Here is a 56,824-nt window from a genome sequence, read left to right on the forward strand (position 1 = left end):
ACCCCGAGCGCGCCATCGCCACGGCCGCGCGCCTGTGCTATGCGCCCGTCGGCGCGGCCGAGCTCATGGAGACCATGCCGCCCGAGCGCGTCGAGAGCGTGCTCTCCACCATCATGGGCTCGGGGCACTTCTCCACGCTCGAGCACGCGAGCTACACCTTCGCCGTGGACGGCGTGTCCCGCGCGCTCACCCACCAGCTCGTGCGCCACCGCATCGCCAGCTTCAACCAGCAGTCGCAGCGCTACGTGAAGTTCACGAACGGCCTGGAGACGGTCAAGCCCGGCTCCATCGCGGCCGATCCCGAGGCCAGCCGCGTCTTCGACGAGGCCGTCGAGGCCGCCATCGCCGCCTATGAGCGTCTGATCGAGGCCGGCATCCCCGCCGAGGACGCGCGCTACCTGCTGCCCAACGCCGCCGAGACGAAGATCGTCATCACCATGAACGTGCGCGAGCTGCTGCACTTCTTCGAGCTGCGCTGCTGCAACCGCGCCCAGTGGGAGATCCGCGAGCTGGCCCACCGCATGCTCGAGCTGGCACGTCCCACCGCGCCCTTCATCTTCGTGGACGCCGGCGCGCCCTGCGTCCACGGCGAATGCCCTGAGGGCAAGATGACCTGCGGAAACCCCTATCCCCGTGTGACCCGCGCCTAGCGGTCGGACGGAAGGCCCATGGAGAGGAGAAGCGACCTGTCGCGCGCGTTCTCGGAGGACGGCGCGCGCAAGACCCACGTGGGCGGCCAGGCGCTCATCGAGGGCGTCATGATGCGCGGCCGCTACAACTGGGCGGTGGCCGTGCGCGAGCCCGATGGTGGCATCTACGTGGAGGAGCACGACCTGGCGAGCGGCGCCGACCGCAACGGCTGGATGCACTGGCCGCTCGTGCGCGGCTGCCGCGCCCTCGTCGAGTCGCTCATGCTGGGCTACAAGGCCCTCGAGATAGCGGCGCTCCACGCCTTCGGCGACGAGGAGGGCGCCCCGCGCGCGGCGGGGGAAGCGCCGGCGGCCGAAGGTCCCGCCGAGGCGGAGACGGGCGCCGGGGCCTCGGCCGAGGCCCCGCGCCCCGCGCCGATGCCCGATCCTGCCGGCCTCGCCGGGGACGACGGCTCCTACGAGGCGCGGGAAGATGAGGGCCGGTTTTCGTGGCAGCGCGACTTCGGCCGGCCCGAGGTGATGGTGGACGCCCTCGGCGCCCAGCGCACGCTCGAGGTGGTCGGGGACGCCCCCGCCGTCCCGGCCCCGCCCTCGGCCGGGGCCCCGCGCCCCGCGCCGGCCCCCGAGGCCCCCGCGGCCGATGGCGCGGGGAAGGGGGAGTCGTTCGGCAAGCGCGAGATGGCGCTGTCCATGGTGCTCGGGCTCGTGCTCGGGGTGGTGCTCTTCATCGTGGCGCCCGCCTTCATCACCAACCTCATCGTGGGCGAGTACGACCAGCGCACGGTGCTGTGGAACGTGGTGGACGGCCTGCTGCGCGTGGCCGTGTTCGTCTTCTACCTGTGGCTCATCGGGCGCATGGAGGACATCCGGCGCATGTTCATGTACCACGGCGCCGAGCACAAGACCATCCACTGCTACGAGCACGAGCTGCCCCTCACGCCAAAGAACGCCCGCTCGTTCCCGCGGCTGCACGTGCGCTGCGGCACGGCGTTCCTCATCATGGTGATGGTCATCGCCATCTTCGTGTACACCATCTTCCCCGTGAACGCCCTCATCGACGCATGGGGCGTGCCGAATGGCGCGCCGAAGCTCGCGCTCGTGATCCTCGTGCGCATCCTGCTCATGCCCCTCATCGCGGGGCTCTCCTACGAGATCACGGTGAAGTGGGCCGGCTCGCATCCAGACAACCCGCTCGTGAGGGTGATCCTCTGGCCCGGCATGCAGATGCAGTACCTCACCACCAACGAGCCGGATGACGAGCAGCTGGCCTGCGCCATCGCCGCCATGGAGCGGGTGCTCGCCCGCGAGGAGGCCGAGGCGCGCGCGATGACGCCGGCCGAGGCGCGCGCGACGTCCGTCCGCTAACCGTCGGGGTCTCGTTTACGCGGCGAAATCAACGGAGCCAGGCGCGACGCTACCATGTTCTGAGGCTGTCAGGCACGTCTCAGAGAGGAGCGTGGCGCCGTGGATCCCCTCATCTCCGTTCGGGACATCCGCAAGAACTTCGGCAAGGTGGAGGCGCTCAAGGGCGTCTCGCTCGACGTCGCGGAGGGCGAGAAGGTCGTCGTCATCGGGCCGTCCGGCTCGGGCAAGAGCGTGCTCATCCGCTGCATCAACGCCCTCGAGCGCCCGGACTCGGGCGACATCGTCGTGGACGGCATGGATCTCATGGCGCGCAAGGTGGACACCCGCAAGCTCGCCAACGAGGTGGCCATGGTGTTCCAGGGCTACAACCTCTACCCCCACAAGACCGTGCTCGAGAACGTCACGTTCGCGCCGGAGAAGGTGCTCAAGGTGCCCAAGGCCCAGGCTGAGGAGGCCGCCGTGGCCTACCTGGAGCGCGTGGGGCTCTCGTCGAAGCTCGACAAGTACCCCGACCAGCTCTCCGGCGGCCAGCAGCAGCGCGTGGCCATCGCCCGCGCCCTCAACATGCATCCCAAGATCATGCTGCTCGACGAGCCCACCAGCGCGCTTGACCCCGAGATGGTCAACGAGGTGCTCGACGTCATCAAGTCGCTGGCCGAGACGAACATGACCATCGTCATGGTCACCCACGAGATGGGCCTGGCCCGCGACGCCGCCGACAGGGTGGTGTTCATGGAGAACGGCCTGGTGGTGGACCAGGGAACTCCCGGCTACATCTTCGGCGAGACCGACAACGCCCGCATCAGGGCGTTCCTCTCGAAGATACTCTAGGAGCCTGTCGTGAGTTGCCTGAACCGCCCAGTTTCCGCCTTTGGCGAGCGCTCCGCCGGCTCCGCGCCCCTCGGCGTCGCGCCGGTTGCCGCCGGCTCCGCGCCCCTCTCGCGCCGCTCCTTCGCGCGCCTGTCGGCCGCCGCGGTCGCAGCCTGCCTGCTGGGCGGCGCCGGGTCGCTCCTGTCCGGCTGCGCCCCGTCTGGCGACGTGCTGCGCGTGGGCACCAAGATCGACGTGCCCGGCTTCGGCTTCCAGAACCCCGAGACCGGATCGGTGGAGGGCCTTGAGGTCGACGTGGCCCGCGAGCTGGCCGCGCGTCTCAAGGGCAGCCCGGACGCGCTCCAGGTCACGGGGGTGAACGTCACCACGCGCGGCGCCATGCTCGACAACGGCACGCTCGATGCGACGCTCGCCACCTTCACCATCACCGATCGGCGCAAGCTCAGCTACGACTTCTCGCGGCCCTACTACATCGACCACATCGGCGTGCTCGTGCGCAAGGACTCCGGCATCACCGATTTGACGGGGCTCGACGGCAAGACGGTGGGCGTGGCGCTGTCGGCCACCACCAAGGACAAGCTCGGCGCCGCCGCCCGCGAGCTGGGCATCACGCTCAAGTTCGCCGAGTATGCCACCTACCCCGAGATAAAGATCGCGCTCGTGGTCGGGCGCGTGGACGCGTTCTCGGTGGACAGCTCCATCCTCGTGGGGTACCAGGACTCCTCCACGTTCCTGCTTCCCACCCGGTTCGCCCCTCAGGAGTACGGTGTGGCCACGAGGAAGGGCAGCGCGCTCAGCGGGCCTGTCGACCAGGCCATCGCCGCCATGGAGGCCGACGGCACCCTGCGGGCGCTCAAGGAGCGCTGGGGGCTCTCCCTCGTGACCGAGGCCGACGTCGAGTCCGAGCAGGCCGACGGCGCCGCGGGCCTGGGTGCCGGCGACGTGGCCGATGATCCCGCCGCCGGGGGAGGCGAGGGGTGATGGCCGAGGTGTTCGCGCCCTACAAGTGGGCGGCGCTGGCCGAGCGCTGGCCCGACATCCTGGCGGCCTTCGGCACCACGGTGGCCATCTCGGCGCTCGCGCTCCTCATCGCGCTCGTGCTGGGCTTCGTGTTCGGCGTGCTCTCCGTGTCGCGCCATCGGGCCCTGCGCGCCGTGACCCGCGTCTACGTGGAGGTGGTGCAGAACATCCCGCTGCTTCTCCAGGTGTTCGTGCTCTACGCGGTGTTCCCGCTGCTCGGGCTCTCGCTGGCGTCGTTCTGGATCGGCGTCCTCGCCATCGGCGTGTACCATGGCGGCTACATATCCGAGGTGGTGCGCTCGGGCATCGGCTCGATCCACCGCGGGCAGTTCGAGGCGGCCCGGTCCCAGGGGTTCTCGCCGACGCAGGTGATGACGCTCGTCATCCTGCCCCAGGCCATGCGCATCATCCTGCCGCCCCTGGCCGTGCAGGCGGCCAACCTGGTGAAGAACACGAGCGTGCTGGCGCTCATCGCCGGCGGCGAGCTCATGTACTTCGCCAACTCCTTCGCCGGCGACACGAGCTACTACGGGCCGGCCTACGTGGCCGCCGCCGTGCTGTACTTCGCCCTGTGCTTCCCGCTGTCGCGCGGCGCGGTCTATCTGGAGCGCCGCATGCTCGCCCACCGGCACGTGACCACGGGCGACGCGACCGAGGAGCTGGCGAGCGATCCCCTGGAGGTGACGCCCGGGTCCCACGACATCACGGGCCACGCGGCGGCCGGCGCGCTCGCCGGCGGCGTGGGCACCATGATGGAGGGCACCACCTCGCTCGTGCCCGCCCGCCGCGTCCCCTCGCCGCGCCACCCTCTGCACGCCTGGTCCGTCACCATCGTGGCCTGGGACGTGGCGCTGGCCCCCTGCGTCCCGGGTGAGGACGTACCCGGCGCCTGCGCGGGCGGCGTCCCGACCGCCGCGGCCCTCACCGGCAGCTTCGCCCCGGTGGGCTCCGTGCCCTTCCGCCGTGCGCCCTTCAGCGGCAATCAGGCCGCCGAGATAGCCGACGACATCGGCCGCGAGCTGGCCCAGGAGGCCCTTGACGCCTCGGGCGGCGACCGCGGCCGCGCCTGGCAGGCGCTCCACACCCGCGCCGGGCGCCGCCGCCTCGGCCATGGCCGCCCCGGCGCCGGCGCCGGCCGCACCACGCCCCACGGCGCGCTGCCCCGGCCCCGCCGCGGCCGCGGGCCGGCGGCTCCGGGCGGCCATCGCGGCGCGCCCCGCGACCCGAGGCGCCCTGGCGGCGGGGGAGGGGGTGCGCGATGAGCGACGTCATGGCACTGCTCACCTGGACCAACATCCGCTTCCTCCTGGAGGGGCTCGGCCTCACGCTCGTCATCGCCGCGCTCTCCATCGCATGCTCGGCGGTGCTCGGCGCCGTGCTGTCGGTCATGCGCGGCTCGCGGATCAGGGCGCTGCGCGCGCTGGCGGCCGCCTACGTGGAGCTGTTCAAGAACACGCCGCTGCTCCTGTGGATCATGTTCACGTTCTTCGTGGCCCAGCTGCCGCCGCTGCCGGCCGCGGTGCTCGCGTTCACCCTGTTCACGAGCGCGTCGGTGGCCGAGATCGTCCGCGGCGGGCTGGCTGGCGTACCCCGCGGCCAGTACGAGGCGGCCCGCTCCCAGGGCCTCTCGGGCGCGCAGATGTACGTCCACATCATCCTGCCCCAGGCCCTGCGCAACATGGTGCCGGCGCTGCTGTCTCAGTTCGTGACCACCATCAAGGACACGTCGTACCTGTGGGGCGCCATGGCGCTCCAGGAGCTCATGGGCCGCGGCATGATCCTCATGAACAGCTACAACTCCACGGTGCAGATCTTCGCCATCTTCGCGCTGATGGCGCTTCTGTACTTCATCGTGTGCTTCACGCTGTCCCAGGCCGTGCGCGCCTACCAGCGGCGCCTCCGCGGCGACCGCTAAGACGCCCCGCGCCCGCCGCCCTGCGCGTCCGTCTGCGGGCGCTCCCGAGGCCCTGCGCGTCCGCCTGCGGGCGCTCCCGAGGCCCTGCCCTCCCGTTTTCGGCCCCCGGCTGCAAATCCGCGCGGTTCTGCACTCCGTTTCGCCGCTCGAGCGCCCTCAGAGGGCCGTTTTCGCCCGATTTCCGGCAAAAGGGGGCGCCTTTCCGCTTGCGGGGGCGCTCCCTCGAGTGCATAACCGCGCGGATTTGCAGCCGGGAGCCCGGAATGCGAGTTCTCCGCCGCCCCGCGCCCGCGCGTTTTGTGCTTTTGCGCCCCGCCACCCAAAATCGTGTATTCTATCCCTCGCCGCGCCCTGCCTCGCGCCGGGCCCGCACGGGCGCCTCCCGGCGCCCCATCCCCGCACACGTTAATAAATGAAGTGGGGCAACCGTGTGAACGAGAGGGCCCGCCCCGCGGGCCGCAAGGACAGGAGGCAACCCCATGAAGCTGGTGGTTACCGAGAAGAACGACGCCGCCCAGAAGATCGCCGATCTGCTGGGCGCGACCAAGCCCAAGGCCGACAAGGTGTTCTCCACGCCGGTCTACCGGTTCGACGTGGACGGCGAGGAGTGGGTGACCATCGGCCTGCGCGGCCACATCCTCGAGCCCGACTTCGCGCCGCAGCTCGTCTACAAGAAGCGCGGCGGCTGGCAGGGCGTCACCGCCGAGGGCGAGGCCGTCCCCGCCGACATCCCCGCCACGCTGGCCCGGCCCCCCTTCAAGAAGAAGAAGCCGTTCACCGAGGACGGGGTGGAGCTCAAGTCCTGGAAGATGGAGGCGCTGCCCTACCTGGTCTACGCGCCCATCGAGAAGCTCCCCAAGGAAAAGGACATCATCCGCAGCCTGAAGAACCTGGCGAAGAAGGCCGACTCCATCGTCATCGCCACCGACTTCGACCGCGAGGGCGAGCTCATCGGCGCCGACGCGCTGGCGTGCTGCCGCGAGGTGAACCCCACGGCGCCCGTGTCCCGCGCGCGCTACTCCGCCTTCACCAAGGCCGAGATCCAGGGCGCGTTCTCGAACCTGGTGGCCATGGACGAGGACCTGGCCCAGGCCGGCGCCTCCCGTCAGGACATCGACCTCATCTGGGGCGCGGTGCTCACCCGCTACCTGACGCTCGTGAAGTTCGCCGGCTACGGCAACGTGCGCTCGTCGGGCCGCGTGCAGACGCCGACGCTGGCCCTCATCGTGGCCCGCGAGCGCGAGCGCATGGCCTTCGTGCCCGAGGACTACTGGGTGATCCGCGGCGCCTTCGACGCCGACGCGACGGCCGGCCCCACCGCCGGCGAGGGCCCCGGCGCCTTCGAGGCGGGCCATGCCACCGCCCGCTTCAAGTCCGCCGCCGCGGCTGACGCCGCCATGGCCGCCGTCGCCGGCGCCGCGAGCGCGCGGGTGGCCGCGGTCGAGACCAAGCGCCGCACGGTGGCCGCGCCGGTGCCCTTCAACACCACGTCGCTCCTGGCCGCCGCCTCGTCCGAGGGGCTCTCGCCGGCGCGCACCATGCGCCTGGCCGAGTCGCTCTACATGGACGGCTACATCTCCTACCCGCGCGTCGACAACACGGTCTACCCCTCCTCGCTCGACCTGGCCGAGGTGGTGCGCACCATCGCCGACAACCCCGCCTACGCGCCCTACTGCAAGGAGCTTTTGGCCAAGGGCGCGCTCACGGCCACCCGCGGCAAGAAGGAGACCACCGACCACCCGCCCATCTACCCCACGGCCAAGGCGACGCCGGACGACCTGCCGCCCGCCGAGTACAAGCTCTACAACCTGGTGGCGCGGCGCTTCCTGGCGACGCTGTCCGACCCGGCGGTGGTGGAGGGCACCAAGGTGTCCCTCGACGTGGCCGGCGAGCCCTTCGTCGCCAAGGGCGACGTGCTGGCGGTGCCGGGCTTCCGCGCCATCTACCCCTACGGGCTCAAGAAGGACGAGACGCTGCCGGCGCTGGCCGAGGGCGCGACCATCGCCTTCAACGGCGCCACCTGCGCCAAGAAGCAGACCGAGCCGCCCGCTCGCTACAGCCAGGGTAAGCTCATCCAGGAGATGGAGAAGCTGGGCCTGGGCACCAAGTCGACGCGCCACGCCATCATCGAGCGCCTCTACCAGGTGAAGTACATCCAGAACGACCCCATCGAGCCGAGCCAGCTGGGCATGGCCGTGGTGGACGCGCTCGACAAGTTCGCGCCGCATATCACGCATCCGGACATGACGGCCGATCTCGAGCAGAAGATGGACGACATCGCCGCCGGCGCCACCACCCGCGAGGCGGTGGTCGGCACCTCGCGCAACCTCCTGTCCCAGGAGCTCGGCGAGCTTCTGCCCCACTCCGAGGACGTGAAGGAGGCCCTGGCCGACGCCGTGGCCGCCGACGCCTACGTGGGGAAGTGCCCCAAGTGCGGCAAGGACCTGCAGATTCGCGCGTCGCAGAAGACCAAGTCGATGTTCATCGGCTGCGCCGGCTGGCCCGACTGCGACGTGACCTACCCGCTGCCCAAGGGCAAGATCGAGTCGGTGCCCGAGCCGTGCCCCACCTGCGGCATGCCCCAGGTGAAGGTGACCGCCTTCAGGGCCAAGCCGCGCACCGTGTGCATCGACCCCGCCTGCGCCACCAACCAGGAGCCCGACGTGGTGGTGGGCGAGTGCCCGGTGTGCAAGGCGGCCGGCAAGGAGTCCAAGCTGGTGGCCCGGCGCAACCCGCGCACGCTCAAGCGGTCGGTGACCTGCGAGAACTTCGACGAGTGCGGCACGCGCTACCCGCTGCCGCAGTACGGCGCGCTCACGGCCACCGACGAGGTGTGCGAGGCCTGCGGGGCGCCGATGGTCATCGTGACGACGGCCCGCGGCCCCTGGAAGCTCTGCCCCAACTTCGACTGCCCCGCCAAGGAGCAGGAGGAGGAGAAGAAGGCCGGCGCGCGCAAGGGCGGCGCCAAGCGCAAGCCCGCGGCCAAGAAGGCGTCCAAGAGGTAGGGCGTCGCTCGACGGGACGCGGCGAGGGGGGCCGTCCGCACGATGCGGGCGGCCCCCCTCTGCGTTCGCGGGGCGCGGACTAGGCGGTTGCGGCGGATTCGACCTCGCGGTAGAGGTCGCGGCCGCGGGCGTCGACGGCCACGTAGGCGGGGAAGTCGACCAGCTCGAGGCGGCGCAGGGCCTCGGTTCCCAGGTCGTCCCAGGCGACGACCTCGCTTGAGGCGACGGCCTTGGCCAGGAGCGCCGCGATGCCGCCCACGGCGCACAGGTAGACGCCGCCGGTGGCGCGGCAGGCCTCGACGACCTCGGGCGAGCGCTTGCCCTTGCCGATGGCGGCGACGATGCCCGCCTCGAGGAGGCGCGGCGTGGCGAAGTCCATGCGGCTGGCGGTGGTGGGACCGACCGAGCCGAGGGGCCGCCCCGCGGCAGCCGGCGTGGGGCCGGCGTAGAAGAGCGTGGCGCCCTCGAGGCCGAAGGGCAGCGCGCCCGCCTCGTCGAGGGCGGCCAGCGCGCGGGCGTGGCCGGCGTCGCGCATGGTGTAGACCGGGCCGGTGAGCAGCACCTCGTCGCCCGCCTCGAGCCGGGCCGCATCCTCGCGGGAGAGCGGCAGCATGAGGCGGACAGGGCCGCGGTCGGGCTCGCCGCCGGTGGCCTCGGGCGCCGAGTTGTCCGCCGCCGCGCCGTCCGCGCCGCCCGCGGATCGCGCCGCCGCGCCGTCCGCGTCGCCGTCCTCGCCCCGGGGCACCAGCTCCACCGACTTCGAGCGCATCGCGCAGCAGCCCATGTTGACGGCCACGGGCAGGGCGGCGATGTGGCAGGGCGCCGTCTCCAGGTGCACGGCGAGCGCGGTCGCCGCGCCGCCGAGGGCCGCCGGCCCGATGCCGAGCGCGTTCACCGCGTCGAGCAGCCCGGCCTCCAGCGCCGCCGTCTCGGGCGAGGCCGCGGGCGCGCCCACGGGCCGCAGCAGCGCGTGCTTGGCGAGGGACGCCACGCGGTCGAAGGTGCCGCCCACGCCCACGCCCACGATGAGCGGCGGGCAGGCGTTGGCGGCCTTCTCGCGCACGCAGTCGAGCACGACGCGGCGCACGCCCTCCACGCCCTCGCCGGGCGCCAGCATCACCACACGGGAGGCGTTGTCCGACCCGCCGCCCTTGAGCATCACGTGCAGGGTCGCCCCCCGGCCGGGGACAAGGCGCAGCTCGGAGAAGGCGGGGGTGTTGTCGCCGGTGTTCGCCCGGTCGAGCAGGGCGTCGCGCAGAAGCGACATGCGCAGGGCCCCGTCGCGGTAGGCGCGGGCCACCGCGTCGTCCACGCCGGCGAGCACGTCGCCGGGGACGGAGAGCTCCTCGCCGACCTCCAGGCACACCCAGGTGCTGCCGGTGTCCTGGCACAGTGGCACGCCGTCGGCAGCGGCCACGTCGGCGTTGGCCAGGATGCGCCCGAGCACGCCGGCCGCCCGGCTGCCCGGCTCGGCCGCGTCCCGCGCCCGGGCGACGGCGTCGCGCACGTCGGGGCGCAGCGTCACGGCGCATTCCCGGATGGCGTCGTAGGCCGCCCGGGCGACGGACTCGCGCGTGAGGCCGCGCGCGGCGGCCCTCTCCTCAGGCTCCATAGGTGCTCCCTTCGCTCGTGGTGGCCCCAGTGTAGCGCTCCGCCGCCCCGGCGGGCGGCCAGGCGCGCGGAAGCGGCGCGCTGCGCCCGCGGGGCGTTGACAGGCGCACAGCCCGAGCTCGACGTCGCCGAGCGGGTCGTAGGCCACGGGGTCGTATGCGGTTGGGTGGGGGTAGGGGGTGCGGGGCTCGCCGGTCACTGGTCTCACTGCCTTCCGAACATCGTCTGCCTTCACGCCGGCGCACGGCGCCGGGAAGCCTCGCCCACGAGGCTCCTCTTTTTGCAAACAATGTCCGTCCGGATGGCCGGGCGGTATCCCCACGGCGCATCTTAGGGGAGCCGGGCGGCCGTTGTCAGGGCGGCGCGCCCGCGCCGGCCCGGGGGAGCCGCGCCCGGCCCCGCGGGCCGCCCGGCGGGGCGAACGGTGTAGCTTGCGTGGGGGCCCGCCGCGCCGGCGCGCTTGGGGTACAATGGGCAGGTTACGGACACGATCAAGGGAGGATGCGGACGCCATGGGCATCGCCGAGGAGTCGCTCGCCAGGCACGGCGAGTGGGGGGGCAAGATAGAGGTTACGCCGAAGATGGCCATCGCCGACGGCCACGACCTGGCCATCGCCTACACGCCGGGGGTGGCCGAGCCCTGCCGCGCCATCGCGGCCGATCCCGAGCGCGCCTACGACTACACCCTCAAGCGCAGCACCGTGGCCGTCGTCACCGACGGCAGCGCCGTGCTCGGCTTGGGCAACATCGGGCCTTTGGCCGCGCTGCCGGTCATGGAGGGCAAGGCGGCCCTGTTCAAGGCGTTCGGCGGCGTGGACGCGTTCCCGCTGTGCCTCGACACCCAGGACGTCGACGAGATCGTCGAGACCTGCATCCGCCTGGCCCCGGCCTTCGGCGGCATCAACCTCGAGGACATCGCTGCCCCGCGCTGCTTCGAGATCGAGGAGCGCCTGAACGACGCCCTCGACATCCCCGTCTTCCACGACGACCAGCACGGCACCGCCATCGTGGTGCTCTCCGGCGTCATCAACGCCCTGCGCCTGACCGGCCGGGACGCCGCCACGTGCCGGGTGGTCGTCAACGGCGCCGGCTCGGCGGGCATCGCCATCGCCAAGCTGCTCGTGTCCTACGGGTTCTCCCACGTCGCCCTCTGCGACGTGCGCGGCATCCTGAGCTCGGCCTACGAGGGGATGAACGACGCCCAGCGCGCGATGCTGGCCGTGACCAACCTCGAGGACGCCCAGGGCACGCTGGCCGACGCCATGGCCGGCGCCGACGTGGTCATCGGCGTGTCGGCCCCCGGCGTCATCAGCGCCGCCATGGTGGCCTCCATGGCGCCCGACCCCATCGTCTTCGCCATGGCCAACCCCACCCCTGAGATCTTCCCGGACGAGGCCCGGGCCGCCGGCGCCCGCGTGGTGGGCACCGGCCGGTCGGACTTCCCGAACCAGGTGAACAACGTCATCGCCTTCCCCGGCATCTTCAGGGGTGCGCTCGAGGCGCGCGCCGAGCGCATTACCGAGGAGATGAAGCTCGCCGCGGCCGAGGCCCTCGCCGCGCTCGTCTCCGACGAGGAGCTCTCCGAGGACCGCGTCATGCCCGACCCCTTCGACCCCCGCGTCGCCGACGCGGTGGCCGGCGCCGTGCGCGAGCGCGCCCTGGCCGCCCGCGGCCGCTAGGGGGCGGCCATGGCGCGCGGACGCGACCGGGAAGGTGCCGCGGGGGCCCCGCGCGGCGTCCTCGTCACCTTCGAGGGCGGCGACGGGGCGGGCAAGTCCACCCACATCCGCTTCCTCGCCCGGGCGCTCGCCGACGCGGGGCGCGAGGTCGTGTCCCTGCGCGAGCCCGGCGGCACGGCGGTGGGGGAGTCCCTGCGCGCGCTCGTGCTCGACCCGGCCAACGAGGGCCTGGCCGACACCGCCGAGCTGCTCATCTACGAGGCCGCCCGCGCCCAGCTCGTCGCCGAGGTCATCCGGCCCGCCCTCGAGCGCGGCGCCGTGGTGCTGTGCGACCGCTTCTCCGACTCCACCGTGGCCTACCAGGTGGCCGGCCGCGGGCTCGACGCCGCCTTCGTGGACGCCGCCAACGCCTTCGCGACCGGCGGCATCGCGCCCGACCGCACCCTCGTGCTCACGGCCGGCGACGGCCGCTCGACGCTTGGGCGCGCCACCCACGGCACCGCCGGCGACCGCCTCGAGCGGGCGGGCGACGCCTTCCACGCGCGGGTGAACGAGGCCTTCCTCGAGCTGGCCCGCCGCGAGCCGGGCCGCGTGCGCGTGGTGGACTCCTCCGGTGCGCGCTCGGCCACCGCCGCCCAGGTCTTCGCGAGCCTGTCCGACCTGTTCCCCTGGATGGCCGACGTCGCGCGCGCGGACGGGTCCTACTTCTCGGTGCTCGACGACAAGCGCGCGCTGGCGGCGTGGCTCGACCGCCCCGCCGGCCCCGCCGCGCCCGCCGAGGGGGCCGCCCGTGCCTGACGCGTTCGAGAACATCCTCGGCCAGCCCAAGGTGCGCGAGTTCCTGCGCGCCTCCGTCGCCTCCGGGCGCGTGAGCCACGCCTACCTGTTCGCCGGCCCCGCCGGCTCGAACAAGACGCTCGCCGCCTACGCGCTCGCCCAGGCCGTCCTGTGCCCCAAGGGCCCGCGCGGCCCGCGCGGCGGCCGCTGCGGCGACTGCACGGCGTGCGACCGCGTCATGCGCCGCAAGCACCCCGACGTGCGCTACTTCGCGCCAGAGGGCGCCGCGGGCTACCTGGTCGAGCAGATCCGCGAGCTGGTGGCCGACACGGCGCTCGCCCCCATCCAGGGCGCGCGCAAGGTCTACATCATCGACCGGGCCGACCTTTTGGGCACCGCGGCGGCCAACGCCTTCCTCAAGACCCTCGAGGAGCCGCCGGCCGACGTGGTCATCATCCTGCTCGGGCGCACCCGCGAGTCGGTGCTGCCCACCATCGTGTCCCGCTGCCAGGTGGTGCCCTTCCGGCACATCCCCGCCTCGGAGGCGGCCGGCATCGTGCGCCAGAACACCGGCGCGTCGCTCGAGACCTCCCGCGCCGCCATCGAGGCCTGCGGCGGGTCCATCACGCGCGCCTGCGAGTTCCTCCGCGCCCCCGGCAACGAGCGGCTGCGCTTCCGCTCGCGCGTGCTCGAGGTGCTCGCCTCGCTGCGCCGCGCCGACGACTGGGACGTGATCGGCTACGCCGCCGAGATGGTGACCGCCTCCAAGCTGCCGCTCGACGTGGTGCGCGAGGGGCAGGAGGCCGAGCTGGCCGAGAACGCCGACTTCCTGGCGAAGTCGGCCATCCGCCAGATCGAGGCGCGCAACAAGCGCCAGATCACGGCGAAGTCGGCCGAGTGCCTGCGCCAGCTCACGGCCATCACGGCCTCGTGGCTGCGCGACGTCCTGGCCACGAGCGCCGGGGCGCCGGAGCTCGTCATCAACGTCGACGCCCGCGCCGCGGTGGCCGACGCCGCCGCGCTCGCCGATGAGGCGTCGCTGGCCCGGGCGCTCGCGGCGGTCGACCGCTGCGAGGAGGCCCTTGCGTATAATGTGTCCCCGGAGACGTGCATCGACGTGCTCCTATTCGAGATAAGAGAGGCCCTCAATGGTTCGGGTAGCACCCATCAACATAGCCTTTAACCCGCGCACCCTCTGGTTCGACCCGCGCGACCTGGAGATATCCAAGGGAGACCCCGTGGTGGTGACCACGGCCCGCGGCATCGAGTTCGGCCGCGCCGCCAGCGACGTGATCGAGGTGGACGAGCGCGAGGTCAAGGCGCTCAAGACGCCGCTCAAGCCGGTGAAGCGTCTGGCCACGCCCGAGGACGTCGAGCGCGCCGAGGACCTCGAGCGCCGAAGCCGCGAGGCCCTGCCCGAGTTCAAGGCCATGGCCGCCGAGGCCCACGCCGACATGCACCCCGTGTCGGTGGAGTTCCTCTTCGACGGCGACAAGGCGGTCTTCTACTTCGAGGCCGAGGAGCGCGTCGACTTCCGCGACCTGGTGCGCAAGCTGGCGGCCCACTTCCACGTGCGCATCGACATGCGCCAGATCGGCGTGCGCGACGAGGCGCGCATCGTGGGCGGCCTGGGCCACTGCGGCCAGGAGCTGTGCTGCAAGCGCATGGGCGGCGAGTTCTGCCCCGTGTCCATCCGCATGGCCAAGGAGCAGGACCTCTCGCTCAACCCCCAGAAGATATCGGGGCTGTGCGGGCGCCTCATGTGCTGCTTGCGCTACGAGTACGACGCCTACAAGGACTTCAAGTCGCGCGCGCCCAAGGCCAACGCCACCGTCCAGACCCCGGAGGGGCCGGGGAAGGTGTGCGAGCTCGACGTGCCGCGCGAGATGGTGTCGATCCGGATAGAGGGCGAGAAGCCGGTCAAGGTGCCGCTCTCCGCCTTCGAGGCCCCCAAGGAGGGCGCCCGCCCCAGCGTGGTGACCGAGGAGGGCTGGGAGGAGGCCAAGGGCGCCGTCGAGGTGGCCAAGGGCGACGCGGTGGCGTTCCTCACCTCGCAGTTCACCGGGGCGGACAAGCTGGCCGAGGCGGGCAAGGTGCGCCGCACCCCCGGCGGCAAGAGGGCCCAGGGCGACGGCCGGCGCGGCGCGGGCTCGGGCGGAGGCGCGGGCTCGGGCGGCTCGCGCGGCGGGCGCGGCAAGGGCCGCGGCCGGGGCGAGGAGCCCCGGGGCGGCGCCGACGAGGCGCGCAAGCCGCGGCGCCGGCGCACCAAGGTGGGCGAGGGCGGCGCGCCCGAGGCCGGCGGCGCGCCCGCCAAGGGCGCCTCGGCGGCCGACCCCAAGCGCAAGAGCCGCAACCGCAGCCACGGCGGCGACGCCGCGCAGCGCCAGGCCGGCGCCGCCGAGGGCCGCTCCGGCCGCGGCGAGCGCGCGGCCAAGGGCGGCAAGGGCGCCGCAGGCGGCCGGGCCAAGGAGGGCCAGGCGCCATCCGGCGCCAAGGGCGCGGGCCCGCGGCCCGGCCAGCGCTCCTCGGGCCTGCGCGGCGAGCGCGGCGACAAGCCCGGCCAGCGCGGCGGCGAGCGCCCCGCGCGCGACCAGGGGCGCTCCGGCGGCGTGCCCGAGGGCGACGGCGCCCGGCGCCGCCGGCGGCGCAGCCACCGCTCCGGCGGTGCGCCCGAGGCGGGCGCCGAGGCGAGGGGAGGCGCCGAATGAGGGTCGACTACGCGCTTCTGACCGACCTCTACCAGATCACCATGGCCCAGGGCTACTGGGACGCGGGCAAGGGCCGCGAGGAGGCCTGCTTCTCGATGTACTTCCGCGACTACCCCTTCAAGGGGGGCTTCGCGGTGGCCTGCGGCATGGCCCAGCTGGCCGAGATGGTCGAGTCCTACCGGTTCGCCGACGATGACGTGGCCTACCTGGCCGGGCTCTCGGCGCCCGGCGGCGGGCCGCTGTTCTCCGAGGACTTCCTGGCCTACCTGGCCGACTTCCGCCTGACCTGCGACATCGACGCGGTGCGCGAGGGCACCGTCGTGTTCCCCCACGAGCCGCTCGTGCGCGTCACCGGCCCCATCATGGAATGCCAGCTGCTCGAGACGGCGCTGCTCAACTGCGTGAACTTCCAGACGCTCATCGCCACCAAGGCGGCCCGGGTGTGCCTGGCCGCCGGGGACGCGCCCGTGGCCGAGTTCGGCCTGCGCCGGGCCCAGGGCCTCGGCGGGGTGTGGGCGAGCCGCGCGGCGGTGGTGGGCGGCTGCGCCTCGACCTCCGACGTGCTGGCCGGCAAGCTCTTCGACATCCCCGTGTCGGGCACCCACGCGCACTCCTGGGTGATGTCCTTCGACGACGAGCTGACCGCCTTCCGCGAGTACGCGCGCATCTTCCCCAAGAACTGCGTGCTGCTCGTCGACTCCTACGACGTGGAGCAGGGCATCCGCAACGCCATCACCGTGGGGCTGGAGATGCGCGAGCGCGGCGAGCGGCTCGCCGGCATCCGCATCGACTCGGGCGACCTGTCGTGGCTGGCCCGCATGGCGCGGCGCATGCTCGACGAGGCGGGGCTCGAGGACTGCGGCATCGTGCTGTCCAACGACCTGGACGAGCACACCATCAAGTCGATCCTCGACGAGGGGACGCCGGTCACGTCCTGGGGCGTGGGCACCAAGCTCGCCTGCGCCTTCGACCAGCCCACCCTGGGCGGCGTCTACAAGCTGGCCGCCGTGCGCGAGCCGGGGGCCGAGGAGTGGACGAACCGCCTCAAGATATCGGAGTCGGCCGCCAAGCTCACCACCCCCGGCGTGCTCGACGTGCGCCGCTACTACCACGACGACGGGCGCATCGCCGGCGACATGGTCTTCGACGTGACGCGGCCCGTCGACGGGCGCGAGGTGATCGTCGACCCGGTGGACGACCTGCGCCAGAAGCGGCTGGCCGGCAAGCGCTACGAGACGCTGCTCGCGCCGCTGGCCCGGGGCGGGCGCGCGGTGCTCGCGCCCGAGGACCGCTCGGCCATGGCCGCGCGCGAGCGCGCCCGGGCGGGGCTGGCCACCCTCGACGAGACGCAGAAGCGCATGCTCAACCCCCACACCTACCCCGTGGGGCTCGAATACGGATTGTTTGAGCGCCGTCGCGAACTTGTCGCGTCGCTGCGCGGCATCGTGTAGCCTATAATCGCCGGATACCGCAAGCGCGCCCGCGCGGGCGCAGCGCCTGAGAGGACGACAATGATCAGGATCATCACCGACTCGGTTTCCTCCATCCCGGCGGACGTGGCCGCCCGCCTGGACGTGGAGGTCATCACCCTCTACGTCAACCGCGAGGGCACCGAGTACGCCGACGCCTCCATGGACCTCGACGCGTTCTACGCCGACATCCACGCCATGGTCGACGACATCCCCACGTCGAGCCAGCCCTCCCAGGCCGTGCTCGAGGCGGCCTTCGAGGAGGCGGCGCTCGCCGGCGACGAGGTGCTCGGCGTGTTCATCTCGACGGGGCTCTCCGGCACCTTCGACGGCGCCGTGCGGGCCGCCCGCGCGGTGAAGGCCCGCAACCTGGGCTTCCGCTGCGTCCTCATCGACTCCACGTCCTGCGGCTACGACGAGGCGTGGCCCGTCTTCGACGCCGTGGACGCCCGCGACGCCGGCGACGACCTGGCCGCCTGCGCGGCGGCGGTGCATCGCGGCATCGAGTCCACGCGCTTTCTGTTCACGCCCGAGACGCTCACCTTCCTGAAGAAGGGCGGGCGCATCGGCGGCGCGGCGGCGCTCCTGGGCAACCTCATCCAGCTGGCGCCCGTGCTCACCGTCATCGACGGGCGGGCCGACACGCTGGCCAAGGTGCGCACGCGCAAGAAGGCGCTCGCCCGCATCGTCGAGACGATGCGGGACGACATCGAGGCCCACGGCCTCAAGCGCGTCGTCGTGCACTACATCGGCGACAAGGCGCCGGCCGTCCAGTGGGCCCGCGACGTGATCGAGCCTCTGGTCGGGCGCGCGGTGGACGTGCTGCCCGTGAGCCCGGTCATCGGCCTGCACGTGGGGCCGGCCGTCGGCGTCGCCTACGAGTGCCTGGAGACCATCGCCGGTAAGATCACCGGCCCGGCCGCCGAGCGCGAGCTCGCCCTGTAGCCGCCTGGGGCCCGCGCCCGGCCCGCCCGCGCGCCGCCTTCCCCGCCCTTTTCGCCGCCCGGCCCCGCGCCCGGGCGGCGCCACCCCGTCGGGCGCCACCCGCGCCCGCCCGAGAAGAGAGGCCGACCACCCGATGCCCAAGTGCAACCTCATCATCGACTCCTGCTGCGATCTGCCCCCCGAGCTGGTGGACCGCGACGGGGTCTACCTGCTCAAGTTCCCCTACATCATGGACGGCGAGCCGCTCGACGACGACCTGTTCCGCACCCGCACGGCCGCCGACTTCTACGGCGCCATGCGCGAGGGGGCCGAGCCCTCCACGTCCCAGGTGTCCATCCCCGCGCTCACCGAGGCCTTCGAGGCCGCGGCCGCCTCGGGCGTCCCCACCGTGTACCTGTGCTTCTCGAGCGGGCTGTCGGGCAGCTACGACGCGGCCGTGCTCGTGCGCGACCAGGTGGCCGCCGCGCACCCGGACGCCGAGCTCTACGTGGTCGACACGCACCTGGCCTCCATCGCCGAGGGGCTGCTCGTCTACGAGGCGCTCGAGCAGCGCGCCAAGGGGCTCACCGCCGAGGAGATGGTGCGCTGGGCCGAGGAGGCCCGCTACTTCGTGAACGAGAAGTTCATGGTGGAGGACCTCGACGCGCTGCGCCGCGGCGGGCGCATCCCCGGCTCGGTGGCCGTGGCCGGGGCGGCCCTCGACGTGAAGCCGCTGCTCGTCATCGCCGCCGACGGGACGCTGTCGCTGTCGGGCGTGGCCCGCGGCCGCAAGAAGGGCCTGCGCGCCCTCGTCGACTTCTACGCCAAGCACGCCGCGCCGGCCGGCTCGGCCCAGTGCGTGCTGGTGGGCCACGCCGACGCGCCCAAGGACGCGGCGCGGCTGAAGGACCTGCTGCTCAAGGAGAACGACTCCATCCTCGTGCTGGAGTGCAACATCGGCCCTGTCATCGGCAGCCACGTGGGCCCCGGGATGGTGGCCGCCGTGTTCTGGGGCGGCGACAAGCGCGACGAGCTGTCGGTGGCCGACCGCATCGCGCGCAAGGTGAAGGGAGTGAGCTAGCATGACCACCGGATACGCCTTCCGCGGCAGCGAGCGCCTCATCGGCGCCGTGGCCGACCGCCTGGCCGGCGCCGGCCTCGCGCCGGTGGCCGACGAGGCCGCCGCCGACGTGGTGATAACCTTCGCCACCACCCAGCGCGAGCTGGAAGACCTCTACTTCGGCGACGACGGCTTCGTCCAGTCGCTCGCGCCTGGCACCCTGCTCATCGACCTGAGCGCCACCACCCCCGGCTTCGCCCGCGAGCTGAACGCCGTGGCGACGGTGAGCGACCTGGTGATGGTGGAGGCGCCGCTGGTGGTGGACGACCTCGCGCGGCCCGACTCCTTCGCCCGCGACAACCTGAGCTGCTTCGCGGCGGGGGAGGGCGACGGTCTGGCGCGGGCAGCCGGCGTGCTCGGGGCGCTCTTCGGCGCCGTCCACGAGGTGGGCACGCCCGGCGCCGCCCAGCTGGCGCGCGCCGCGCTCACCCTGCAGGTGGCCGCCCAGGTGATCGCCGCCATCGAGGCCGACGCGCTCTACCGCGCCGTGCGCCGCTCGCCGGCCGGGTCGGGCCTGGGCGACGCGCGTCCCGACGCGCTGTCCGGCGCGGGCGCCGCGGTGATCGCGGCCGCCCGTGCCGGCCGCTTCGAGGGCGCCTACACGGTGGAGATGCTCATGGCCGAGCTCTCCGCCGCGCTCATGGCCGCCGACGACGCCGAGCTCATCCTGCCCCAGGCCGAGGCCGCCATGCACCTGCTGGAGCTCCTTGCCGTCATCGGCGGCGCCGACAAGGCGCCCGCGGCGCTCTCGCTCGTCTACGGCGAGGAGTCCGCCTGCGCCGAGGCCGGCCTCGACTGGACGCGCGCCGAGCAGGCCTACGGCCACGCCGAGGACGAGGACGACGGCTGGGACGCGCCCGAGGACGAGGACGAGGACTGGTCCTCCGACTGGGACGACGGCTTCGACTACCGCTCGAACTAGCCCCGACCCGCCGGGGGCGCAGTCACGTCCGGCGCGCCGGTTGGCATTCCGGCGGCGCGCCGGATGCGCTTCGCGGCGCGTGCCTGCGCTGCCGGCGCGGCGTTTCCGTTCCCCGTTCCGAAGGAGCCCCTCCCATGACCGCCGACGACAGCTACCTCCTCCCGTCCTCCTGCGAGCTGTGCCCGCGGCGGTGCGGGGCGAACCGCGCGGCGGGGGAGCGGGGCGCGTGCGGCGCCGACGACCGGCTGGTGGTCGCCCGCGCGGCCCTGCACTTCTGGGAGGAGCCGCCGCTGTCGGGCGAGGACGGGTCGGGCGCCGTGTTCTTCTCGCACTGCCCCCTCGGCTGCTCCTACTGCCAGAACGGCCCCATCGCCCGCGGCCAGGCCGGCGCGCCCGTCACGGTGGCGCGCCTCGCCGAGATGATGCGCGAGCTCGAGGCCCAGGGAGCCCTCAACGTCAACCTGGTGACGGCCACCCACTACGCGCCCCAGGCGCGCGCTGCCGTCGCGGCGGCCCGCGAGGCGGGGCTGGCGCTTCCCGTGGTGTGGAACACGAGCGGCTACGAGACCGTCGAGGCCGTGCGCGCCAACCGCGGCACGGTGGACGTGTACCTGGCCGACCTCAAGTACGCCGACGCCGGGCTGGCCGCGCGCTACTCGGCGGCGCCCGACTACCCGGCCGTGGCCCTGGCCGCCCTCGACGCCATGGTGGAGGCGGTGGGCGAGCCGGCCTTCGACGAGCACCGCGGCCAGGAGCGCCTGGTGCGTGGCGTGATCGTACGCCACCTCCTGCTGCCCGGCTGCCTCGACGACTCCCGCGCCGTCGTGCGCCTGCTCCACGAGCGCTACGGGCCCGCGGTGCGCCTGTCGCTCATGAGCCAGTACACGCCCGTGCTCGCCGCGGCCGCCGAGGCGGGCGACGCCCGCGCGCGCCGCGTCCTCGAGCGCTGCCCCGAGCTCGCCCATACCGTGCCGGAGGCCGACTACGAGGCCCTCCTCGACTACGCCGACGACCTCGGCGTCGAGGACTACTACTGGCAGCAGGGCGCCGCCGCCGAGGAGAGCTTCATCCCCGCCTTCGACCTCACCGGTGTAATCCCGCCCGCCCCAGCGGACAATCCCGCCGACGCCTAGGTCCGCCGCGGCGGGCCGGCAAGCCGGCACCTAGGTTGTCGCGCCGGGCAGCCCCGTCGACGCCTGGGCTTTGCTGCAGCAAGTGGCTCAGTCGACGCCTGGCTCGCCGCGGCAGGCAATCCTGCCGGAACCTAGTTCGCCGCGTCAGGCAAATCCTGCCGGAACCTAGTTCGCCGCGGCGGACAAATCCCGCTGGCGCCTAAGCCCGCCGCAGGCCTCTTCTCCGATTGCCGGGCTTTAATTATTAGTAATTAACTCATATTTACCGCTCCCCTTCCATCTTCTCTTCCGGATTCGGGCCTTCCCGGGCGCCTTCTGCGATTGGCGATCGAGGAAGACGCCTCGCGGTCTTTCAACTCATGCTGAATGTGCATCAGAAGCAAACGAATGTTTCACGTGAAACATTCTCGGCCCGTAAATGCGGCACACGCCGCAAGACGGGCAGCGGGTGTCGGCGAGGCGCGCCAGCGGAGCTGGGGTTCGTGCGATCGGAAGCGCAGATGGGACTGCGCGATCGGAGGAGCAGGTGAGGTCACGCGGACGGGGGGCGCTGGTGGAAGTCGCACGAATGGAAGGGCTGGTGGGAATCGCGTGAGTGGAGGTGCTGGTCAGCCTGGTATTTGGCGTGTCTGGCGAGGCGCGTCGTCTGTCGGGGCGTGTCGCCTACAACCTAAACAAATGTTTCACGTGAAACATTTCTGCAGAGATTCGCGCTTTGGAGGAGGGTAACAAGGGGCACTTGGGGCCGCGGGGCGCCCTGCATGGCGGAAGAGGGTCGCAGAGCGGGGCACGAGGAGCTAGCGGGTGGCGAGGGCGGGCGCTTGGGGCTGCGGGGCGTCCCATGTGGCAGAGGGAGCTGGCGGGGCTAGGGCGCGGGAGGCTAGCGGGTGGCGAGGGCGGGGAGATCCTCCTGCATCTCGGTGAGGTGGCGCCAGAAGCGCTGGGGCATGAGGCGCTGGCGCAGCTCGGGGTTGTAGCGCGACTCGACGGCCACAGCGCGGTAGAAGCGGCGCCAGGCCTGCTGCATGACGGCCTCCTCGGCCGTGCGGCCGGGCAGGGCGTCCTCGGCGAGGCCGTCGACGGGGGCGAGCACCCAGCTTCTGCCGTCGTAGACGCCGGCGAGGCGGTGGGCCTCGTCGTAGATGACGAAGGGCTGGTCGTTGAGGCGCCCGGCGAAGTGATCCATGACGAGCGGCACCGCGTTCGCCTTGGGGCTGCAGCGCGCGAGCCACAGGCCGTCCTCGAGCTGCTCGAAGCGGATGAACTGGAGCAGGTGCTCCCGCTCGACGAAGACCGAGCGCGCCAGGCGGTGGACGGCGCCGATGACGGGATGCGCGAGGTCGGATGCCATGGCGCCGCGCACCTTGGGGCAGTGGGCGCGGCCGGGTCGGCCCTGCGGGTTGGAGGCGCCGGGGCACGAGCGGCGGCGTCGGCAGCGCGCGCAGCCGCGGCTGGCGTTGAGGGCCATGCCGTGGCGGATGTAGCGGAAGACGGCCGCCGGCGCCCCGGGCTCGTCGGAGAGGGCCGCCCGCTCGGCGTAGGCGAGCGCCTTGGCGCCGCAGGCCGCGCGGAAGCCCGCCCGCACGCGCCCGGCCCTCTCCGGGTCGGCGTCGATGCGCGAGAGGTGCTGGCCGAGACGTGCCTGGAGGCCGCCCTCGGGCAGTACGTCGGCGGGATCTTCGTGGCGCTCGTAGGAGACGAACACGGCCGAGAAGAGGCCCTCGAGGGTCCCGTCGAACACGTAGGCCAGCTCGTCGTAGAGCTCCGCCGCCCCCGTGGCGGCCGTATCGGCGACGTCTTGCGCGCGCGGGCTCATGCGAAGATCATCTCCGGCGTGGCGTCGGCGGGGACGGCCCGCGCCCGCCGCGCCATCGCGCCCGCGCCGGCGCCCGACGTTCCGGAGGCGGCGCGGGTGGGGACGGGGCGCCGCTCCCTCGCCCGCGAAAGTCGCGCCCCGGCGGCGGGAGCGCCGGCGAGGGCCGCCTTGGGCCCCTCGCCGCGCACGGCGGCCTTCTCGGGGGTGTCCACGGCGTCGAAGAGGCTCAGCTGGCCGGGCGTCGCGCGGTCGGCGCGCCGGCCGTGGCGCCCGCCGTCGATGGGGGAGACGAGCTGGGCGCGGAGGGCCTCGCGCGTGAAGGCGACGCCCGAGCCGGCGTAGCGCCCGTCGCAGGTGACGAAGAAGCGCGCCCGCTTGTAGGCGATGCCGAGCTTGCGCAGGGCATCCTCGCGCAGGGTGGCGTGGCGCCGGGCGCGCAGGATGAGCTTGGCCCCGCGCACGCCGATGCCCGGCACGCGCAGCAGCGTCTCGTAGGGAGCCGTGTTCACCTCCACGGGGAAGAGCTCCAGGTGGTTGAGGGCCCAGTTGGCCTTGGGGTCGACGAGCGGGTCGAGGAAGGGGGCGTCGGCGTCGATGACCTCGTCCACCTTGAAGCCGTAGAAGCGCAGGAGCCAGTCGGCCTGGTAGAGCCGGTGCTCGCGGTCGAGCTGCACCGCGTCGGTGGAGGGGAGGCGGGCGTCGTCGTTCACGGGCAGGTAGGCGCTGAAGAACACGCGCCTGAGGCCGAGCGACTGGTAGAGCGCGGCCGCCAGGTTGAGGATGTGGTGGTCGCTCTCCGGCGTGGCGCCGACGATCATCTGGGTGCTCTGGCCCGCCGGCGCGAAGGCGCGCGTCTTGCGCTTGGGGGCCGTCGGCGTGAGGTAGGTGGTGCGCTTGCGCATGAGGGCGCGGGTGTCGGCGTCCTCGGCCATGGAGGCCATGATCTGGCGCATGGGCGACAGGATGCTCGCGCGCGACTTGTCGGGGGCGAGCAGGCGCAGGCTGTCGGCCGAGGGCAGCTCGAGGTTCACCGACAGGCGGTCGGCCAGGTGCCCGAGGCGGTCGAGCAGCTCGGGCGAGGCGCCCGGCACCGCCTTGGCGTGGATGTAGCCGCGGAAGCGGTGCTCGTCGCGCAGGATCTCGAGGGTCTCGATCATGAGCTCGGTCGTGAAGTCGGCGTCGCGGATGACGCCGGAGCTGAGGAAGAGCCCCTCGATGTAGTTGCGCCGGTAGAACCCGATGGTGAGGTCGGCCAGCTCCCGCGGGCGGAACGCGGCGCGCGCCACCTCCTCGTTGCTCGCGCGGTTCACGCAGTAGGCGCAGTCGTAGGCGCAGACGTTGGTGAGGAGCACCTTGAGCAGCGTGATGCAGCGCCCGTCGGCCGCGAAGCTGTGGCAGATGCCCGCCTGGGAGGCGCTGCCGAGCGAGCCGCGCCGGGGCCCGCGGCTGACGCCGGACGACGTGCAGGCCACGTCGTACTTCGCCGCGTCGGCGAGGATGTCCAGCTTCTCCGCCACGTCCACGGAAACTCCCTTCACGCACATCTGTACTAACGAATATCTGTTTGCTATAATAGGGAACAGATATTCGCCCGTCAAGGAAAAAAGAGGGAAGGGAGAGGAAAGGGAGAAGGCCGGGCGCGGAGCCTCGGCCTTCGGGAAGTCGTGGAGCCGGTGACAGGAATCGAACCCGCAACCCACTGATTACAAATCAGTTGCTCTACCGTTGAGCCACACCGGCGGGCGGGCGGCACGGCGCCGCCGCATCCGGGTATTGTACGCCAACGCCGCCGGATAGGGAAGCGCGCCGCGGGCTAGCGCTCCCCGGCCAGGGCGTCGGCGTCCAGAGCGCGGGCGAGGGCGGTGGCCGACTCGCTCGCGCCCTCATCGCCCTCTGCGATCGGCGATCCGCAGGCCGCCGCCTCGCCGAGGGACACCGCGCCTCGCACCCCGCCGCGGGGTGCCGTACCTCGAGCTTCGCCGCCGGCTGCCCCGCCGTCCGCCGAGCCCGCCGCGTCGGCCCCCGCGCCATCGCGCGCGCCCTGGGGGCGCCCGCGCGCGGCGGCGAGGGCGCCGGGCAGCCACTCGCTCACCAGCACGGCGGCGAAGATGAGCGCGAAGCCGGCCACCATGGGGCCCGTGAGCGCCTCGCCGAGCAGCAGCACCGAGAACAGCACCCCGAAGACCGACTCGAGGCTGAGCAGCAGCGCGCCCGTCGACGGGCTCACCCGCGCGAGCCCCAGGTTCTGCAGCAGGAGGGCCAGGCAGGTGGCGAGGAGGACGAGGTAGGCCAGGTTGCCGAGGACGGCCGGGTCGGCCAGCACCTCCATCGTGGGCGTCGGCTCGCAGAGCGCGCCGAGGGCCACGCCCAGAAGGCCGCACACGACGAACTGGAGCGCCGTGAGCACGGGCATGTCGCGGCCGCCGGCCAGGCGGGAGGTGGCCGTCACGTGGAAGCCCAGGAACACGGCGGACGCGAGGGTCAGCGCCTCCCCGGCGCCGAAGGCGAGCCCGCCTTCGCCCCCGGGCAGCGACACGAGCGCGATGCCCGCCAGGCACAGCAGGCCGGCGCCCACGTTGAACGCCGTGGGCCGCCGGCGCATCACGAGCCACGCCTGGAAGGGCACGAGCACGCAGTAGGTGCCCGTGAGGAACGCGCTTCGGGCGGCCGTGGTGGCCGTCAGCGCGCCGGTGTTCAGCAGGTAGGCGGCGCCGATGAGGACGCCGAGGACCAGGCTCGCGCGCAGGTGGTCGCCGAGCCGCCCCTCGCGGGCCAGGCGCGCCAGGCGCGGGGCGAACAGGACGCAGAAGAGGGCGCCCGCGGACAGGAAGCGGATGCCCACGAGCCACAGCGGCGGGAACCCGCCCACCGTGTCCTTGATGACCACGGTGGCCAGGCCCCAGATGGCGGCGGCGAGCACGAGCAGGAGCCCGAAGGCCCGGGCGGTGCGCGGGGAGGGGGAGTCGGTATGCGAGGTGAGGTCAGCCATAGGGCGCAGGGTAAGGGGAGCGCTCGCCGAAGGCAACCCCCGGCCGGCCGCGCGGCGCCGATTCCACAGGCTGCGCACCTCGGCGGCCCGGGAGCGCCCTCTCGCGGCCGCGCCCGTCGTCCGTTTGTGGAGCCGATGTGCAGAACATTTGGCGAAACGGCCGCGGTTCGCCCCTGCGGCATACAAAAACGTCACTTTGGGCGAAAGGGGGCCAACGGCCCCGCTGAAGTGGCTATACTGTCAAAAGTTTGTGCGTGCGCGGCCCGTCCGCGCGAAACCGCCCGCCGCCGGCCCCGGGCCGGCGCGCCGCGAGGGATCGCGGCGGCCCTGAAGGAGCAAGAGCCGTGCTTGATTCGCTGATGTCGCAGGTCTCGTTCGTCGAGGTGTTCAACTTCTGCGTCTTCATCACCTTCACGATCTGCTACACCTACCAGCTGTTCTATGTGCTGGTGGTGCTCACCCGCAAGGCGCCGCGCCACGTCGCCCAGCGCAACCACCGCTACGCCGTCATGGTGGCCGCCCGCAACGAGAGCGCGGTCATCGCCGACCTCATCCACTCCATCAAGGTGCAGAACTACCCGGCCGAGCTCATCGACGTGTTCGTCATCGCCGACAACTGCACCGACGACACCGCCGAGGTGGCACGCGACGCCGGCGCCATCGTCTTCCCGCGCTCCAACGACAAGCTGGTGGGGAAGGGCTACGCGCTCGACTACGGCTTCAAGGCCATCCGCGAGCAGTACGGCGAGCGCGGCTACGAGGCCTACTTCGTCTTCGACGCCGACAACGTGCTCGACGTCAACTACTTCCGCGAGATGAACGCCACCTTCGACTCCGGCGCCAAGGCCTCCACGTCCTACCGCAACTCCAAGAACTACGGCTCCAACTGGATCTCGGCCGGCTACGCGGTGTGGTTCCTGCGCGAGGCGAAGTTCCTCAACCAGGCGCGCCTCACCCTCAACACCTCCTGCGCCGTGTCGGGCACCGGCTTCTTCATCGCCGCCGACATCCTCGAGGAGGCGGGCGGCTGGAAGTGGCACCTGCTGACCGAGGACATCGAGTTCTCGGCGTCCTCCATCGCCGCGGGCACGCGCATCGCCTACTGCCCCACGGCCATCCTCTACGACGAGCAGCCCATCACCTTCCGCGACTCGTGGAACCAGCGCTTCCGCTGGGCCAAGGGCTTCTACCAGGTCTTCGCCCACTATGCCGGCAGCCTCGTGCGCGGCATCGCGAAGAACCCGCGCGGCTACCGCTTCGCCTGCTACGACATGCTCATGACCATCGCGCCGGGCATGCTGCTGTCGATCATCGCCATCCTGTTCAACAGCATCATCATCGTGCTGGCGCTCTCGGGCGTCATGTCGGTGGGCCAGACGGTGGCCAGCTCGCTGTCGTCTATCTTCTTCTGCCTGTTCAACTACCTCATGTTCATGTTCGTCTTCGGCGTGCTCACCACCTTCGTCGAGTGGGACTCCATCCACTCGACCACGGCGAAGAAGATCCGCTACATGTTCACCTTCCCGCTGTTCATGCTCACCTACATCCCCATCGCGCTCATCGCTCTGGTGAAGAAGGCCAGCTGGAAGCCCATCCGCCACTCCATCTCGGTGGACGTGAGCGAGTTCTCCGACGCCGCCGACCGCGAGCGCGCCTAGGCGCAGGGCCGGCGCCGCCCGCCCGAGCGCGCCGGATGCCGCCCGCCCTGGTGGCGGGGAAGCTGATGAGGGGGCCGTCCCGTGAGGGGCGGCCCCTTTTTCGCGTCCGTCGCCGACCGCGAGCGCGTCCGGCCTCGGAACCGGCTCCGGGCGGCCCGGGGGTCAGGCCCGGGCGAACGTGAGGGCGTAGACGGGGCCCGCGCCCGCGGCGGCCAGCGCCTCGGCGGCGGCGCAGAGGGTCGCCCCGGTGGTGGCCACGTCGTCGACCACGATGACGGCACCGGGGGCCGTGGCGCCGGGCAGGGCGGCGAGGGATCCCGCCATGTTGGCAGCGCGCCCGGCCCGCGAGAGGCGGCGCTGGTCGGCCGCGCGCGGGCGGCGCAGCAGGGGCGCGCAGGCAAGCCCGAGCAGCCCCGCCACGGCGCAGGCGAGCTCCTCGCCGTGGTCGAACCCGCGCCGGCGCCGGGCGGCCCCCGAGGCGGGGACGAAGGTGACCAGGGTCTCTGGCGCCACCCAGGCCGGCGGCGCGCAGGCGGCCATGCGCGCCGCCATCACCGAGGCCAGGCGCCGCTCCCCGCGGTCCTTGTAGGTGACCACGACCGCCCGGGCCGCCTCGTCCAGGATGACCGCGGCCGCCCCCTCGGCGTAGGGCAGCGCCTCCCTGCCCGAGGCCGCCAGCATGACGGGGTTGCACTCGCTGCACTGGACGCGTCCCCAGGGCGCCCCGCATCGCGGGCAGGCGTCCCACCGGTCGATGACGGCGAGCGCGTCCGCGCAGCGATCGCACAGCACCGCGCCCGGCTCGTCGCAGACGGCGCAGCGCGTGGGCCACGCCGTCTCGACGACGGCCTCCCGCAGGAGGCGCGCCGCGCGCCGCCCCCGGCCGGCCGGCTCGGGCTGGGGGCGGGGCACGGGCGTGGGCGCGGCGGGCCGCCCGCGGCGTGTCGGAGGCGCCGCGGGCGGACGGGAGGGCGGGTATGCGAGGGCGGATCGGCTCATGGCCCCATCATCGCGCCCCCGGCGTCTCGCGGGCGCCTCACGGGCGTCGCGGCTGCGGCCGCCCCGCGGGATCCGCCCGCCACCCCCGCTCCATCGACGCCCCGCTCCGGCGTCCCGCCGGCGCCGCCCCGCGCCGCCTCGGATCCCCTGCGTCCCCGCCCCCGCCATGCGCGGGCCCCGCCGCGTCCGAGCCCCATCCCGCCGCAGGCGCCCCTCGGCCCTACCTCATCCCCATCCCTGCCATGGGCGGGCCCTCCGCTCCCGCCATGGGCGGCCTCCCGCTCCGCCGCGGGCCCCGCCCGGACCCCAGCGCCACGCCGCCTTCGCCTCCCACCGCATCGCGGCCCCCGCCACACCTCCGCCCGCCGCGGGCCCCCGCACGGCCCGACCTGGCATGACGCCTCCGCGCGGGGCGCGCTTCTGCTACACTGTACGGTGCTTCCTTCGGGTCTGTAGTTGCGGGGGGCGCGTGCGCCTCCTCAGTCCATGGCAGATGCGGTCGAAAGGATCCACGTAAGCGGGCCCGTCCCGTGAGCACGGCGTATCCTAGAGGTAAGCCGCACCGCCCGTCTTACCTTATCCGCGGCACGAGGCCGCGGCGGGCGAGAGGGTCGCTAGCGCAAGCGAAGGCCCCGGTGCGCGAGTGTGGGGTCGAAGACTAGGTCAGCCGGAGGAAGCGCTCTCGAAGTCTCGAAGACGGAGGTCAAGTTGGGAAAGCGTACCCGTGCGCTCGTCGCCCTGGCGACCGCCATGACGTGCCTCGCGCTCGTCCTGGGCGGCTGCGCCAGCTCGAGCTACCAGCCCGCGCTCAAGGATCCCACGGTGGCGCCGCCGACCATCGGCCAGGCGGGCACCCTGCGGGTGGGCGTCGACACCACCAACCCGCCCTTGGCGGGCATGGGCTCGGACAAGATCATCGGCATCGACGTGGACATCGCGGCCGCCCTGGCCGACCAGATGGGGTTGAAGCTGTCCATCGTGGACGTCGGATCCGACCCGGAGGGCGCGCTCGCCGAGGGGAAGGTCGACGTCGTCATGGGCATCGACCAGTCCGAGGGCGGCGACTTCTGGATGTCGGACGCCTACTTGCCCACGGGCGTGGCCGCCTTCGCCACCTCGCCCGACGCGCCGGTTCCCGCGGCATCCGCCTCGCCCAAGTTCGCCGCGCAGATATCCTCCAAGAGCGCCTGGGCCGTGACCAACGAGTTCGGCGAGTCGGCGCTCACCTCCACCACCAACCTCACCGACGCCTTCGCCGACCTGTCCTCCGGGACGGACGACTACGTGGCCGCCGACGCCATCATCGGCTCCTACGCGGCCCACGGCCAGGGCGTCGATGTGTCCATCGTCGCCATGCTCCTGACGCCGAGCGGCTACTGCATCGGCGTGTCCAAGGACAACGCCGATCTGCAGGCCTCCGTCGCCCAGGGGGTGTCCGACCTCACGAACGGCGGCGTCATCGACGTGATCGAGCGCAAGTGGCTCGGCACCGCGCTCGACCTGTCCGCCGTGCCCCAGACGGCCGGCGCCTCGGCCGCCACCCAGGAGGAGGACGACGGCGATGACGACGGAGACCTGCCCTCGACCGTCGGTGGCAACGCCGTGGGGGCGAGCCCCTCGCGCAGCTAGCAGGCGCGAGAACGCAGGGAACGCAAAGAGAGAGGGGGCGGCTCCGCCGGGAGCCGCCCCCTCTTCTTCTATCCGGGCGGCCCCGCAGCCACCCTCCTCGCGACCGCAGCCACCCTCCTCGCGAAAAAAGGGGGGAGCGGCCCGCAAGCCGCCCCCCCCCTTCGCGAGCGCCCTAGTTCAGGAAGTCCTCGAGGATCTCCTGCTCGGCCTCCTCCTCGGTGAGCCCGAGGGTCATCAGCTTCACGATCTGGTCGCCGGCGATCTTGCCGATGGCCGCCTCGTGGACGAGCATGGCGTCCTCGCTGGCCGCCTCGATGCCGGGGATGGCCTTCACCTTGGCGTTGCCCATGATGATGGCGTCGCACTGGACGTGGCCGCGGCAGGCCGCCTCGCCGATGACGAGCGGGTTGAACACCTGCACCGAGTCATCCTGGGCCACCGAGCGCGAGATCACCTGCACCGACGACCCCTCGCCCTTGAGCTCCACCTTCATGTTGGACTCGGCCGTCTGGCGGTCGTGGGTGAGCAGCTTCTCGACCAGCACGAGCTTGGCGTCGGCGCCCAGCTCGGCGTTGGTGTCGCGCACCGTGGAGGTGACGCCGCGCAGCTGCACCATCTCCATCTCGCAGTAGGCGCCCTCCTCGAGGTAGACGTTGGTGGTGGGGTTGAGGATGCGCTCACCGGTGCCCTCGCCCTCGCCGTAATGCTTCTCGACGTAGACCACGCGGCTGTTCTTGCCGCAGTAGAAGCTGTGGATGCCGTCGTGCTCGGAGGCCTGGTCGCTGTGGTTGTGGATGCCGCAGCCGGCCACGATCTTCACGTCGCAGTCCTCGCCGATGTAGAAGGTGTTGTACACGACGTCCTTGAGCCCCGACTGGGTGACGATGACGGGGATGTAGACGGTCTCGCCCTTGGTGCCCGGGGCGATGCGGATGTCGATGCCGGGGACGTCGGTCTTGGTGGATATCTCGATGAACGCCGAGGAGTGGCGCTCCACCAGCTCGCCGTCCTTGCGGATGTTGAAGGCGCCCTTGGGCATGCCGTGGAGGTTCGCGATCTCCGCGAGCAGCCCCTCGTCGATGGGGGAAAGGTCAACGGCCATGGTTGTCTCCTTCTAGGGGGAAGCGTGCGCGGGCGTCCGCTAGCACGTGGTGGGAATCTCGGTCAGGTGCAGCTCGGTGGGGGTGGACAGCGGGCAGCCGTAGTCGTCGAGGCCGCGCGCCGCGAAGCCGAGCTTGGGCATGAGCTCCTCGGGCGTGCCCGTCTCGACCACCTGGCCGTTGCGCAAAAGCACGATCTCGTCGGCCAGCTGGATGATGCGCTCCTGGTGCGAGATGATGACGATGGAGCGGCCGTCGCGCGCGGCGTGGATGTCGCGGAACGTCTCGGTGAGGCGGTCGAAGCTCCACAGGTCGATGCCGGCCTCGGGCTCGTCGTAGATGGCCAGCTTCGGGTCGCGGGCCAGGATGGTGGCGATCTCGATGCGCTTGACCTCACCGCCCGACAGCGACTTGTCCACCTCGCGGGTGAGGTAGCTGGCCGAGCACAGGCCCACCTTCGCCAGGTACTCGTTGCAGGCGAGCATGGGCAGCTTCCTGCCGGCGGCGATGTCGAGCAGCTTCTTCACGGTCATGCCCTTGAAGCGGGCCGGCTGCTGGAAGCCGTAGCCGATGCCGAGGCGGGCGCGCTCGGTGATGGGCAGGGCGGTGATGTCCTGCCCATCGAACAGGATCTGGCCGCTCGTGGGCGTCTCGATGCCCATGATGAGCTTGGCCAGGGTGGACTTGCCCCCGCCGTTGGGGCCGGTGATGACCGTGAAGCGGTCGTCGCCGATGGAGAGCGACAGGTCGTCGATGATGCGCTTCACGTCCCCGTCGGGGCCGGAGGGCACCTCGAACACGAGGTTCTTCAGCTCTAGCATGTTCCATGTCTCCGATCGTTCAGGCGCGCCGCCCTCGTCGAAAGCGCGGGCGCCCCGCTGGGGGACGCCCGTCGGCGCGCGGCACGTGATCCAGGTTTCCCTGGCTATTGTAGCCGTCCGCGGCGAATTGCAAAGGGGGTTTCTCCGCTAGCCGTTCAGCAGGTCGACCACCGTGAAGTCGAGGCCCGACTGCTCGATGAGGGAGCGGTTGCCCACGGTGCACACCAGCTGCTCGTCGGTGGCGCGGGTGATGGCCGGCCCCAGCTCGCGCACCTGCTCGGGCGTGGCGGCGATGACCTCCGAGCGCACGCGGGCGCGCTGCTCGGGGGTGAAGTGCGAGAAGAACTGGCCGTCCTGGCGCCGCATGAGCTCGCGTGCCTTGAGCGGCACGTCGATGCCGGCGATGGTGGACACCACGTAGCCGTCCATCTCGGCCGGCGTGGGGTCGAAGTCCGCCACCCAGCCCCCGGCGCCCTCGAAGCGGGCCACCGTCTCGTCGATGTGCGGGTCGCGGTAGGAGTAGAAGCGCATCGAGCCGGGGCGCGTCATCTGGAAGCCGGCGCCGTAGGCCCCGCCCTTCACGCGCACCTCGTTCCACAGGTAGTCGTAGGACAGCGCGCGGCTGGCCAGCATCCAGATGCCGGTGAAGGGGCCGTCGAAGAGGCGGCGGTCGTAGCCCATGGCGGTGTAGGTGACGTCGCTGGGCACGACGAAGGCCTCGCGGCGCGGCACCGGCTCGGCGGCGATGAGGCGGGCGGCCACTCCGGCGTCGGAGAGCCCGAGCCGGCCGCCGGCGGCCCAGTAGCGGTCGAGGTCGTCGTCGGTGCCGGCGAAGCTCAGGATGCAGCCGTCGTCGGCGAACAGGCGCGCGCTGATGTCGCGCAGCGTGGCCTCCAGCTCGTCGGCGCGCTCGTCGAAATGCTCGATGAGGTCGCGGAGGAAGCGGTAGAAGTCCATGCCGCCCATCTGCTCGCGCACCACGGCGGCGGGCAGGTAGTAGGAGGCGACGCGCGCCATGGCCGAGCTGTGGCCGGCGTTGGCGATGCCCTGCTCCATGGTGACGCGCTTCTGGTTGAGGATGTCGAGGATCTTGGCGTGGTCCGAGAAGTCGGTCTCGGAGAGGATCTCGTCGGGCAGCGACGCGCAGTAGCCGGCGTTCTCGGAGAGGGCCGAGGTGCTGGCCACGAACTTCGCGGTGTAGGCGGTGCGCTCGACGGCGTCCTCGTGGACCTCGGTGAAGAACGACAGGTTGCCGAGGCGCGACTGGGCCAGGGTGTCGATCTCGGCGGCCGTGCGGTGCGCCGTGGGGAGCTTGCCGAGCACCATGGCGAGCACCGTGGCGTAGGGCAGCTCCTCGAAGGTGAGCCGCGACAGGTCGAAGTAGCGGTAGGCGAACACGAGCCCGCGGGTGTGCAGGTCGTGGCGCAGGCACGGCACCGGGGTGTGGCGCGAGGTCATGCCGTAGAAGGGCTCCTCGGGCGCGTCGGCCAGGTCGGCCACGGTGAGGGCCGGCAGGCAGGCGAGGGCCTCCGGTGGGTCGGGGCGCTCCTGGACGGCGCGCAGGGCGTCTACGGCCCGCCGCACGGCGTCCAGGTCGTCCTCGCCCATGCCGGCCTCGAGCGCGGCGAGCCGCTCGCGCAGGGCGGCGTCGCCGTCGCCCTCGACGGGGACGAGCTCGACTGAGGCGCGGTGCGGGTTGTCCAGGAGCAGCTCGCGCAGGAGCCGCTCGAACCACCCCTCGGCCAGCTTGGCCCGCAGGGCGGCGAAGGCGTCCTCGTAGCGCAGGTAGGCGCAGGCGTCATCGTCGTCGTAGAGCCAGCCGGACAGGGCCGACATGGCCAGCAGCACGCCGTCGGGGTAGCCGAAGTTGCGCTCGCGCATGACGAACTCGGCATGGGAGAGCGCCGCGTCGATGAGGGCGCGGTCGAGCCCGCCGCCGGCCAGCCGCGCCGCCTCGGCCGCGACGAGGGCCTCGAGGCGCTCCAGGGCGTCCGGGGCGCGCAGCCCCTTGAGCTCGATGACGGCGAAGGGCTGGGCGACGGCGTCGGCGAGGAAGCCCGAGGCGTCGTCGGCCAGGCCGGCGTCGAGGATGGCGCGCTTGAGGGGCGCCTCGTTGGAGCCCATGAGGGCGTCGAGCAGGATGTCGGCGGCCAGCACCCGCTCGCGGTCGGCGGCCCGGCCCACGACGAGGCCGAGGGCGCAGGCGGCGTTCTCGGGTGCGGTGGCCATCTCGCGGCGCACGCCGCGGGCCTCGACGGGCGCCTGCTCGCCGAGGGGGTTGGGCGCGCCCGCCCCGCGGGGGCTCGCGGCCAGAGGCGCGAGGTAGCCGTCGTCGATGAGGGCGAGGAAGGCGTCGAGGTCGAGGTCGCCGTAGAGCGTGAGGTAGCAGTTGGACGGCTGGTAGTGGCGCGCGTGGGCGTCGAGGAAGCCCTCGAAGGTGAGCGTGGGGATGGCCTCGGGCGTGCCGCCGGACTCGAAGCGGTAGGTGGTGTCGGGGAACAGCGCCGCCGACAGGGCGTCGTAGAGCACCGAGTCGGGGTCGGACAGCGCCCCCTTCATCTCGTTGAAGACCACGCCGTTGTAGGCGAGGCGCGGCCGTCCGGGCCCCGCCGGATCCGCGCCGTCGCCGGGCGCGCCGTCGGCGTCGACGAGCTCGAGGTGCCAGCCCTCCTGCTCGAAGGTGGTGCGCTTGTCGTAGATGGCCGGGCGGAACACGGCGTCGAGGTAGACGTCGGCCAGGTTGAGCAGGTCGCGCTCGTTGGTGGAGGCCACCGGGTACATGGTCTTGTCGGGGAAGGTCATGGCGTTGAGGAACGTCTGCATGGACCCCTTGAGCAGGTTGACGAAGGGCTCCTTGACGGGGAACTTCTCCGACCCGCACAGGACCGAGTGCTCCAGGATGTGGAACACGCCGGTGTCGTCGGCGGCGGGGGTCTTGAAGGAGACGGAGAACGCCTTGTTGGCGTCGTCGTTGCGCAGGTAGAGCAGGCGCGCGCCGGTCGCGTCGTGGCGCAGGGTGAGGGCGGTGCCCTCGATCTCGGGGAGCTCCTGCTGGTCGACGGGGGAGAACCCGTGCCGGCGGGCCGTCTCGAGGACGGCGGGATCGAACGTGGTCATGATGAGCCTTTCGCGCGTTGGCGTCTTGCCGGACCTGTTGGAGCGTGCGGTGCTAAGACGTGTCGGGTGTGCGGTGGAGCGGGGTGATGCGGTGACGTGCGTGACGTGCGTTGCGTGCTCTCAGGTGGGCGCGGTGCGGCCCAGGTGACTTGAGAGACATTCTACTCGTTCACCGTGCTTTATAACACGTGGAGCGAACTCCAAGTTGAAGAAATGCCATCCGGGCGAAACATCCACACACCGGCCCGGCGGGTGGCCCGCGGCGTGGGGATTTCCCGGAATGGGGCGCCCGGCGCGCCCGGCGCGGTATAATGCCCCGGTTAGGAGAAAGGACGGCGGCATGACCGAGGCCCAGAGGTACTCCCATATAAAGGTGAGCGACGTCGACGACGACATCGTCATCCAGGCGGGCGCCGTGGGCGGCCCCGTGCCCCGCGCCGGCGACGCGCCCGCGCCCGCCCCGGCCCCCGACGCCGCGCCGGCCCCCGAGGAGGCCCCGGTCCCGGCGGGAAAACCCCGCCCTGCGCCGCGCGCGCCCAAGGCGGACGCCTACCGCGAGACCACGCTGGAGGACCTGGAGTCCTCCAAGATGGGCACCGCCCAGAAGGCGGTCATCGTGCTGGCGGTCCTCGGCGTCATCGCCTTCGCCGTCTGGTACTGCCTGCTGAGGTAGGCCGCCCGCGGCCGCCCCGCACCCCGAGGAAAAAGGAACGGACCCATGCCCAAACGAACCAGAGACGAAGCCAACGGCACCCCCGACGAGGCCCCCCTCGGCCTCACCCAGGCCTTCGAGGCCCCCTCCGACGACGCCCTCGTGGACGCCCGCGCCCGCCGGCGCCGGCCCACGTCGTGCGACGCCCCCGACGGCGCCCCCATGGGGCTCACCGAGGCGTTCTCGCCCGTGGTCCCGTCGTGCCGCGAGGAGGACGCGGGCGACGCGTGGATGCCCGACGACGCCGACTGGTCGGCGCCGGCCCCGGGCGAGCTGCCCCCGGCCCCCGAGGTGGACGGCGAGCCCGGCGCCGAGGACCGCCCGCGCGGCCGCCACGGCCGCCACGGCAGGGCCGCCCACACCGGCGCGCCCGAGGCGGGCGGCCGGCGCGGGGACGAGGAGGTTCCCGCCTACCTGCGCAAGTCGCGCCGCATGCGCCGCATCCTCATCGCCGTGTCCGTCGTGCTCGTGCTGCTGCTGGCCGCCGGCGCCTACTTCACCGTGCAGCTGGTGAAGGTGGCCGAGACCTCGGCGTCCCAGCAGGCCCAGACCCACCAGGACCAGCAGCAGGCCGCCACGCTCGACGCCGATAACACCTCCGACGCCTCCACGGCCACGGCCAAGAAGACCACGGTGCCCAACCTCGTGGCGCTGCTCGGCATGGGGCAGGACGAGGCCGTCGAGTACCTGGCCCACGGGGCCCAGGTGTCCAGCTCGCGCGAGGTGAACGAGGAGGACAACCCCATCAGGCTCGAGGTGCGCGTGGCGCTCACCTCCGAGCCGGCCGACGTCCGCACGGGCACGCCGACGGTCTACCTGGGCCTGGACGAGGCCGGCCTGGTCGTCCAGGCGGGCTACTCCACCTCCACCACCTCGCTGGGGTACGGCTCGCTCAGCTTCTCGGACGCCGTGCGCAACGAGGCCATCATCGAGAAGACCCTGGCCGAGGCCGGCGTCGACGTGGCGCCCGGCAGCGTGGAGCTGCCCGAGGACAAGGCGAGCTACTCCACCTACGACACCGACGGCAAGACCCTCATCAAGGAGTACTGCTCGTTCTCCGGCCCGGCGGAGGGCGAGGGCGCCGTGCGCGAGTGGTCGGCGGTGCTGTCCTACGACTACACCATGGCCAACGCCACCGGCAACCTGGCCGACACGGTGCGCACCATCTACGTGTACGTGAACGCCTAGGCGCCCCGCGGTGCGGCCCGCGGGGCCGTCCGGCTCCTCGCGGGGCGCGCCCCATTTTTCCCTTGCATAACGGGAGAGGGGGCGATATACTATCAAATCGCGTCTTTATGCAGACGGTACCCAAGGGTCAGACATAGGCAGTATATAGAAGGAATCGACATGGACATCATTCGCGCTATCGAGCAGCAGCAGATCAAGCAGGACCTCCCTGAGTTCAACGTGGGCGACAACGTGAAGGTCCATTACCGCATCACCGAGGGCAACCGCGAGCGCATCCAGGTGTTCCAGGGCGACGTCATCCGCCGCCAGGGCGCCTCGAGCCGCGAGACCTTCACCGTCCGCAAGATCAGCTTCTCCGTGGGCGTCGAGCGCACCTTCCCCGTGCACTCCCCGAAGATCGAGAAGATCGAAGTCGTCCGCCGCGGCGACGTGCGCCGCGCCAAGCTGTACTACCTGCGCGACAAGGTGGGCAAGGCCGCCAAGATCAAGGAGAAGGCGTACCGCTAGGACGCGGCTTCTCAGAGCTGAGCAAGACCGAAGGGGCCCGCGGGCCCCTTCTTCGTATGCGGAGGGAGGCGCCGATGCAGGGCGAGACGGTCGCGGAGGTGAGGGCGCGGCTCCAGCGGGCCGACGAGGGGGAGTTCGCCGTGCTGGAGCGGGCGCTCGTCGCCGACGGGCGCAAGGGGGTGCGCGCCGCCGTGGAGGCGGCCCGGCGCCGGCTGGCGGCCGAGGCCGCCGAGCGGGAGAGGCTCGCGGGCCTCTACGGCTTCGAGCGGGCGCTCGCCGACGCCCGGGGCGCCTCGGTGGTGGTCGGGCTCGACGAGGTGGGCCGCGGGCCCCTGGCCGGGCCCCTGGCCGTGGGCGCCGTCATCCTGGGGCCGGGCGAGCCCATCGCGGGGCTCAACGACTCCAAGCAGCTGCGGCCCGAGGCGCGCGAGGCCGTGGCGGCCGAGGTGCGCGAGCGGGCGCTCGCCTGGGCGGTGCGCTACGTCGAGCCGGCCGAGATCGACGCCGCGGGCATGACGGCGTGCCTGGTCACCGCCTTCCGCCGCGCGCTCGCCGCGGTGGAGGAGACGGTGCGGGCCGACCTGGTGCTGCTCGACGGCAACCCCCTGCGCCTGGACCCGCGCGAGGCCAACGTCGTCAAGGGCGACGGGCGGTGCGCCTCCATCGCGGCGGCGTCGGTGGTGGCGAAGGTGGAGCGCGACCGCCTCATGGAGGCCTACGACACGGAGTACCCGGGCTACGGGCTGGCGGAGAACAAGGGCTACGCGAGTCCCTCCCACATCGCGGCCATCCGCGAGCACGGGCTCACGCCCATCCACCGCGCGTCGTTCTGCACCGCGTTCGCGCAGCCGACGCTGTTCTAGGGCCCGGCGCGCCCGGCGCGCGCGGACGGCCGCCTGACGAGGGCGATCCCCGAGGGGGTCGCCCTCTTGCTTTGCCCGCGGGGCGGGGCGGGCGCGCGGACGCCCGGGGGCGCGGCAGGCGGGGCGCCCTCGGGCGGCGGGGGCGATGCCGCGCGGGCGCCCTCGGGCGGCGGGGGAGCGGCGCGCGCGACGCCGCGGGCCGCCGGGGGCGGCGCCGGCGCGGGCCTCGGACGAGGCGGGGCGGGCGCGCGGGGCGGCGCGCGGGGCGGCGGGGCGCCTCTCGCGGCGGCGCGGGGCGGTCGCAGCTGAGGCGCCGCCGCGGCGCCGTCGGGCCGCCGGGGGCGTCTAGGCTTCCTCTCCACGACGACGAGAGGAGGGCCCATGGCCGTCAAGGAGAGGGAGGGCGCCGCCCGGCGCGGCGTCCGCAACCGGGAGCTCGGCAGGCGCGGGGAGGACGCCGCGGCCAAGTTCCTGCACCGCCACGGCTACGACGTGGTGGAGCGCAACTGGACCTGCTTCGCGGGGGAGGCCGACATCATCGCGCGGGACGGGGACACGCTCGTGTTCGTGGAGGTGAAGACGCGGCGGGGCACCGACCACGGGTTCCCCGGCGAGGCGGTGGGCCCGGCCAAGCGCGAGCGCTACGAGCGCATCGCGCTGGCCTACGCGACCGAGCGGGGGATGGACGGCGCCCTCGTGCGCTTCGACGTGGTGTCCATCGTGGTGACGTCGGCGGGCCGCGCGGTGGTGCGCCACCACATCAACGCCTTCGACGCCCTATGACGGGGGCGTTCGGGCGCTGCTCGGTGGCCGGCGCCACCCTGCGCGGGGTCGAGGCGCTGCCGGTGCAGGTGGAGGTGGCGGTGTCGGGCGGCCTGCCGGGCATGGCGGTGGTGGGGATGCCCGACGCCGCCGTCCAGGAGGCCCGCGAGCGCGTGCGCGCCGCCATCCGCGCCGCGGGCTTCGCCATGCCCAACGAGAAGATAGTGGTGAGCCTGGCGCCGGGCGACCTGCGCAAGACGGGCACCGGCTTCGACCTGCCCATCGCCGTGGGCATCCTGGCGGCCACCGGCCAGCTCGCCCCCGCCGCCGTGGAGGGGCGGCTGTTCGTGGGGGAGCTGTCGCTGGAGGGACGGGTGCGCCCGGCCTCCGGGGCGCTCGCCTTCGGCATCTGCGCCCGGGACCGGGGGCTCTCCCTGGTGGGCAGCGCCGAGGCGGCCCGGCTGCCCATCGCCGAGGTGGAGCAGCTGGGGCTCGAGCGCCTGTCCGACCTGCGGCCCGGCGGCCCGGGCCCGCGCACCCTCGCCGAGCGCCCGCGGGCCCGGGACGCGGGCGCGGAGCCGGACTTCAGCGACGTTGCGGGCCACGAGGTGGCCAAGCGGGCCCTCCAGGTGGCCGCGGCCGGCGGCCACGGGGTGCTGCTCATGGGGCCGCCGGGCAGCGGCAAGACGCTGCTCGCCTCGCGGCTCACCACCATCCTGCCGCCGCTGACCCCCGACGAGATGCTCGAGGCCGCCGTGGTGCACTCGGTGGCCGGCGAGGACGTGGCGCCCATCCTGGCCGGGCGGCGCCCCTTCCGCAGCCCGCACCACAGCGCGTCCCAGGCCGGGCTCGTGGGCGGCAGCAGCCCCGTGCGCCCCGGCGAGATATCCCTCGCCCACCAGGGGGTGCTGTTCCTCGACGAGCTGCCCGAGTTCGCCGGTTCGGTGCTCCAGGGCCTGCGCCAGCCTCTCGAGTCGGGCTACGTCTGCATCACCCGCGCCGACGGCAACGTGCGGCTGCCGGCCCGGTTCATGCTGGTGGCCGCCGCGAACCCGTGTCCCTGCGGCTACTACGGCGCCGACGAGGGGGAGCGGGGCTGCCGCTGCACGGAGGCCCAGGTGCGCCAGTACCAGGGGCGCATCGGCGGCCCGCTCATGGACCGCATCGACCTGCACCTCGACGTCCAGCGCCTTCCGCCGGAGAGCGTGATGGCGACCGGCGGGGGCACCGACTCGGCGACCCTGCGTGCCGGGGTGATGAGGGCGCGGGAGTACGCCTCGTGGCGCGCCGCGCGCGAGGAGGGCGTGCCGGCGGGGCCCCAGGGCACGGTGGCGCGCTGCCGCCTGTCCGACGACGATCGGGGCTTCCTCGAGTCGATGGCGCGCGCCTGGCGCATGAGCGGGCGGGCCATCATCCGCACGCTGGGGGTGGCGCGCACCCTGGCGGACATGGACGAGGCGGCGGCCGTGGGGCGCGGGCATCTCGCCGAGGCGCTCGGGTTCCGGCTGCGCGAGGGGATGGGGGGATGACGATGGCGCGGGATCGGATACGGGGCGAGCGCCACGTGCTCGCGCGCGGCGAGGCGGGCTACCCCGCGCGGCTGGAGGAGGTGGGCCACCCGCCGGCGCGGCTCTACGTCATCGGGAACCCGGCGGCGCTCGCGCCGGGGCTCGCCGTGGTGGGCGCGCGCCGGGCGACGCCCTACGGCCTGGGCTGCGCGCGGCGCTTCGCCGGCCTGGCGGCCGAGCGCGGAGTGCCGATCATATCGGGCGGGGCGCGCGGCTGCGACGCGGCGGCCCACGAGGCGGCGCTCGCGGCCGGCGCGCCCACCGTCGCCTTCCTCGGCGGCGGCCTGGACGAGCCCTACCCGCGGGCCAACGTGGGGCTGTTCCAGCGCATCGTGGACGCGGGCGGGGCGCTCGCGTCCGAGCACGAGTGGGGCTTCGCGCCCCTGCCCTTCACCTTCCGCGAGCGCAACCGGCTCATCGCGGGGCTCGCGCGGGCCACGCTCATCGTGGAGGCGGGGCTGCCGTCGGGGACGTTCTCGACGGCGGACGCGGCGCTCGCGGCCGGGCGGGAGGTGCTCGTGGTGCCAGGGGCCATCACCTCGGCGTCGTCGCGCGGGGCCAACCGGCTGCTCTGCCAGGGCGCGGTGCCCGTGGTGGACGACGACTCGCTCGCCGACGCGCTCATGGGCGCCTTCGGGTGCCTGCGGCGGGAGGAGGCGCCCGGCGGCGCGGCCCGCGCCCGGCCCCCGCGCCCCGGTGGGGCCGCCGGCGCGCTGCTGGCGGCGCTCGAGGCCGAGCCGCTGGGGATGGAGGCCCTCGGCGAGCTGGCCGTGCGCCACCGCGGCGGCACCGACGCCCTCACCTGGCTCATGGTGTGGCTCGCCGAGGCCCAGCGCGACGGCCTGGTGGCCCGCTACCCCGACGGCCGCTACGGCCCCGTCGTCCGCCCTCCGCGCTCCTAGGTGTCCGGGGTATTCCGTATAGGTACCTTATAGGCATCTGTTGAGAATCCGAGAGGAGCATGGTAAGATGGCGGAGAAGTTCGTCTACAACGTTGCCAAGAGCCGCGCGAACCTGCTCAAGCATGGGATCGACTTCGAGGAGGCGCAGCGGCTCTGGGATGACCGGCACCGGCTGTCCATGTCCTTGGAGAGCCGTGGCGAGGAGCGTCGGATGCTCATCGCGCGGTATGGCGGTTGTTGCTGGTCGGCCGTCTACGTCGGGCGGCTGGGAGCTATACGCCTCATCTCCGTGAGGCGCGCGACCAAGAGGGAGGTAAGCTGCTATGACCGCGCGCGAAACGCCAACCGCTAGCGAGATCGACCGCATGTTCGACGAGGGCGTGGACATGACCCCCTACGTCATACCCGGTACCGAGATCTGCGCCGCCACGGCGCGCAAGGTGGGCGTCACCATGTCGCCCTGGATGATCGAGGAGCTCGACCGTGAGGCCGACCGGCTCGCCGTCAGCCGCCAGTCGCTCATCGTCATCTGGCTGGCCGAGCGGATCCAGGAGGAGAGGGAGCGGCGCGGCCGGCTGGCCGAGGGGTAGGTCGTGGGGGTCTTCTGGCCTTCCGCCGCGGCCGGCGGGCCGGGCGCGCGCCTTCTGCTATGCTGGCGCCCATGGAAGAGAAGATCACCGTCATAGGAGGCGGCCTCGCCGGGAGCGAGGCCGCCCTCACCCTGGCCGACCGCGGCTTTTCCGTGCGCCTCGTCGAGATGCGCCCGGACGTGCCCACGGCCGTCCACCACACGGGCCGGCTCGCCGAGCTCGTGTGCTCGAACTCCCTCAAGTCGACCAAGCCCGACAGCGCCGCGGGCATGCTCAAGGCCGAGCTCGACCGGCTCGGCTCGCGCGTCTTCGCGGCGGCCCGGCGCCATCCGGTGGCCGCGGGCGGGGCCCTCGCCGTGGATCGCGACGCCTTCGCGGCCGACGTGACCGCCCAGGTGGAGGCGCACCCGCGCATCGCCCTCGACCGCGCCGAGGCCGTCGACGTGGCCGCCGAGGCCGCCCGGGCCGACGCGGTGGTGCTGGCCACGGGCCCGCTCACCTCCGACGCGCTCTCGGAGTCGATCGAGGCGCTCACCGGCGCCGACCACCTGGCCTTCTACGACGCGGCGGCCCCCGTCGTCATGGCCGACTCGCTCGACTACGGCCGCCTCTTCCGCCAGAGCCGCTACGAGGAGGGCGCCGGCGACTACCTGAACGCCCCCTTCGACCGCGACGAGTACGAGGCGTTCGTCGACGCGCTCTTGGGCGCGCGGCGCGTCATCGACAAGGCCTTCGGGTCCAAGGACCTGTTCCAGGCCTGCCAGCCCATCGAGGAGATCGCCCGCGCCGGGCGCGACGCCCCGCGCTTCGGCACCCTGAAGCCGGTCGGCCTCACCGACCCCCGCACGGGGCGGCGCCCCTGGGCCGCGCTCCAGCTGCGCGCCGAGGACGCGGCCGGCCAGAGCTACAACCTGGTGGGCTTCCAGACCAACCTCGCCTTCCCCGAGCAGGAGCGCGTCTTCCGCATGGTGCCGGGCCTCGAGCACGCGGAGTTCGCCCGCTTCGGCGTGATGCACCGCAACACCTTCATCGACGCCCCGCGCCTGCTCGACTCCCACGGGCGCCTCATGACCGAGGCGGCCCGCCGGCTGCCGGCGCCCGTCTACGTGGCCGGGCAGCTCTCCGGCACCGAGGGCTACGCCGAGGCCATCCGCTCGGGGCTGCACGTGGCCCTGGCCGCGGCCGCCGACCTGCGCGGCACGTCCCTGCCCGCCCTGCCGCGGCACACCGCCTACGGGGCGCTCATGGCCTACGCCACCGACCCCGCCACCGCCGACTACCAGCCCATGCACGTGAACTTCGGCATCATGGAGCCGCTCGACCCGCCCGTGCGCAGCAAGGGCGCCCGCTACCACGCCTACGCCGAGCGCGCCGCCGCCGCCCTCGAGGCCTACGCCCGGGCCCTCGAGGGGGCCGGGCTGCTCGCACCGGGCGCCGGCGCGGCGGAAGGCGGCCGCTAGCATGGGGGAGGGGCCCCTCGCCGACGAGGCCCTGCCGGGCGCGGCTGAGGTTGAGGGCTTCTGCGAGTCGCTGCGCGTGGAACGGGCCCTGTCGGCCCACACCGTGCGCGCCTACCGGGTTGACCTGTCCGACTACCTGCGCTGGGCGGCGCGGGAGGGGCTCGACCCCCTCGCCGTCACCCACCGCCAGCTGCGCCGCTACCTGGGCGAGCTCGACCAGGCCCGCTACGCGCGCCGGACGGTGGCCCGGCGCCTTTCGGCCCTGCGCGGCTTCTTCCGCTGGCTCAACGTCGCGGGCCTGGCGCAGGGCGACCCGGCGAGCGTGCTCCAGGGGCCGCGGCTGCCCTCGTCGCTGCCCAAGGTCATCCCGCCCGCCGACATGGCGCGCCTGCTGGCCGTCCACGGCAAGCGCGGGCCCGACGGCGAGCCGCGCGACCAGACGCCCCAGGACATGCGCGACCTGGCCCTGCTCGAGTTCCTCTACGCCTGCGGTGCCCGCGTCTCCGAGGCGTCCGGGCTCGCTCTGGACGCCGTCGACTTCGAGCGCGCCCAGGCCAAGGTCCTCGGCAAGGGATCCAAGGAGCGCATCATCCCCGTCCACGACCTGGCCCTCGACGCGATGCGCGCCTACCTGCTCGTCGGCCGGCCGCGGCTTCTGGGCGGCCGCGAGTGCGACCGGTTCTTCGTGTCGTCGCGCGGCAACCCCGTGAGCCCCGACGCCATCCGCAAGATGTTCAAGGCCACCGTGCGCGCCGCCGGGCTCGACGACGGGCTGTCGCCCCACGACATGCGCCACACCTTCGCCACCGACCTGCTCTCCGGCGGCGCCGACCTGCGCTCGGTCCAGGAGCTGCTCGGGCACGTGAGCCTGTCGACCACCCAGGTCTACACCCACGTCTCGCCCGAGCGCCTGCGCGCCGCCCACGCCGCGGCGCATCCCCGCGCCTAGCCGCCGCGCGCGGCTCGCGGGAGGGCCGCGCGCGTCCCCGCCCGCGTCCGCCGGGGCGCCGCCGGCCTTCGTGCCGCGTCCATGGCCGCCGCGTGCGCGCCTGCCTCCACCCCGCCTCCTCCGCCGCGGTTACCGGCCGCTTGCCGTCGGGTTACGGGGCGGTGGCAAGGTGACGGGGCGGCGCCCGCCGCGCCACGGCCGCGCTGCGGATCGGCTGCGGCGCCCCCACGATCGCCCGGCGCCCGGGACGGCGCCCCCGCGTGCGCGCGACAATCCCCCTAGCAAGCGATGGCGGCACTGCGGTGCCGCAGGCCACGGCGGAGGGAGGACCCATGAGTCGCAAGAAGGCAAGGACGCTGTTCTGGGCCGCGCTCGTCGTCTTGGCGTACATCCCGTTCTTCCTGTAGCCGCCCCGGGCCGCGGGCGATCCCCCAATTGTGGACACTCTTTGAATAACGAACAAAAGTTCCCCTATCGCACCTCGCGTCCGGGGTTTTGGGTTAGAATGGCGCCCTGAGAAAACCTAAGTCGGACGGTAGCGCCCCTCGCCGTGGCGCGCCCTCCGCGGAGCAGAGGAACGAACCAGGCAATGGGACAGAGCGAAATCGTCATCAAGGGTGCCCGCGAGCATAACCTCAAGGACATCGACCTCACCATACCCCGCGACGAGCTGGTGGTCATCACGGGGCTGTCGGGCTCGGGCAAGTCGAGCCTGGCCTTCGACACCATGTACGCCGAGGGGCAGCGCCGCTACGTGGAGAGCCTCTCCAGCTATGCGCGCATGTTCCTCGGGCAGATGTCCAAGCCCGACCTCGACTCCATCGACGGCCTGTCGCCGGCGGTGTCCATCGACCAGAAGACCACCTCGAAGAACCCGCGCTCGACCGTGGGCACCACCACCGAGATCTACGACTACCTGCGCCTGCTCTACGCGCGCGTGGGCATCCCGCACTGCCCGGAGTGCGGCCGGGAGATCCGGCGCCAGACCACCGACCAGGTGACCGACGAGATCCTGCGCCTGTCGCCGGAGGGCGAGGAGCGCCGGGCCATCGTCATGGCGCCGGTGGTCGCCGGGCGCAAGGGCGAGTTCACCAAGCTGTTCGCCGACCTCCAGAAGGAGGGCTTCTCCCGCGTGCGCGTCGACGGCGAGATCGTCAAGCTCGACGGCGAGCCGCTCACCCTCAACAAGAAGATCAAGCACTTCATCGACGTGGTCGTCGACCGCGTCACCCTCAAGGCGTCGGCCACCAGCCGCATCGCCGAGGCGGTGGAGCTCGCCACCAAGCTCGCCGACGGGCGGGTGCTCGTCCAGGTGATGGGCCCCGACGGCAAGCCCCAGGGCGAGGCGGGCGGCTCGTCATCGGGCGCCACCGGCGGCCTGGGGGCCGGCGAGCACCTGTTCTCGCTGGCGCTCGCGTGTCCCGAGCACGGCCACTCCATGGACGAGCTGCAGCCGCGAGACTTCTCGTTCAACGCCCCCTACGGCGCTTGCCCCGACTGCCTGGGCATCGGCAGCCGCGACGAGGTGGATCCCTCGCTCGTGGTGCCCGACCCGTCGCTGTCGCTGGAGGAGGGCGTCATCGCGCCGTTCAAGAGCGGCAACTACTACCCGCAGGTGCTGCGGGCCGTGGCCCTGCACCTGGGGGTCGACCCGGCCACCCCGTGGGAGGATCTGCCCGCCAAGGCGCAGAAGGCCATCATGAACGGCCTAGGCAGCGAGAAGATCCGCGTGGACTACGTCACGGTCGACGGCCGCGACACCTACTGGTACATCGAGTGGGAGGGCGTGCTGGCCGCGGTGCAGCGCCGCTACTCCGAGGCCCAGTCCGACGCCCAGCGCGAGAAGATGGGGGCCTACTTCGCCACCATCCCGTGCGCCACGTGCGGCGGTCGGCGCCTCAAGCCCGAGATCCTGGCGGTCACCGTGGCGGGGAAGTCCATCCACGACGTCACCGAGATGTCGGCGGGGGAGTCGCTCGCCTTCTTCGAGGGGCTCGCCTTCGAGGGCCAGGACGACTTCATCGCCGGCCCCATCGTCAAGGAGATCAAGGCGCGCCTGCGCTTCCTCGTGGACGTGGGCCTGGACTACCTGACCCTCGAGCGCGCCACCGCGACGCTCTCGGGCGGCGAGGCCCAGCGCATCCGCCTGGCCACCCAGATCGGCGCCGGCCTCATGGGCGTGCTCTACATCCTCGACGAGCCCTCCATCGGCCTGCACCAGCGCGACAACGAGCGGCTCATCGCCACCCTCGAGCGCCTGCGCGACCTGGGCAACACCGTCATCGTCGTCGAACATGACGAGGACACCATCCGCGCGGCCGACTTCGTGGTGGACATGGGGCCGGGCGCCGGCGAGCGCGGCGGCGAGGTGGTGGCCGCGGGCACGCCGGCCCAGATCATGGCCGCCGAGGGCTCGCTCACGGCCGACTACCTGTCGGGGCGCCGCTCCATCGCCGTGCCCGAGGAGCGCCGCCGCCCCAAGCGCGGATCGCTCAAGATGACGGGTGCCACCGAGAACAACCTCAAGAACGTCACGCTCGAGGTGCCGCTCGGCACGCTCACCGTCATCACCGGCGTGTCCGGGTCGGGCAAGAGCTCGCTGGTCACCGACACGCTGGCTCCGGCCCTGGCCAACCGCCTGAACCACGCGCACCGGCGCACCGGGCCCTACCGCAAGATCACGGGCCTCGACAAGCTGGACAAGGTCATCAACATCGACCAGAGCCCCATCGGCCGCACGCCGCGCTCCAACCCCGCCACCTACATCGGCCTGTGGGACGACATCCGGGCCCTGTTCTCCTCGACGGCCGAGGCCAAGGCTCGCGGCTACGCGCCGGGGCGCTTCTCGTTCAACGTGAGCGGCGGGCGCTGCGAGGCCTGCAAGGGCGACGGCCAGATCAAGATCGAGATGCACTTCCTGCCCGACATCTACGTCCCCTGCGAGGTGTGCTCCGGGCAGCGCTACAACCGCGAGACGCTGCAGGTCACCTACCGCGGCAAGAACATCGCCGAGGTGCTCGACATGACGGTGGAGGACGCGCTGGCGTTCTTCGAGAACATCCCCGCCATCAAGCGCAAGCTCCAGACGCTGTTCGACGTGGGGCTCGGCTACATCCGCCTGGGGCAGTCGGCCACGACGCTCTCCGGCGGCGAGGCCCAGCGCGTGAAGCTGGCCAGCGAGCTGCAGAAGCGCTCGTCGGGCAAGACGTTCTACATCCTGGACGAGCCCACCACCGGCCTGCACTTCGAGGACGTGCGCCAGCTGCTCGCCGTGCTGCAGCGGCTGGTGGACGCCGGCAACACCGTGCTCGTCATCGAGCACAACCTCGACGTCATCAAGAGCGCCGACCACATCGTGGACCTCGGCCCCGAGGGCGGCGACTGGGGCGGCCAGATCATCGCGTCCGGCACGCCCGAGGAGGTGGCCCGCGTGGCCGAGAGCCACACCGGCCGCTTCATCGCCCGCATGCTGGGGGACTAGGCCATGGGGGACAGCCGGCCGGCCGCGCGGCCCGGTGATCCCGCGGCCGCCGACGGTGAGCCCGCGGGCGCCGTCGCCGGCGGGGCGCCCGCGCGGCCGCATCTGGCGCGCGGGGTGGCCTGCGCGCTCGCGGGCGGCGTGTTCTGGGGGTTCTCGGCCAACTGCGCCGAGGTGCTCATGGGCACGTGGGCCGTGCCGGTCGAGTGGATCACCTGCGCGCGCCTGGTGTGCGCCGCCGCCTTCTTCCTGGCCCTCGCCGTCGCGCGGGAGGGGCGCCGGGTGCTCGCCGTCCTCGCCGACGGCTCGTCGCTCGCGCGCATCGCGGGCTTCGCCATCCTGGGCATCCTGCTCACCCAGGTGAGCTACCTGTCGGCCATCGGGCTGGCGGGCGCCGGCACCGCGCTGCTCCTCGAGCAGCTGGGCCTCGTGCTCGTGATGCTGTTCGCCTGCCTCCAGGCGCGCCGCTCGCCATGCCCACGCGAGCTGGCGGGCCTGGCCTGCGCGCTCGCCGGCGTGGTGCTCATCGCCACCCAGGGCGACCTGGGCACGCTCGCGGTGCCCCTGGCCGGGCTCGTGTGGGGCCTCGTGTCGGCGGTGTCGCTCGCCTTCTACAACCTCATGCCCGTCCGCCCGCTCGCACGCTACGGGTCGTTCCTGGTGACGGGTGTCGCCATGGCGCTGGCCGGGGCGGTGGCGCTCATCGCCTTCCGCCCGTGGGAGCAGCCCGTCGTGCTGCCACCGGAGGGCTGGGCCGTGTTCGCCGCCATCGTCGGGGTGGGCACCATCCTCGCCTACCTGCTCTTCGTCCAGGGCATCAAGGACGCCGGGCCCGTGCGCGCCGGGCTCCTCGGCAGCGTGGAGCCGGTCTCGGCGCTCGTTATCTCGGCCGTGTGGCTGGGCACGCCCGTGAGCCCCTGGGACGTCGCGGGCGCGGCGGCCATCGTGGCCATGATCTTCCTGGTGAGCCAGCGCGAGGGCGCGCCCGCGCCGGCCCGCGACGCGCCCCCCTCGGGCTCGCCGGCACCGGCCGGCGGCGACGCGGCGCCGATCCTGTCCGCCCCGTCCGCTGCGGCGCCCGCCTCGCCGGCCCGCGACGCGGCCCTCGGGGATGACGCTGACCTCGCCTGCGACTGAACCTGAAGGCGCCTTAAGGCTTGCGTATTTCCTGTCCGGGCGCCGTCCGGCCGCGGAGGCGCCAGGGGAGGGCCGGCGCGGGGGCGCTATAATCCATGACACTATGGATAAGGCTTCCCGGGAAAAGATCGCCCTCGTCGTGTTCCTGCTCCTCGTCGCGTTCGCCGGCGTGGTGCTGACGAGCTACTTCTCCACCGCGCGCACGTGGAACGTCGCGGCGTCCTTCGTCGACGACACGGTCGGGCGCATGGACGGCTACACCGTCCTCGTCTACGCCGGCACGGTGAGCCCCGAGGACGCGGCCGCCGAGGCCGACCCGGCCGCCGACCCGGCGCCACCCGACGTCGACCCGGCCACCAACAGCATCGGCCTGGCCATCCTGCCGCTCCTCGGCTCCTTCGGGGGCACCGAGGCCGAGGCCCCGACGGTCTTCGTGTCGGACGTGCGCTCGCTCTACGAGCAGAAGGACGCAGCGGTGCTCTCCCTCGACATCGCCGACGCCGCGCGCTACGACGAGCCCCAGATTCTGCGGGCCGGCGGCAAGCGCGTCGGCGTCTACGCGGTCAGCTCCTACGCCTCGGCCACGCTGCTGTCCTGCTACGAGCGCCACCTGCGCGAGGAGGGGGCCGACCTCGTGGTCTGCATCGCGCCGAGCAGCCGGATGCTCGGCTCCTACGACCACGTCGACGTGGTCGTGGTGACCGGCGCGGAGCGGGGGCTGCCGACCACCGGCGAGGACCGCGGGCGCGCCTTCGTGGTGGAGTCGCCCGAGCGCGGGTCGGTGGGGGTGGTGGTCGTCACCTCGAGCAACGTGCGCTCGGCCCGGGTCATCGACCCGCCCGAGGCCTGATCGCCCTAGCTCTCGGGGAAGCGGATGTTGAGGTCGACCGTGCGCCCGATGCCGGCCACCTCGCCCTCGTCGGTGTACTGCCAGATGGAGAAGCGGCCCAGGCGGCTGGGGATGGTGGCGCCGTACTCGGCGAACCAGATGCCGTAGCCCGGCAGGTCGGCGAGCGAGTAGCGGGCCAGGCCCGCGGCGTTGCCGTAGATCATGGCCGGGTAGCCGGCCTCGTCGATGCGGTCGCAGAACGCCTTGGCGTTAGCCGTCATCTGCTCGACGCTCAGGTCGTCGGCGCGCCCCTCGACCCCCTCGACGGGCTCGTGGTCGTAGACGACCGGGTAGTCCAGCTCGCGCCCCTTGAGGTGCTCGATCACGAAGTCGGCCTCGGCGCGCGCCTCCTCCTCGTCTATGGCCTGGGAGAAGAAGTAGACGCCCACGTCCAGGCCCGCCTCCCGCGCGCCGGCGAGGTTCCGGGCGTAGCAGGCGTCCTCGCGCACCTCGCCCTCCGCCGCGCCGCGCCAGCCCAGGCGGATGATGGCGAACTCGATGCCGTCGCCGGCCACGGCGTGCCAGTCGATCTCGCCCTGGTGCTCGGACACGTCGATGCCGGCCGTCGAGGCCACGTGCCCGTCGACGGTGTAGACCATGCGGCCGTCCTCCTCGTGGAGGTCGGCCCAGTCCGGCGTCTGGTGGGACACGAAGTCGGCCGAGGTGGGCCGCGCCGCGGCGGCCGTGGACGAGCAGGAGCCGACGGCGGAGGCGACGCCCCAGGCCATGAGCGCGATGACGACGGCGACGGCCGCGATCCGCGCCCGGCGCGACGCGAGGAGCGCCCCCACCGCGTCCGCCGCCGTCGCGCGGCCCGCCGCCTCGCGCCCCCGCTCCCCGGCCGGCTGGCGGCCCTCGGACGCCCGGCGCTCATCCCCGGCCCGCCGCCCCTCGGCACCGCGCCGGCCCTCGGGCGCCCGCCGCGTCCCCTCGGCCGCCCGGCGCCCGTCGGCCTCGCGGCGTCCGCGCTCCCGCGTCCCCCGCGGCGGCTCCGCCGCGCGCCGCCCGGCGCGGGCCTGCTCCCCGCGCCCCCGCGCGTCCCGGCCCCGATCACCGCGGGCGCGATCCCCCCGTCCGCCCGCGGCCGCCTCCCGCGAGGGAGACGGCTCCGCCCCGCGGGGCCTGCGCCCGCGTGCTTCGTCGCTGTTTCGTTGCCGATTTTCCATACTTGAGAGGATACTACGAAAACAGGCGCGTCCGGCGCGATTATGGCGATAAGGGGGAAATAGCGCCCACAGGTTGTGCGATCCCGTGCTCGCAGGCGCACATGTTGTGCCCGGAGACGAAGAGGGGGCCGGGGCACGCGGCCCCGGCCCCCTCGCCGGCGATCCTTAGGCGGGCGCGTCCCTAGACGATGCCCTCGGCCATCATCGCGGCGGCGACCTTCTCGAAGCCGGCGATGTTGGCGCCCATGACGTAGTTGCCCTCGTGGCCGTAGCGCTTGGCAGCGTCGTCCATGGCGTGGTAGATGCTCACCATGATGCCGTGCAGCTTCTCGTCCACTTCCTCGAAGGACCAGGAGAGGCGCTCGGAGTTCTGCGACATCTCGAGGCCCGAGGTGGCCACGCCGCCGGCGTTGGCGGCCTTGCCGGGGATGAAGGCCACGCCGTTGGCCTGCAGGTACTCGGTGGCGTCGAGCGTGGTGGGCATGTTCGCGCCCTCGGCCAGGAGCTTGCAGCCGTTCTCGACGAGCGCCCTCACGTCGTCGATGAGCACCTCGTTCTGGGTGGCACAGGGCAGCGCGATGTCGCAGGGGGTCACCCACACGCCGCGGCCCTCGTGGTAGGTCACGCCCTCGCGGCGGGCGGCGTACTCGGAGATGCGGCCGCGCTCCACCTCCTTGATCTGCTTCACCAGGGCCACGTCGATGCCCGCCGGGTCGTAGATCCAGCCGGTGGAGTCGGACAGGGTGACCACGGTGGCGCCGAGCTGCTGGGCCTTCTGCGTGGCGTAGATGGCCACGTTGCCGGAGCCGGACACGCACACCGTCTTGCCCTCGAGCGAGTCGCCGTGGCACCTCAGGTACTCGTCCACGATGTAGACCAGGCCGTAGCCGGTGGCCTCGGTGCGGGCGAGCGAGCCGCCGAAGGCCAGGCCCTTGCCGGTGAGCACGCCCTCGAAGACGTTGCGCAGGCGCTTGTACTGGCCGAACATGAAGCCGATCTCGCGGGCGCCCGTGCCGATGTCACCGGCCGGCACGTCGGTGTCGGCGCCGATGTGGCGCTGCAGCTCGGTCATGAACGACTGGCAGAAGCGCATGACCTCGCCGTCGGACTTGCCCTTGGGATCGAAGTCGCAGCCGCCCTTGCCGCCGCCCATGGGCAGGGTGGTCAGGCTGTTCTTGAAGATCTGCTCGAAGCCGAGGAACTTGATGATGCCGAGGTTCACCGAGGGGTGCAGGCGCAGGCCGCCCTTGTAGGGGCCGATGGCGCTGTTGAACTGCACGCGGAACCCGCGGTTGACCTGCACGTGGCCGGCGTCGTCGACCCAGGGGACGCGGAACATGATGACGCGCTCGGGCTCGACGATGCGCTCGAGGAGGCCGGCGGCCTCGTACTCGGGGTGGGCCTCGATGACCGGCTCGAGGGACTGGAGCACCTCGGTGACGGCCTGGATGAACTCCGGCTGCTCGGCGTTCTTCGCCTTCACCTGCTCGATGACGTCGGATACGTAGCTCAAAGCGGACCTCCTCTTATCGGCGGGGACGGGCCCCGCGGGGCGCAAAAGGCGGCCAGGCGGCGGCCCTTCGCTCGCGGACGACGCCATTATAGGAAGCGCGCCTCGGGCCATGGCGATTATTTAACGTTCGCGAAACAAAGGGCCGGCGAGGGGCCCCGCCCCCGCGCCGGCGGCGCCAGACGCGGGGGCGCGTGCGCTACAATGGGCGCGTCAGCTACCGGATGAGGAGAGGTGCGGCCATGGCATACTGCCCCCAGTGCGGCGAGGCCCTCGACGAGGGAGCGCGCTTCTGCGCCGAGTGCGGCGCACCCGTGGAGGGCGCGCGGCCCGCGCCCGGTGGCGCCGGCGCGGGGGCGGGGGACGTCGCGTCGGCCCCGGACGCCACCGTCGCGATGACCGCCGCCCCGCGGGACGCGGCGCCCGCCCGCCCGGACGCCACGGCCGCCGCCCCGGACGCCACCGCCGCGATGCCCCCGGCCGGCGGCGCCGACGCGGCCCGGCGCGCGGCCGACGCGGCCCGGGCGATGGACGCCCTCGGCGCCGGCGCCGGCGGGGTGCGCCCCGTGACCGGCCCGGTGTCGGTGGGGTCGGGCTCGACCCGGCGCATGCCCGCGGTGACGACGCCCCAGGCGCGCCCGGTGGGCTCGCGCCGGCCGGTCACCTACTCGGCGCGCAACACCGTGCGCAGAAGCCGCGTGCCGCTCGTCGTCGGCATCGTCGTGGCGGCGCTGCTGGTGGGTATGGGCGCCTTCGCGGCCGTCACCTGGGCCAACCGCGACCATGCCGGCGGCGGCGCGGCGGGCACGAGCTTCCTGTCCGACGGGGCGGCCGACGCGCCGGCGCCCCCCGCGCCCGACCCGGAGCCCGCCGACGGCCGCGCGCCCGCCACGGCAGAGCGGCTGCCGGGGGCGCAGGATGACGCCCAGGCCGCGCTCGCCGCGTACTACGGCGAGCTGCCCGGTCTCGACGGCCGGGTGTCGGCGGCCGCCCAGGAGTTCAACGGGCTCTACGTCAGCGGCAGCCTGGAGGAGCGCCGCGCCGCCCTCGGCCGCTGCGAGGCCCTGCGCGCCGACATCGCCGAGGCGCGCGACGAGGTAGCGGCCCTCGGCATCCCCGCCGACTCCCCCTACCGCGGCTGCGCCGCCGACATCGCCGCCCTCTACGAGGACCTGTGGCAGCGCATCGACGTCATCGTGCGCTCGTGGGAGGTCGACGTGGGCTTCGAGGATCCCGCCGGGCACTCCGACGAGATCTGCGCGCCCATGGCCGCCGCCAACGAGGGCGGCGTCAACCGCTACCTCAGGGACTACCAGGAGCGCTACCCCGGCGCCGACCCGGCCAAGGTCGAGGCCTAGTCGCGCACGGGCGGAGGCGGATTCGCGCCAAAAAGCGGGCTTGTGAACCCGTGGGGCGCGGGAGGGGCGGCTGAGGCGCCCTCCCAGGAGTCGATGCCCGCATCTTCCCAGGAAAATCCCTCAGCTAACTTCTTCGAAGCTTTCCCCTGCGGTTCACAAGTCCGCTTTTTGGCGGAAACGCGCCGTGCGTCTGACGACCTAGCCGTCCGCGCCCCCGCACCCCCCGCGCCCGGCCGCCGGCCCTCGTGGAATCGCGGTGGCCGCCGCCGGCGCGGGCGCCCCGCGTGGCCCGCCAGCGGTAGAATGGCCCTCCGAGACACGAGGGAGGGAGGCGCCATGGCGCTCGCGACGATGGATGAGGCCCGGCATGTGCTCGCCGAGCGGTTCGGCTACGCCAGCTTCCGCCCGGGGCAGGAGGCCCTGGTCGAGGCCGTGCTCGAGGGCCGCGACGTGCTCGGCGTCATGCCGACGGGCGCGGGCAAGTCGCTGTGCTACCAGGTGCCCGGCGTGGCGGCCCACGGCATGGCGCTCGTGGTGAGCCCGCTCGTGTCGCTCATGGGCGACCAGGTGCGCTCGCTGCTCGACGCCGGCGTGCGCGGCGCCTACCTCAACTCCACGCTCACCCCGGGCCAGCAGGGCACCGTCATGCGCCGCGCGCTCGAGGGCGCCTACGACGTCATGTACGTGGCGCCCGAGCGCCTGGCCGACCCGCGCTTCACCGACTTCGCCGCCCAGGCCGACATCGCGCTCGTCGCCGTGGACGAGGCCCACTGCGTGTCCCAGTGGGGCCAGGACTTCCGCCCGTCCTACCTGGCCGTGGGCGACTTCATCGCCACGCTGCCCGCGCGCCCTCCCGTCTGCGCGCTCACCGCCACGGCCACGGGCCGCGTGCGCGCCGACATCACGCGTCTCCTGGGCCTGCGCGACCCGCTCGTGCTGGTCACCGGGTTCGACCGACCCAACCTGGGCTTCGCCGTGGAGCGTCTGGAGCCCAAGCGCAAGATCGCCCGCATCGCCGCCCGCGCGCTCGCGAGCCCCGCGGAGTCGGGCATCGTCTACTGCTCCACGCGCAAGGACGTCGAGCGCGTCCACGAGGCGCTCGTGGCGGCCGGCGTGCCCGCCACCCGCTACCACGCGGGGCTGGCCAAGGAGGAGCGCGCCGCCAACCAGCGCGCCTTCATCGACGACGACGCGCCCGTGATGGTGGCCACCAACGCCTTCGGCATGGGCATCGACAAGTCCAACGTGCGCTACGTCATCCACCACAACCTGCCCGGCTCCATGGAGGCCTACTACCAGGAGGCGGGCCGCGCCGGCCGCGACGGCGAGCCGTCGGAGTGCCTGCTTCTGTGGAGCGACGGCGACATATCCACCTGCCGCTTCTTCATCGAGCAGGAGTCGGGCAACGAGGAGCTCACGCCCGAGGAGGCCGACGCGGTGCGCGCCACGCGGCGGCGGATGCTCGAGACGATGGTGGGCTACTGCTACACCGTCGACTGCCTGCGCGGCTACATCCTGCGCTACTTCGGCGAGCCGGCCGAGGGCGGCTGCGGCAACTGCGGGAACTGCACTGGCGGCGTGGAGGCGGTCGACGTGACGGCTGAGGCCCGCGCCGTCATGCGCTGCGTGCACGAGCTGCGCGGGCGCTTCGGGAAGGGGATCGTGGCCGACGTGCTGCGCGGGCACGCCTCGGATCGCGTGGAGGAGCTGGGGCTCTCCGCCTGCGGCTGCTTCGGCGACCTGGCCGAGGGCGCGCCCGCGGGGCCGGCCGGCACGCCGCTTCCCGCCGCGGTGCCGGCGGCGCGCATCCGCGAGGTGGTGGAGCTTCTGGCCGCGGGCGGGTACCTGGTGGTGACCGAGGGGACGTACCCGACGGTGCAGCTGGGCCCGCGCTTCCGCGAGGCGGCCGAGCCCGGGTTCTCGCTGGCCATGAAGTCGGTGTCGCGCAAGGCCGCCCGCGGCGGCGCCGGCGCGGGCGGCGGCCGCGCCTTCGGGAGCTCGGGCGGCGCGCCCGCGGGCGACGAGGGGCTCTTCGAGTGCCTACGCGCTCTGCGCAAGGACATCGCGACCAAGCTGGGAAAGCCGCCCTACGTCGTGTTCTCGGACGCGACCCTGCGCGACATGTGCGCCCGCCGCCCCGCCACCGACGAGGAGTTCCTCGAGGTGTCCGGCGTCGGTCTCGCCAAGCTCAAGCGCTACGGCGCCGACTTCATGGCCGCCATCCGCGATTACGAGGGGGAATAGAAAAAGCGGCCGGCAGGATTGTGTCCTGCCGGCCGCCCCTGGGTTCTAGCAGTCTCCCTACGCCCAGACGGCTCGCATGAAGTCGGCGTAGACGTCGTCGATGATGGAGGCGGTGCGGCCGACGAGCTCGGTGAGCACCTCGCCGGCGGTGGGCTCGGAGATGATGGCGTCGGCCTCGGCGATGAGGTCGTTGTCGTCGTCGATGTAGAACTTCACCCAGCGGAAGCGCGTATTTGCGCTGTTCACGGCCAGGAGCACCGCGGCGGTCTTGTCCGCCGGGATC

Annotated in this window: 45 protein-coding genes and 1 tRNA gene (2 of these 46 only partly in view); 34 read left to right on the plus strand and 12 right to left on the minus strand. The window is 72.9% G+C overall.

Going from position 1 to position 56,824, the window contains the following annotated elements:
* From thyX to LPT13_RS05480, 7 genes are all read left to right on the plus strand, one after another.
* Positions 1 to 650, plus strand: partial view of an FAD-dependent thymidylate synthase gene (gene thyX, locus LPT13_RS05450; protein WP_242164390.1) — the 3' portion only. The gene continues 31 nt to the left of window position 1, outside the view; the window shows 650 of its 681 coding nt (coding positions 32-681); the start codon falls outside the window, past its left edge; it ends in the stop codon at positions 648 to 650.
* Positions 651 to 668: 18 nt separating this feature from the next.
* Positions 669 to 2,015: a DUF1385 domain-containing protein gene (locus tag LPT13_RS05455; protein ID WP_242164393.1), complete on the plus strand. Its 1,347-nt coding sequence runs from the start codon at positions 669 to 671 to the stop codon at positions 2,013 to 2,015.
* Positions 2,016 to 2,114: 99 nt separating this feature from the next.
* On the plus strand, positions 2,115 to 2,846 hold the full coding sequence (locus LPT13_RS05460; protein WP_242164395.1) for an amino acid ABC transporter ATP-binding protein: 732 nt from the start codon (positions 2,115 to 2,117) through the stop codon (positions 2,844 to 2,846).
* A gap of 9 nt (positions 2,847 to 2,855) precedes the next feature.
* Positions 2,856 to 3,827 (plus strand): transporter substrate-binding domain-containing protein, encoded by a 972-nt coding sequence (locus LPT13_RS05465; RefSeq protein WP_242164397.1) that lies wholly within the window; start codon positions 2,856 to 2,858, stop codon positions 3,825 to 3,827.
* A complete protein-coding gene (locus LPT13_RS05470; protein ID WP_242164400.1) occupies positions 3,827 to 5,128 on the plus strand; it encodes an amino acid ABC transporter permease in 1,302 nt (433 codons plus the stop codon). The genes LPT13_RS05465 and LPT13_RS05470 overlap by 1 nt, the downstream gene beginning before the upstream one ends.
* Complete coding sequence (locus LPT13_RS05475; RefSeq protein WP_242164401.1) at positions 5,125 to 5,781, plus strand: amino acid ABC transporter permease; 657 nt, start codon at positions 5,125 to 5,127, stop codon at positions 5,779 to 5,781. Before LPT13_RS05470 ends, LPT13_RS05475 begins: the two co-directional genes overlap by 4 nt.
* A 479-nt stretch (positions 5,782 to 6,260) precedes the next feature.
* Complete coding sequence (locus LPT13_RS05480) at positions 6,261 to 8,786, plus strand: DNA topoisomerase I (RefSeq protein WP_242164403.1); 2,526 nt, start codon at positions 6,261 to 6,263, stop codon at positions 8,784 to 8,786.
* Positions 8,787 to 8,865: 79 nt separating this feature from the next.
* Here the strand turns inward: LPT13_RS05480 and LPT13_RS05485 are convergent, their stop codons facing one another.
* Entirely contained in the window at positions 8,866 to 10,398 is a 1,533-nt protein-coding gene (locus tag LPT13_RS05485; RefSeq protein ID WP_242164405.1) for a fumarate hydratase, read from the minus strand.
* Positions 10,399 to 10,909: 511 nt separating this feature from the next.
* Between LPT13_RS05485 and LPT13_RS05490 the strand changes: the two genes are divergently transcribed.
* From LPT13_RS05490 to LPT13_RS05530, 9 genes are all read left to right on the plus strand, one after another.
* Entirely contained in the window at positions 10,910 to 12,076 is a 1,167-nt protein-coding gene (locus tag LPT13_RS05490) for an NAD(P)-dependent malic enzyme (protein WP_242164407.1), read from the plus strand.
* A gap of 9 nt (positions 12,077 to 12,085) precedes the next feature.
* The gene (tmk, locus tag LPT13_RS05495; RefSeq protein ID WP_242164410.1) at positions 12,086 to 12,874 is read left to right on the plus strand and encodes a dTMP kinase; all 789 of its coding nucleotides are present in this window, start codon (positions 12,086 to 12,088) and stop codon (positions 12,872 to 12,874) included.
* Positions 12,867 to 14,036, plus strand: coding sequence for a DNA polymerase III subunit (locus LPT13_RS05500; protein ID WP_242164412.1), 1,170 nt, complete (start codon positions 12,867 to 12,869; stop codon positions 14,034 to 14,036). Before tmk ends, LPT13_RS05500 begins: the two co-directional genes overlap by 8 nt.
* Positions 14,002 to 15,561, plus strand: coding sequence for a regulatory iron-sulfur-containing complex subunit RicT (locus tag LPT13_RS05505; RefSeq protein WP_242164414.1), 1,560 nt, complete (start codon positions 14,002 to 14,004; stop codon positions 15,559 to 15,561). Before LPT13_RS05500 ends, LPT13_RS05505 begins: the two co-directional genes overlap by 35 nt.
* Positions 15,558 to 17,012, plus strand: a complete 1,455-nt coding sequence (locus LPT13_RS05510) for a nicotinate phosphoribosyltransferase (RefSeq protein ID WP_242164416.1) — start codon at positions 15,558 to 15,560, stop codon at positions 17,010 to 17,012. Before LPT13_RS05505 ends, LPT13_RS05510 begins: the two co-directional genes overlap by 4 nt.
* Positions 17,013 to 17,072: 60 nt before the next feature.
* The gene (locus tag LPT13_RS05515) at positions 17,073 to 17,975 is read left to right on the plus strand and encodes a DegV family protein (RefSeq protein ID WP_242164418.1); all 903 of its coding nucleotides are present in this window, start codon (positions 17,073 to 17,075) and stop codon (positions 17,973 to 17,975) included.
* Between the two features lie 133 nt (positions 17,976 to 18,108).
* Positions 18,109 to 19,035 carry a DegV family protein gene (locus tag LPT13_RS05520; RefSeq protein WP_242164420.1) on the plus strand — a complete coding sequence of 309 codons (927 nt, stop codon included), beginning with the start codon at positions 18,109 to 18,111 and terminating at the stop codon, positions 19,033 to 19,035.
* Between the two features lies 1 nt (position 19,036).
* On the plus strand, positions 19,037 to 19,996 hold the full coding sequence (locus LPT13_RS05525) for an NAD(P)-binding domain-containing protein (RefSeq protein WP_242164422.1): 960 nt from the start codon (positions 19,037 to 19,039) through the stop codon (positions 19,994 to 19,996).
* A 134-nt stretch (positions 19,997 to 20,130) separates the two neighbouring features.
* Positions 20,131 to 21,129, plus strand: coding sequence for a radical SAM protein (locus LPT13_RS05530; RefSeq protein ID WP_242164424.1), 999 nt, complete (start codon positions 20,131 to 20,133; stop codon positions 21,127 to 21,129).
* Between the two features lie 880 nt (positions 21,130 to 22,009).
* On the opposite strand, the gene LPT13_RS05535 is transcribed toward LPT13_RS05530, so the two are convergent.
* From LPT13_RS05535 to LPT13_RS05550, 4 genes are all read right to left on the minus strand, one after another.
* Complete coding sequence (locus LPT13_RS05535) at positions 22,010 to 22,945, minus strand: TIGR03915 family putative DNA repair protein (RefSeq protein ID WP_242164426.1); 936 nt, start codon at positions 22,943 to 22,945, stop codon at positions 22,010 to 22,012.
* The gene (locus LPT13_RS05540; RefSeq protein WP_242164428.1) at positions 22,942 to 24,468 is read right to left on the minus strand and encodes a putative DNA modification/repair radical SAM protein; all 1,527 of its coding nucleotides are present in this window, start codon (positions 24,466 to 24,468) and stop codon (positions 22,942 to 22,944) included. Before LPT13_RS05540 ends, LPT13_RS05535 begins: the two co-directional genes overlap by 4 nt.
* A 142-nt stretch (positions 24,469 to 24,610) precedes the next feature.
* Positions 24,611 to 24,685 (minus strand) — tRNA-Thr (locus LPT13_RS05545).
* A 73-nt stretch (positions 24,686 to 24,758) separates the two neighbouring features.
* Positions 24,759 to 25,934, minus strand: a complete 1,176-nt coding sequence (locus LPT13_RS05550; RefSeq protein WP_242164430.1) for a DMT family transporter — start codon at positions 25,932 to 25,934, stop codon at positions 24,759 to 24,761.
* A gap of 344 nt (positions 25,935 to 26,278) precedes the next feature.
* On the opposite strand from LPT13_RS05550, the gene LPT13_RS05555 reads away from it, so the two are divergent.
* Positions 26,279 to 27,592, plus strand: a complete 1,314-nt coding sequence (locus LPT13_RS05555) for a glycosyltransferase family 2 protein (protein WP_242164432.1) — start codon at positions 26,279 to 26,281, stop codon at positions 27,590 to 27,592.
* A gap of 162 nt (positions 27,593 to 27,754) precedes the next feature.
* Here the strand turns inward: LPT13_RS05555 and LPT13_RS05560 are convergent, their stop codons facing one another.
* A complete protein-coding gene (locus tag LPT13_RS05560; protein WP_242164434.1) occupies positions 27,755 to 28,591 on the minus strand; it encodes a ComFC family protein in 837 nt (278 codons plus the stop codon).
* A 708-nt stretch (positions 28,592 to 29,299) separates the two neighbouring features.
* Between LPT13_RS05560 and LPT13_RS05565 the strand changes: the two genes are divergently transcribed.
* The gene (locus tag LPT13_RS05565; RefSeq protein WP_242164436.1) at positions 29,300 to 30,220 is read left to right on the plus strand and encodes a substrate-binding periplasmic protein; all 921 of its coding nucleotides are present in this window, start codon (positions 29,300 to 29,302) and stop codon (positions 30,218 to 30,220) included.
* Positions 30,221 to 30,392: 172 nt separating this feature from the next.
* Here LPT13_RS05565 and LPT13_RS05570 read toward each other — a convergent pair whose 3' ends face one another.
* From LPT13_RS05570 to LPT13_RS05580, 3 genes are all read right to left on the minus strand, one after another.
* Positions 30,393 to 31,322: a SufB/SufD family protein gene (locus tag LPT13_RS05570; RefSeq protein WP_242164438.1), complete on the minus strand. Its 930-nt coding sequence runs from the start codon at positions 31,320 to 31,322 to the stop codon at positions 30,393 to 30,395.
* Positions 31,323 to 31,361: 39 nt separating this feature from the next.
* Complete coding sequence (locus LPT13_RS05575) at positions 31,362 to 32,141, minus strand: ABC transporter ATP-binding protein (protein ID WP_242164440.1); 780 nt, start codon at positions 32,139 to 32,141, stop codon at positions 31,362 to 31,364.
* A gap of 147 nt (positions 32,142 to 32,288) precedes the next feature.
* Entirely contained in the window at positions 32,289 to 35,258 is a 2,970-nt protein-coding gene (locus tag LPT13_RS05580; RefSeq protein ID WP_242164442.1) for an insulinase family protein, read from the minus strand.
* A 340-nt stretch (positions 35,259 to 35,598) separates the two neighbouring features.
* Here LPT13_RS05580 and LPT13_RS05585 point away from each other — a divergent pair, with 340 nt between their 5' ends.
* The 14 genes from LPT13_RS05585 (at position 35,599) to LPT13_RS05650 (ending at position 50,224) form a co-directional block, all read left to right on the plus strand.
* A complete protein-coding gene (locus LPT13_RS05585; RefSeq protein WP_242164445.1) occupies positions 35,599 to 35,931 on the plus strand; it encodes an SURF2 Surfeit locus protein 2 in 333 nt (110 codons plus the stop codon).
* A gap of 45 nt (positions 35,932 to 35,976) precedes the next feature.
* Entirely contained in the window at positions 35,977 to 37,158 is a 1,182-nt protein-coding gene (locus LPT13_RS05590) for a histone-lysine N-methyltransferase (RefSeq protein WP_242164447.1), read from the plus strand.
* A gap of 159 nt (positions 37,159 to 37,317) precedes the next feature.
* A complete protein-coding gene (rplS, locus tag LPT13_RS05595) occupies positions 37,318 to 37,665 on the plus strand; it encodes a 50S ribosomal protein L19 (RefSeq protein WP_242164449.1) in 348 nt (115 codons plus the stop codon).
* Between the two features lie 74 nt (positions 37,666 to 37,739).
* A complete protein-coding gene (gene rnhB / locus LPT13_RS05600) occupies positions 37,740 to 38,528 on the plus strand; it encodes a ribonuclease HII (RefSeq protein ID WP_242164451.1) in 789 nt (262 codons plus the stop codon).
* 381 nt (positions 38,529 to 38,909) lie between these two features.
* Positions 38,910 to 39,311 (plus strand): YraN family protein, encoded by a 402-nt coding sequence (locus LPT13_RS05605; RefSeq protein WP_242164453.1) that lies wholly within the window; start codon positions 38,910 to 38,912, stop codon positions 39,309 to 39,311.
* Positions 39,308 to 40,819 carry a YifB family Mg chelatase-like AAA ATPase gene (locus LPT13_RS05610; protein ID WP_242164455.1) on the plus strand — a complete coding sequence of 504 codons (1,512 nt, stop codon included), beginning with the start codon at positions 39,308 to 39,310 and terminating at the stop codon, positions 40,817 to 40,819. Before LPT13_RS05605 ends, LPT13_RS05610 begins: the two co-directional genes overlap by 4 nt.
* Positions 40,816 to 41,760: a DNA-processing protein DprA gene (gene dprA / locus LPT13_RS05615; RefSeq protein WP_242164457.1), complete on the plus strand. Its 945-nt coding sequence runs from the start codon at positions 40,816 to 40,818 to the stop codon at positions 41,758 to 41,760. Before LPT13_RS05610 ends, dprA begins: the two co-directional genes overlap by 4 nt.
* A 67-nt stretch (positions 41,761 to 41,827) precedes the next feature.
* Positions 41,828 to 42,112 (plus strand): BrnT family toxin, encoded by a 285-nt coding sequence (locus tag LPT13_RS05620; RefSeq protein ID WP_242164459.1) that lies wholly within the window; start codon positions 41,828 to 41,830, stop codon positions 42,110 to 42,112.
* On the plus strand, positions 42,084 to 42,350 hold the full coding sequence (gene brnA / locus LPT13_RS05625; RefSeq protein WP_242164460.1) for a type II toxin-antitoxin system BrnA family antitoxin: 267 nt from the start codon (positions 42,084 to 42,086) through the stop codon (positions 42,348 to 42,350). The genes LPT13_RS05620 and brnA overlap by 29 nt, the downstream gene beginning before the upstream one ends.
* A 71-nt stretch (positions 42,351 to 42,421) precedes the next feature.
* Entirely contained in the window at positions 42,422 to 43,810 is a 1,389-nt protein-coding gene (gene trmFO, locus LPT13_RS05630) for a methylenetetrahydrofolate--tRNA-(uracil(54)-C(5))-methyltransferase (FADH(2)-oxidizing) TrmFO (protein ID WP_242164463.1), read from the plus strand.
* A 1-nt stretch (position 43,811) separates the two neighbouring features.
* Entirely contained in the window at positions 43,812 to 44,759 is a 948-nt protein-coding gene (locus LPT13_RS05635) for a tyrosine recombinase (protein ID WP_242164465.1), read from the plus strand.
* Between the two features lie 589 nt (positions 44,760 to 45,348).
* Positions 45,349 to 48,240: an excinuclease ABC subunit UvrA gene (gene uvrA, locus LPT13_RS05640; protein ID WP_242164467.1), complete on the plus strand. Its 2,892-nt coding sequence runs from the start codon at positions 45,349 to 45,351 to the stop codon at positions 48,238 to 48,240.
* A gap of 3 nt (positions 48,241 to 48,243) precedes the next feature.
* Positions 48,244 to 49,374, plus strand: a complete 1,131-nt coding sequence (locus tag LPT13_RS05645; RefSeq protein ID WP_242164469.1) for a DMT family transporter — start codon at positions 48,244 to 48,246, stop codon at positions 49,372 to 49,374.
* Between the two features lie 103 nt (positions 49,375 to 49,477).
* Complete coding sequence (locus LPT13_RS05650) at positions 49,478 to 50,224, plus strand: hypothetical protein (RefSeq protein WP_242164471.1); 747 nt, start codon at positions 49,478 to 49,480, stop codon at positions 50,222 to 50,224.
* A gap of 5 nt (positions 50,225 to 50,229) precedes the next feature.
* On the opposite strand, the gene LPT13_RS05655 is transcribed toward LPT13_RS05650, so the two are convergent.
* Together LPT13_RS05655 and gdhA are read right to left on the minus strand one after the other, a co-directional pair.
* Positions 50,230 to 51,054: a glycoside hydrolase family 25 protein gene (locus LPT13_RS05655; RefSeq protein ID WP_242164473.1), complete on the minus strand. Its 825-nt coding sequence runs from the start codon at positions 51,052 to 51,054 to the stop codon at positions 50,230 to 50,232.
* A gap of 556 nt (positions 51,055 to 51,610) precedes the next feature.
* The gene (gene gdhA, locus LPT13_RS05660) at positions 51,611 to 52,942 is read right to left on the minus strand and encodes an NADP-specific glutamate dehydrogenase (protein WP_242164474.1); all 1,332 of its coding nucleotides are present in this window, start codon (positions 52,940 to 52,942) and stop codon (positions 51,611 to 51,613) included.
* 239 nt (positions 52,943 to 53,181) lie between these two features.
* Here gdhA and LPT13_RS05665 point away from each other — a divergent pair, with 239 nt between their 5' ends.
* Positions 53,182 to 54,297, plus strand: a complete 1,116-nt coding sequence (locus LPT13_RS05665; RefSeq protein ID WP_242164476.1) for a zinc ribbon domain-containing protein — start codon at positions 53,182 to 53,184, stop codon at positions 54,295 to 54,297.
* 336 nt (positions 54,298 to 54,633) lie between these two features.
* Positions 54,634 to 56,541: a RecQ family ATP-dependent DNA helicase gene (locus LPT13_RS05670; protein ID WP_242164478.1), complete on the plus strand. Its 1,908-nt coding sequence runs from the start codon at positions 54,634 to 54,636 to the stop codon at positions 56,539 to 56,541.
* Positions 56,542 to 56,598: 57 nt separating this feature from the next.
* On the opposite strand, the gene LPT13_RS05675 is transcribed toward LPT13_RS05670, so the two are convergent.
* A protein-coding gene (locus tag LPT13_RS05675; RefSeq protein ID WP_242164481.1) for a type III secretion system chaperone family protein crosses the window boundary here: on the minus strand, positions 56,599 to 56,824 show its 3' portion. The gene runs 212 nt beyond the window's last position; 226 of the gene's 438 nt are visible here — the last part of the coding sequence; its start codon lies off the right edge, out of view; its stop codon occupies positions 56,599 to 56,601.

Origin of the sequence: Adlercreutzia faecimuris (assembly GCF_022669055.1) — a bacterium.
Lineage (GTDB): Bacteria > Actinomycetota > Coriobacteriia > Coriobacteriales > Eggerthellaceae > Enterorhabdus > Enterorhabdus faecimuris.

What these genes read in the sequence shown, in the direction of transcription:
- LPT13_RS05575 (WP_242164440.1), bottom strand. Translation starts at nt 32,141, where the DNA reads ATGCTAGAGCTGAAGAACCTCGTGTTCGAGGTGCCCTCCGGCCCCGAC.
- LPT13_RS05550 (WP_242164430.1), bottom strand. Translation starts at nt 25,934, where the DNA reads ATGGCTGACCTCACCTCGCATACCGACTCCCCCTCCCCGCGCACCGCC.
- LPT13_RS05525 (WP_242164422.1), top strand. Translation starts at nt 19,037, where the DNA reads ATGACCACCGGATACGCCTTCCGCGGCAGCGAGCGCCTCATCGGCGCC.
- LPT13_RS05510 (WP_242164416.1), top strand. Translation starts at nt 15,558, where the DNA reads ATGAGGGTCGACTACGCGCTTCTGACCGACCTCTACCAGATCACCATG.
- trmFO (WP_242164463.1), top strand. Translation starts at nt 42,422, where the DNA reads ATGGAAGAGAAGATCACCGTCATAGGAGGCGGCCTCGCCGGGAGCGAG.
- LPT13_RS05490 (WP_242164407.1), top strand. Translation starts at nt 10,910, where the DNA reads ATGGGCATCGCCGAGGAGTCGCTCGCCAGGCACGGCGAGTGGGGGGGC.
- LPT13_RS05505 (WP_242164414.1), top strand. Translation starts at nt 14,002, where the DNA reads ATGGTTCGGGTAGCACCCATCAACATAGCCTTTAACCCGCGCACCCTC.
- LPT13_RS05610 (WP_242164455.1), top strand. Translation starts at nt 39,308, where the DNA reads ATGACGGGGGCGTTCGGGCGCTGCTCGGTGGCCGGCGCCACCCTGCGC.
- LPT13_RS05580 (WP_242164442.1), bottom strand. Translation starts at nt 35,258, where the DNA reads ATGACCACGTTCGATCCCGCCGTCCTCGAGACGGCCCGCCGGCACGGG.
- dprA (WP_242164457.1), top strand. Translation starts at nt 40,816, where the DNA reads ATGACGATGGCGCGGGATCGGATACGGGGCGAGCGCCACGTGCTCGCG.
- LPT13_RS05560 (WP_242164434.1), bottom strand. Translation starts at nt 28,591, where the DNA reads ATGAGCCGATCCGCCCTCGCATACCCGCCCTCCCGTCCGCCCGCGGCG.
- LPT13_RS05585 (WP_242164445.1), top strand. Translation starts at nt 35,599, where the DNA reads ATGACCGAGGCCCAGAGGTACTCCCATATAAAGGTGAGCGACGTCGAC.
- rnhB (WP_242164451.1), top strand. Translation starts at nt 37,740, where the DNA reads ATGCAGGGCGAGACGGTCGCGGAGGTGAGGGCGCGGCTCCAGCGGGCC.
- LPT13_RS05530 (WP_242164424.1), top strand. Translation starts at nt 20,131, where the DNA reads ATGACCGCCGACGACAGCTACCTCCTCCCGTCCTCCTGCGAGCTGTGC.
- LPT13_RS05480 (WP_242164403.1), top strand. Translation starts at nt 6,261, where the DNA reads ATGAAGCTGGTGGTTACCGAGAAGAACGACGCCGCCCAGAAGATCGCC.
- LPT13_RS05620 (WP_242164459.1), top strand. Translation starts at nt 41,828, where the DNA reads ATGGCGGAGAAGTTCGTCTACAACGTTGCCAAGAGCCGCGCGAACCTG.
- LPT13_RS05665 (WP_242164476.1), top strand. Translation starts at nt 53,182, where the DNA reads ATGGCATACTGCCCCCAGTGCGGCGAGGCCCTCGACGAGGGAGCGCGC.
- tmk (WP_242164410.1), top strand. Translation starts at nt 12,086, where the DNA reads ATGGCGCGCGGACGCGACCGGGAAGGTGCCGCGGGGGCCCCGCGCGGC.
- LPT13_RS05520 (WP_242164420.1), top strand. Translation starts at nt 18,109, where the DNA reads ATGCCCAAGTGCAACCTCATCATCGACTCCTGCTGCGATCTGCCCCCC.
- LPT13_RS05670 (WP_242164478.1), top strand. Translation starts at nt 54,634, where the DNA reads ATGGCGCTCGCGACGATGGATGAGGCCCGGCATGTGCTCGCCGAGCGG.
- LPT13_RS05605 (WP_242164453.1), top strand. Translation starts at nt 38,910, where the DNA reads ATGGCCGTCAAGGAGAGGGAGGGCGCCGCCCGGCGCGGCGTCCGCAAC.
- rplS (WP_242164449.1), top strand. Translation starts at nt 37,318, where the DNA reads ATGGACATCATTCGCGCTATCGAGCAGCAGCAGATCAAGCAGGACCTC.
- LPT13_RS05590 (WP_242164447.1), top strand. Translation starts at nt 35,977, where the DNA reads ATGCCCAAACGAACCAGAGACGAAGCCAACGGCACCCCCGACGAGGCC.
- LPT13_RS05455 (WP_242164393.1), top strand. Translation starts at nt 669, where the DNA reads ATGGAGAGGAGAAGCGACCTGTCGCGCGCGTTCTCGGAGGACGGCGCG.
- LPT13_RS05635 (WP_242164465.1), top strand. Translation starts at nt 43,812, where the DNA reads ATGGGGGAGGGGCCCCTCGCCGACGAGGCCCTGCCGGGCGCGGCTGAG.
- LPT13_RS05475 (WP_242164401.1), top strand. Translation starts at nt 5,125, where the DNA reads ATGAGCGACGTCATGGCACTGCTCACCTGGACCAACATCCGCTTCCTC.
- brnA (WP_242164460.1), top strand. Translation starts at nt 42,084, where the DNA reads ATGACCGCGCGCGAAACGCCAACCGCTAGCGAGATCGACCGCATGTTC.
- LPT13_RS05535 (WP_242164426.1), bottom strand. Translation starts at nt 22,945, where the DNA reads ATGAGCCCGCGCGCGCAAGACGTCGCCGATACGGCCGCCACGGGGGCG.
- LPT13_RS05645 (WP_242164469.1), top strand. Translation starts at nt 48,244, where the DNA reads ATGGGGGACAGCCGGCCGGCCGCGCGGCCCGGTGATCCCGCGGCCGCC.
- LPT13_RS05570 (WP_242164438.1), bottom strand. Translation starts at nt 31,322, where the DNA reads ATGGCCGTTGACCTTTCCCCCATCGACGAGGGGCTGCTCGCGGAGATC.
- uvrA (WP_242164467.1), top strand. Translation starts at nt 45,349, where the DNA reads ATGGGACAGAGCGAAATCGTCATCAAGGGTGCCCGCGAGCATAACCTC.
- LPT13_RS05485 (WP_242164405.1), bottom strand. Translation starts at nt 10,398, where the DNA reads ATGGAGCCTGAGGAGAGGGCCGCCGCGCGCGGCCTCACGCGCGAGTCC.
- LPT13_RS05650 (WP_242164471.1), top strand. Translation starts at nt 49,478, where the DNA reads ATGGATAAGGCTTCCCGGGAAAAGATCGCCCTCGTCGTGTTCCTGCTC.
- LPT13_RS05515 (WP_242164418.1), top strand. Translation starts at nt 17,073, where the DNA reads ATGATCAGGATCATCACCGACTCGGTTTCCTCCATCCCGGCGGACGTG.
- LPT13_RS05470 (WP_242164400.1), top strand. Translation starts at nt 3,827, where the DNA reads ATGGCCGAGGTGTTCGCGCCCTACAAGTGGGCGGCGCTGGCCGAGCGC.